Genomic DNA, 47,174 nt, shown 5'->3' with positions numbered 1-47,174 from the left:
AAGCAAAACGAATTGACTGTGCCGATATAACCGAAGTTATTTCGTTTGGTCACTCAGTAAACATCGATAAATCTTTTATCTATCAACTACGAGTGCCCACACAGATTGCATAGGTCAAATTGTTAAAGAACGTTGACTTGAAGAAGCGTCGCTTCTCACCGTCAGGGCTGCGAATTTTACGCTGCCGGGCGATGAAGTCAAGAAGAAATTTTGAGATTTTTCAGCGTTGCTTGCGCAACTCTCAAAACACCTTGTTGACTTGCCTCTTCACCGCACTTTTCAATGCTTTGATGATGACGTTTTCGCGTTTCGACTTGATGGGCATTTCCTTATTGGGAGCCGCTTGCCGTGTCGATGGGGCGCATTATAGGGAGGTCTCGGATTCTGGCAAGGGCTTTTTGCGAAAAAAATCACAAAAACCGATTAACCGTTCACTAATCCAGCAGGTTGGTGAATTTAGACACAGAAATCGGGAGAGAAAGGCTTTGAGCAGTGCCATTTCTGTCATTCCAGCTGACTTTAACATCCATTATCTTGGCATAGGTTGCGGCCACACCACCAGCTGGCGTGTGTTGAAGCGTTTTTGTGGGCGTCACTGAAAGACTATATAGAGAGCCTTCGTTCAGTGTTAGCTGACAGCTTTGAATGTTTTCTACCGTTTTGCCTTCGCAATCTGAACCTGTGGTATTCAATGTTTGCAGTAAAGCAATCTGAGACTCCGCAATTTGCTTTGCCTCAACAAACATAAGTGCGTTCGCCTTCTCGACTTCTAGGTGGCTATATAGCTTTAACGTTCCAACACCAGACAAAACAACGACCAATATAGCGATAAGCGTCTCGACAAGTGAAAAGCCTTTGTTAGAAGTCATGAATACTTCCTTTTACCAGCTTTGGCTCAGAGGGAAAGAATTCATCATCATCGATGCTTTCATCGTACCCTGGTTTGAAAGCGCCAAAGACCTTTGACGTTCCTTTTTCTACGTCCACAATGTAACTGCCTTTTGTTTCAAAGGAGCCATGGAATAGAAAAGGAAGATATTTCCAGTTATCCACTTCCATTCCTAATGCATCAGGCTCATTAAACAAATCACAAAAAGTTGCCATTGGACCCGATGTACAAGAAACGTTAGTTACCTTATTTCCTTCATCGTCAGTCGACTCGCTGACATCCAGCCATGAGTTTTGGAAGTCATTTCTTTCATGATTAAATTGAAAAATAGAACCATTGAAATTGGCCAAAGCACCGCTGTAGGCAATCACTCCATCTTTCACCACGATAAATACAGGATTGACACTATCGCTAGCCACTCCAGCCATATTGCAATCCCCATCGACCCAAACTGTTACCAATTTGCCTGGAGCGTGCCCTGCCCCCGCAACTATGCTATTTCTCTTATTCGTAATCGTCTTCCCACATAGCTCGACATTACTTTTTACTGTCTCTGTACCGTTACCATTGTCTATAGTCGTAGTACCCGAAGTACTGAACACTGCGTCAAAGTCATCCCTCACTTTTTCCCAGTTACTTTTGGGTTCTTGAAACTTATCTTTGAAGAGGTTCATATTGGGTTGCTGATACAAAATGTCAGACTCGAAGTCATTCATCTTTCGAGTTTTCGATGCGACAGTTGTACTGAAACCTTCTTTGCACTGCTCTAAATTGGTAGCCAGCAATTCTGATTGGAAAGTAGCGTTCGAGTCGCCGGTATCAATAGTAACGTCCCCACCAGCAACTATAGCTAAACACTCATAAATATTGATTTGCCCTTCCTTACCTACATGAGCCCCTTTGGCTGGTACCCAGGAGTTACCTCCCTCTATAACCAAGCTACCAGAAGTTTTGAAGGCAGATGCAGTCCCCCCGCCTCCACTGACCATAGCGCTATACGTTGCATAGCCTGAAGAAGACGTTAACAACCATGGACTTTCTGTACCAGAAAGCACAATTTGGCTGCCAGTCTTTTCTCTACAGTTGTCAGAAATAGTGGTTCCAAAACTTCCGTCACTTAGTGAAACTGCTGTCGGTCCATTCTGCTCAAACACAGAAATCGCACAGTCCAATCCGGCCTTTGCACTCGCTCTTTGCTTTGCATCCAAAATCTGGTTTTGCGTCTTCTTAACGTCGGCTAGCCCAGAGTTCGCAACCGAAACCGCGAACAAAGCAACAATGAGCAAAATGCCGCTGACTGCAGCGAGGGTTGCCATTCCTTTTTGACTGTTCATGCTTGTTAGCCATCCACATTCGGAAGTGATACGGTGAAATTCACGGTATCTTTGATTGAGCTATCATTTTTCAATGATGCAGTGATGGTCACATCAACCATTTGGGCCTTGTTGGTCGATGCGACTCCTTGTAGGAAAGTGCGTTTAAAAATAAGGCTCTCAATGACCAACCGGTCAAATGTCATATCTCGCCAATAGCCACTGTCACATTTCCAATTCGCTAACGCATCCCAGTTTTCGTAAACCTCGATTACCGAATTGTTTTTGCTATCCTTGCCTAATCGATATCCTTTAGCGTCATCTTTATTGATTGCTATAGCACCGGAACGTTTATCGTGGTTATAGGCAAACCGGATACATTCCCCGCCCTCAACCTTCGAAGCGCTGTCATCAATCAATACAGATGATGAAGCACCTGCCTCGTCATTCTTAATAAAAGGGTTCATCGACGTGCAGTCGTAGCAAAACCCTGCACGTGCTATCTCATTTTTCATCGTGTCTGCGACGATGTTTAATTGGGATCTCAGAAAGTCGTTTTGAAGTTGCTTGGTCCCAAATTCGGTATTGATGGTAAAAAGCGCCAGAGAGGAAGCCATGACAATCAAGCTGACGGTCACACCAACCATCATTTCTACCAGTGTATAACCGCGGGTACGTCTCATGATGGACACGATTCCCAACCGGTCACAGCGGTATTGCTACACCCTTTCAATCCGACATACCTGCGGATCATAATCCCTGATTCTTTGCCTGTTTCTTCTCCATGCGCTAGCTTCACCGTTTTGTCATTTGAAGGCATGCCGGATATAGGAGAGAAATAGAAAAGTTTTGCTGGATCTGTAAGTGCAGGCTCTTGGACATTAACCATCGCCCCTTTCTCCAAAATAACCTTCTGCAGACCTTCACTATCAGAACAGCTGAAGTTTGCGACTTCGGATTTTTCACTAAGCCCAATACACCCGTTATCCGTTGCACTTGAAGGAACATAGTGAACATAAATGTTGCGATGGCGCCTTAGAGACTCTGACTGTCCAACTTCCAGTACGGAAAGCAATTGGGAGGCCTTGCTTTCAACAACAGCCGCTTTGTGGGAAGAGACATAGGTTGGCACAGCTACCGCTGTGACGACTGCCAATACCGACACCGTCGTTATCATTTCAATTAAGCTAAATCCGCGCTGTAGATTCCAATATCTCACAACAAATTCCTTTAGCGTCCGCTGTACCTTGTTTCCATACTATCAACGGCGATACCGTAGGTCTCTGGAATAAAAATGGATTTTCCGCATAGTGAACCAAAAAATGACGCTGAGAACTAAGACATTACATCTAGGTATGACGTTGATCGAAATCTTGATTGCCGTGGCCATCATCGGTGCCATTACTACGATTGCGGTCCCAGCCGTGGGGGATTATTTGATTAAGTCAGAGCGCAGTAGAGTTCAGGTGGACTTGTATCAGTTACAGACCCACATCGAGCAAACTTTTACGTCAACAGGTAGCTACCCAACGAATACCACGTTAGTTTGCGCAAAATGCCAGGTTTCTGATGACTATGATTTCTCAATTACAATAGGCGGTTCTGGCAACAATGTTTACAAGATCCAAGCAAAACCCAAATCCACTTCTAGACAGGATAAAGATACTGACTGTCATACCATGGTCATTAATGCTGCATCAGAGCAGCTTAATTTCAAAAAAGATGCGAGTGCCATCTCTGACAACAGCAAATGCTGGATATAAAAAAACCGGCGAATTCGCCGGTTTTTCGTTTTCTATCTCTGACTGTTAGCTGGTCAGATCGTCAAAGAATTTCTTCACGCCATCGAAGAAGCCTTCTGATTTAGGCTTGTGCTTTTTCGCGGCACTGCCACCCAGTGATTCTTCGAACTCACGCAACAATTCTTTTTGTTTGCTGCTGAGGTTAACCGGGGTTTCTACCACCAATTTACAGATCAGGTCGCCAAGGCCACCACCACGCACTGACTGCACCCCCTTGCCACGCATGCGGAACATACGGCCAGTTTGAGTTTCTGTCGGAACCTTCAGATTCACGCGTCCGTCCAGTGTTGGTACTTCTACTTCGCCGCCCAATGCTGCCATCGTAAAGCTTACTGGTACTTCGCAGTACAAGTTGTTGCCATCACGGGTGAAGATGTGATGATCACGCACGTGTACCTGTACATACAAATCGCCGGCTGGTGCGCCAAATTCTCCGGCTTCACCTTCACCTGTTAGACGAATACGGTCACCCGTGTCTACGCCTGCAGGGATTTTCACGCTAAGGGTCTTGGTCTTCTGAACACGGCCTTGGCCATGACAGCTATCGCAAGGGTCTTTGATGATTTTGCCGCGACCGTGACAGGTTGGACAGGTTTGCTGTACAGCAAAGAAGCCTTGACGCATCTGCACTTGGCCTTGGCCGTGACAGGTTCCACACGTTTGTGGCGATGAGCCTGGTTTTGCACCACTGCCACCACATGGGTCACAGCTTACGTAAGTCGGGACATCAATCTCTTTGGTCACACCACGGACTGCTTCTTCTAAAGAAAGCTCCATGTTGTAGCGAAGGTCTGCGCCACGCTGGGCACGTGCCTGACCGCCACGACGACCACCACCAAAGATGTCGCCAAACACGTCACCAAAGATATCGCTGAAGTCTGCGCCGCCACCGAAGCCACCGCCACCGCCCATTCCACCTTGTTCAAAGGCTGCATGGCCGTATTGGTCATAAGCTGCGCGTTTTTGATCGTCTGTGAGGATTTCGTACGCCAGCTTCACTTCTTTAAATTTCTCGGCTGCCGTTTCATCACCTGGGTTTTTATCCGGGTGGTACTTCATCGCAAGACGCTTGTACGCCTTTTTGATGTCACGCTCACTGGCGTCGCGGCTTACGCCAAGCACTTCATAAAAATCACGATTTGACATGTTTTGCTTGTCACCTGCTTCTATACCGGGCAAAAAAGTTAGCCCCGTATCATACAACTACGGGCGAAGGAGAAAATCCTCCTGCGCCCGTGCGAAATAAAAATGGTTAAATCTTTCGATTCAGGTCTTGCTGCTTTTCAGTCGCAAGACCTGCTTCTGGGATGTTATCCAGTCTTATTTTTTGTCGTCTTTTACTTCTTCAAACTCAGCATCAACAACGTCGTCGTCTTGCTTAGTTTGCTCTGCACCGGCGTCTTGAGCTTGCGCAGCTTGTGCTTGCTGCTGAGCCACTTCCATCAGCTTCTGAGATGCTGCGATCAGTGCCTGCACTTTTGCGTCGATAGCTTCTTTATCTTCGCCTTTACGTGCTTCTTCCAGCTCGCTGATTGCTGCTTCGATCTTCTCTTTCTCGTCAGCTGGCAGTGCGTCGCCTGCTTCTTCGATTTGCTTGCGAGTACCGTGAACCATTTGGTCAGCTTGGTTGCGCGCAGACGCCAGTTCTTCGAACTTCTTGTCTGCTTCTTTGTTCGCTTCCGCTTCCTGAACCATTTTCTCGATTTCGTCGTCGCTCAGACCGCCCGATGCCTGGATAGTGATCTTCTGCTCTTTACCTGTGCTCTTGTCTTTCGCAGATACGTGCAGGATACCGTCAGCATCCAGGTCGAAGATAACTTCGATTTGTGGCATGCCACGTGGTGCTGGGTTGATGCCTTCCAGGTTGAATTGACCCAGAGACTTGTTGTACGTCGCCTGCTTACGCTCACCTTGCAGTACGTGAATCGTTACTGCACTTTGGTTGTCTTCAGCAGTAGAGAACACTTGGTTCGCCTTAGTAGGGATTGTGGTGTTCTTCTCGATGAGCTTAGTCATCACGCCGCCCATGGTTTCGATACCCAGAGACAGTGGCGTTACGTCCAGCAGCAGAACGTCTTTCACGTCACCTGCCAGTACACCGCCCTGAACCGCTGCACCTACAGCAACTGCTTCGTCAGGGTTCACGTCTTTACGTGCTTCTTTACCAAAGAATTCAGCAACTTTCGCTTGAACCATTGGCATACGAGTCTGACCACCAACCAGGATTACGTCGTTGATGTCGTTTACAGACAGGTCTGCGTCAGCCAGTGCTACTTTCAGTGGCTCCAGTGAACGTTGAACCAGATCTTCAACCAGTGACTCCAGCTTCGCACGGGTCACTTTAACATTCATGTGCTTAGGACCAGTCGCATCTGCAGTGATGTATGGCAGGTTCACGTCAGTTTGCTGCGCAGAAGACAGTTCGATTTTCGCTTTCTCAGCTGCTTCTTTCAGACGCTGCATTGCCAGTGGATCTTTACGCAGGTCGATGCCTTGGTCTTTTTTGAACTCGTCAACCAGGTAGTTGATCATGCGGTTGTCGAAGTCTTCACCACCCAAGTGAGTGTCACCGTTGGTTGCCAGTACTTCGAACGTCTTCTCGCCGTCTACTTCGTCAATCTCGATGATAGAGATATCGAAAGTACCACCACCCAAGTCGTAAACTGCGATAGTGCGGTCACCACCTTGCTTGTCCAGGCCGTAAGCCAGTGCAGCAGCAGTTGGTTCGTTGATGATACGTTTAACTTCCAGACCCGCGATGCGGCCAGCGTCTTTAGTCGCCTGGCGCTGTGCGTCGTTGAAGTACGCAGGTACTGTGATAACTGCACCAGTTACTTCCTCACCCAGGAAGTCTTCTGCAGTTTTCTTCATTTTCTTCAGGACTTCAGCTGAAACCTGAGGAGCTGCCATTTTCTGGCCTTTAGCTTCTACCCATGCATCGCCGTTGTCAGCCTTAACGATTTTGTAAGGCATGATTTCGATATCACGCTGAACTTCTTCGTCTTCGAAGCGACGACCGATCAGTCGTTTGATTGCAAACAGCGTGTTTTCTGGGTTGGTCACAGCCTGACGTTTTGCTGGCTGACCTACCAGAGTTTCACCGTCCTGGGTGTACGCGATGATTGATGGCGTTGTGCGATCGCCCTCTGCGTTTTCGATTACGCGTGGCTTGTCACCGTCCAGTACTGCTACACATGAGTTGGTAGTACCCAAGTCGATACCAATGATCTTACCCATTTGGTTTTCTCCGAAAATTCGTCTTACGTCTATGTTGCGTTAACCCATATATGGGGGTCGCGGTTTAGGGTTCAACCCTGCACAAGAAAAATTTTTAAATTTTCTTTTTGATGCACCTTAAATAAGGGCGACTTATTGGCTTTCAAGGCCTGAAATGAAAAAAACCCGCAAAAAGCGGGTTTTTCCTTAAATTCGGTCTTATGCCTGCTCGTTCACGTTACCAGCAGCGGCTTTTGAAACCATTACCATGGCAGGGCGGACAACACGACCATTCAGTTCATAGCCTTTCTGCATCACGAACATCACGGTATTTGGCTCGTGATCTGCGCTTTCCTGAATAGACATTGCCTGATGGAATTCTGGGTTGAACGGTTCGCCGTGTGGGTTCAGCTCTTTCAGGCCGAACTTTTCCACTGCATCTTTCATGGTCTTCAGCGTTAGCTCAACGCCTTCGATCATCGGCTTGAGGGCGTCATTTTCTTTGTCCGCCATCTCTACTGCGCGTTCCATGTTGTCGATAACAGGAAGCAGTTCGTTCGCGAAACGCTCCAGAGCAAACTTACGCGCTTTGTCTATTTCCTGCTCGGTACGACGACGCATATTTTCAATGTCTGCACGTGCGCGCAGTACGCTGTCTTGTTGCTCTTTCACTGTCGCTTCACTTGCTTCAAGTGCAGCTTCAAGCTCAGTGATCCGGCTAATCATTGCATCAGTTTCAGCATCAAGGGCATTTTCTTCAGCCTGTGCTTCCACTGCTTCGTTTTGCAATTCTTCTTCCTGGATCTTGTTTTCTTCTTTGCTCATGCTCTCTCCGACACAATACACTGTGTTGAACCCCAAAAATCTCAAGGATTGGGGCATCAATCTCGACGGTTTTGCTTATTATGGGGATGAATGGTCACGTTTCAAGGTGTCTCTTGCCGCAATGCACGACAAGTGTGGGGCAATCACTTATACTCAAGCCACTAAACTGTGCAGGATCAATAAGATGTCAAAGCGTTTTAACACTATAGCTTTGGTAGGAAAACCGCGAAATCCAGAAGCGGTAGCAACCCATGAAAGCCTGTATCACTGGCTGACCCAACAGGGTTACCGCACATTGGTCGACAATCGTCTCGACAATTACCTCAATATTCCGGCTGATGATTTCCATGATTTGCTTTCGCTGGGTGCTAAAGCCGATTTAGCCATTGTCATTGGTGGTGATGGAAACATGCTGGGCGCTGCTCGTGTCCTTTCCCGTTTTGATATTTCCGTTATCGGGGTCAACCGAGGCAATCTTGGCTTTTTGACCGATCTCGATCCAGATGAATACGAAGACGCACTGACGTCAGTATTATCCGGTGAATACATCGAAGATCACCGCTTCTTGCTTGAAGCGGAAGTGCATCGTCACGGTCAGGTGAAAAGCCACAATGCGGCGCTTAACGAAGCCGTGCTTCACCCTGGGCAAGTTGCGCATATGATTGAGTTTGAAGTCTATATAGACGACAACTTTGCCTTCTCTCAACGTTCTGACGGCATCATCATTTCGACACCAACAGGCTCAACGGCTTACAGCCTTTCCGGTGGTGGTCCTATCCTGTCACCGAGCATTGATGCGATTTCACTCGTGCCTATGTTCCCGCATACGCTGTCGAGCCGTCCTTTGGTCGTAGATGCTAAACGGCATATTAAGCTTGTGGTTTCACCGGATAACGGCAGCACCTTGGAAGTAAGTTGTGACAGTCAGGTCTCCTTGCCTGTTAATCCAGGGGATGAAGTGCATATCTACAGAAGTCCTTCACTGTTGAAGCTTATCCATCCTAAAAATTACAGCTACTACAAAACGTTGCGAACCAAATTAGGCTGGTCGAGCAAACTCTTCTAGTGAGGCAGGAAAGAACATTGTTTATGAAAAGAGTGGCTTAGGCTGCTCTTTTTTATTTTCATCACTCTCATTGCTCGTTTTTTAATCCGCATCACAATTTCATCGCGAATTCATACCTGATCATCTTTACTGTATACAAACACAGTGTATACTGTATAAAACAACAGGTGGTGATAAACACAGGTATAGGCTCATGCTGGCACACATCACAATTCAAAACTTTGCCATTGTTAAAGCACTCGAACTCGACTTCCAACAGGGAATGACCACCATTACCGGCGAGACCGGTGCAGGTAAATCCATCGCTATTGATGCTCTGGGTTTGTGTCTGGGCGATCGCGCGGATGCCTCCATGGTTCGCCCTGGAGAGGAAAAAGCAGAGATCGTGGTGCTCTTCCAACTACAGAACAATCCTGCCGCGAGACGCTGGCTGGAAGACAATGAGTTGGTCGATGGTGATGAGTGCATTCTGCGACGTGTTATCACCAAAGAGGGCCGTTCACGCGCCTTCATTAATGGCAGCCCTGTACCTGCCTCCCAGCAAAAAGCACTGGGGCAACACCTTATCAATATTCATGGTCAGCACGCCCATCAGCTTTTGATGAAAAACGATTACCAACTGACATTGCTCGACCAATATGCTGGTCATCAAAACCTGCTCGCCATAATGCGCCAGCGTTATCAAGACTGGCGTGCCGCACGAAACGAGCTCAAACAGCTAGAAAAGAACAAAGAAGCGTTCGAAGCCCAACGCCAGCTTTTGGAATACCAGGTAAATGAGCTCAATGAACTGGCGTTAGGTGAAACCGAATATCCAGAGCTGGAAGCGGAGCACAAGCGCCTTTCCAACTGTGGCGACATTGCGATTTGCAGCCAAAGTGTCCTGCAGGCATTAAGTGAAGATGATGAAAACAACGCGATGCAGTTGCTGCAGTTTGCCCAGCAGAAGCTTGCCGAACTCGCTGCGATGGACAGCCGTTTTAACGATCTAACACAGATGCTGGACGAAGCTTGTATTCAAGTTCAGGAAACCAGCCACGAGATCTCAAGCTATATGGATAGCCTGGATATGGATCCTGCGCGCCTGAGCTATTTGGATGAGCGCATGGCGACCATAATGCGTCTTTCACGTAAACATCAGGTTTCTCCTGAAGAGCTTTTCACTTCCCATCAGTCTCTGGTGAATGAGCTTGAAAACCTCAATGACAGCGATAACCAGATTGAACAGCTTGCCGCTCAAGTCGAACTGAAGCACCAAGCTTGTCTTGCAGCAGCAGAAAAACTCAGTAAGAGCCGTAAGCGTTATGCCAAAGAGCTGGATAAGCTGATTTCTGCCAGCATGCATGAGCTCAGTATGCAAAACGGCAAATTCCATATTGCACTGGATAGCCAGCCAGAAAGTCATTTGTCACCGCTGGGCTTCGACAGTATCGAGCTTTTGGTTTCCACCAACCCAGGTCAGCCAATGCAAGCATTGGGGCGCGTAGCATCCGGTGGTGAGCTTTCCCGTATTTCTTTGGCAATTCAGGTTATTACTGCACAGAAAGTGGATACACCAAGCCTTATCTTCGATGAAGTGGATGTGGGTATCAGTGGGCCAACAGCTGCCATTGTCGGCAAACTGCTTCGCAAGCTAGGTGAGTCAACCCAAGTGATGTGTGTGACGCACTTGCCGCAAGTTGCCGGCTGTGGTCATCAGCAAATGTTCGTGGCGAAAGCCAGCGAGAAAGGGAAAACCACCACCAGCATGATTCAGCTGGATACTCAGTCCCGCGTTCAGGAACTGGCGCGACTGCTCGGTGGCAGCGAAATTACTGAGCACACACTCGCCAACGCTAAAGAGCTGCTTATTGCGGCATAGAGGCTCTTAGCCTAAAGAGAAAGAAACTTTTCCCTAATAGCACGGTCGAACAAGCAAGTTGAGACAAGAGTTTTTTACTTCTCTCACTTGCTTGTTTATCATCGTCCCCTATTTTGGAAATGAAGTAAGAAGTCATGCGTTGGAAACACATCGTTGCGGCATCCCTTGTTCTGGCTAGCCTCTCAGGCTGTTCTTGGGTTAACAAGCTGGTTTATCGCATAGATATTAATCAGGGAAATTATATCGACCAAACCGCGGTCGAAGAGCTCAAATTTGGCATGACCAAAGAGCAGGTTAAGTTCTTACTTGGTCCACCTATGTTGGTTGAATCCGGCTATCCAAATACTTGGTATTTTGTTCAATATCTGAAGCCTGGACATGACGAACCAGAACAGAAAGAACTGGTTCTTTCTTTCGACGACAACGGTCAGTTGGTTGGCATGAAAGGTGACTATCAGCCAGGTACTGGATTTTTCGAAGCCGTTCGTTAATTTGATGCCTAAATGCCAGAATCAAAAAACCCGCTAATTGCGGGTTTTTTTATAGTCTTTGTACTCTAATTTCCTAAAGCGCTATTTCAGCATTTTTTCCAACTGTTCTTTGTTGGTATGGCGGATGTCTTTACCTTTCACAAAGTAAATGATGTATTCGCAGATGTTCTGGCATCTGTCACCCACCCGCTCAATCGCGCGAGCAGACCACATCACTTTGAGAACATTAGGTATAGAGCGCGGATCTTCCATCATGTAAGTCATCAACTGACGTATAATCGCTTCGTATTCTTTATCCAGATGATCATCGCTGTGGTAAACCTTCATTGCCGCATCCACGTCCATGCGCGCAAACGCATCCAGCACATCATGCAGCATACGTGCAGCTTTGTGGCCCAGATTTTCCAGTGACACCAAAAACGGCTGTTGATGATTGGAAAAATTATCCAACGCCATCTTCGCAATACTGTCCGCGACATCACCAATACGTTCAAGGTCGGTAATGGTCTTGATAATCGCAATCACCAAACGCAAATCGCCTGCTGTAGGTTGGCGTTTGGCAATGATTCGGGTACAGGCTTCATCGATAGCGACTTCCATAGAGTTGACCTTATGGTCTTCGCGGATCACCTGTTTTGCCAGCTCTACATCCTGATAATGCATCGCACGCAAAGCGTCAGTCAGCTGTCGCTCTACCAATCCGCCCATCGCGAGCACATGGGTGCGGATAGCTTCCAGTTCAGCATTAAACTGGCCTGAAATATGACGACTGATATTTTGGTTGTCCATCATTTGCGTGCGTGTCCTTAGCCGTATCGGCCAGTGATATAGTCTTCAGTTTGCTTGTTTTTCGGTGTGGTAAACAGCGTATCTGTATCGGCGTATTCTACCAGTTTACCTAGGTTGATAAAGGCAGTTTGATCAGATACACGCGCAGCTTGTTGCATATTATGGGTAACGATCACCACAGTATATTTACGTTTAAGATCGTTGATGAGTTCTTCAATCGTCAGCGTGGAGATCGGATCCAGTGCCGATGTAGGCTCATCAAGCAAAAGGACTTCTGGCTCAATGGCGATAGCGCGCGCTATCACCAATCGTTGTTGCTGGCCGCCAGACAAACCAAACGCGTTGTCATGAAGGCGATCTTTCACCTCATCCCATAACGCTGCCGCTCGAAGCGAACGTTCAACCGCGTCGTCCAGCGTACGTATGTTTTTCACGCCTTGCAGTCGCAATCCGTAGATAACATTTTCGTAGATAGACTTTGGAAAAGGATTCGGTCGTTGGAACACCATGCCCACCTGACGGCGAAGTGCTGGCACATCCACCGTTTCATCATAGACATTGGTGCCATGAAGCAGAATTTCCCCCTCTACCTTACAGCCATCCACCAAGTCATTCATACGATTGATGCAGCGAAGCAGTGTAGATTTCCCACAACCGGAAGGGCCGATAAACGCCGTGACCTTACCTTTAGGAATACGCATATTAATATCGAACAATGCCTGAGAATTACCGTAATGGAGATTCAAATTCTGGATAACCAGCGCCGTCTGCTCATCTGGAAGCGATGACAGATCGACAGGTCCCGGTAATCCAATGTTGGCATTGATAGATATCATTTCGTCGCGATTTCCTCTAACGCTTAAATTTCTTGTTCCAGCGCGCGGTACTTTTCGCGCAAGTGGTTACGGATGGTGATAGCCGCCAGATTCAGGCTGACAATCACAGTCACCAACAGCAAGGATGTGGCGTAAACCAACGGCCTAGCCGCTTCAATATTCGGGCTTTGGAAACCCACATCGTAAACGTGGTAACCAAGGTGCATGAACTTTCTGTCCAAATGCAGGAACGGGAAGTTTCCATCGAGTGGCAGACTCGGTGCCACCTTTACTACACCTACCAGCATAAGGGGGGCCACTTCACCCGCTGCGCGGGCGATAGCCAGAATCAGTCCCGTCATAATAGCAGGACTCGCCATAGGTAAAACTATACGCCAAAGCGTCTCAGCCTGTGTGGCGCCAAGTGCCATAGACCCGTGACGCACAGAGGTCGGGATTCGAGCCAAGCCTTCTTCTGTTGACACAATCACCACAGGCAACGTCAGGATTGCCAGCGTCAACGACGACCACAATATCCCTGGCGTGCCGAACGTTGGGTTAGGCAGTGTCTCGGAGTAAAACAGTGAGTCGATACTGCCGCCGACAAAGTAAACAAAAAAGCCCAGGCCAAATACGCCATAAACGATTGAGGGCACACCTGCCAGATTCACCACCGCAATGCGGATCACGCGGGTGAAAGCATTCTTTCCGGCATATTCATGAAGGTAGACAGCCGCCAACACGCCGAGCGGGGTCACCATAATGGACATCAATAGCACCATCAGCACTGTGCCGAAAATAGCAGGAAAAACACCGCCCTCTGAATTGGCTTCCCGCGGGTTATCTGTCACGAAGTTGGCAATCTGACTTGCCCAATGCAGCACCTTCTCAAACCCGCTCATGTCATTGGGATACCAAAGCCCGAGCACATTATTGAGTGCGATGCGGACATTGTTACCGTAGCGGTCTTTAACAATCAGGCTGTCCAGAGACAAATCCGCGCGGCGTTGCATTAAGACTTCTTCTAGAGATTGATAACGAAACGCCAAAGTGTCGATGCCATCCTGAACTTTCTCTGGCACCGCCTTACCATTGCTAAGGTAGGAGGCTTTCTCTTTTTTCAGTGCCGTGAGCTGGTAGTTCACCTTCTCTATTTCGCGTTGCTCGATGGCTGTGATTTCGCTACGCCGCTTTTCCGCCAACGCGATTTTTTCTTCAAAGAATGCATGGTTTGGTGAGGATGTGGTGACTTTTCCTTGGTCTAGGTATCCCACAGGAACACCATAGAAATCGCCATTTTCGATCCGTTCAATCACAGCAATATTGGGGTTGGCTACCTGCGACAGGATGTTTTGCTCAAGCACCGAAATAAAATCATGCGCTTCCCGTTCACGGTTGGCCACCTTTATCAGCAGTCTCTGATGCTCTTCCTGATTTGGCTCTTTGAGTACAACACCCGCCTCTTGTAACTGACGTGAAGAGATTGTCTCGACACCATAAATCTGACCAAATACCGTCTCTTCACCAAACGGAGTTTCAATCTTGAACTCGTAAACCGGAGCTGGCCAGAAGTACGCCAGACCTTTCCAGCCAATCAACAACATCACGCCCAGCACAGCAATCAAACAGAGGCTGACCATGCCTGCAGTCATCCACACCCAAGGAGAGCTGCTGTTTAAACGCTTAAGCATAAACAGACTCCAGATGGATTGAATTGAAGGCTAACGCTTTACAACGCACGGTACTTCTCTCTCAACTGCTGGCGAACAAATTCCGCCACAGTGTTAAATAGGAACGTAAATGAAAACAGAATAAAGGCTGTCAGGAACAACACGCGATAGTGAGAGCTTCCCACTTCAGATTCCGGCATTTCCACCGCAATGTTCGCTGACAAAGTTCGCAACCCCTCAAACGGGTTCCATTCCATTAATGGCGTATTTCCCGTCGCCATCAATACAATCATGGTTTCGCCCACAGCGCGGCCAAGCCCCATCATCACGGCAGAGAAAATACCCGGGCTTGCGGTCAGTAAAACAACGCGTGTCAGCGTCTGCCAATGGGTCGCACCTAACGCCAGTGATCCATTGGTCAGGTGACTGGGCACTGAAAAAATCGCATCTTCCGCAATGGTAAAAATCGTCGGGATCACCGCAAAACCCATCGCCAAGCCCACCACAATGGCATTGCGCTGATCGAAATTCACGCCCAATACGTCAGTCACAAACACCCGGCTGTCCCCTCCCATAAAGGTATCTTCCACCCAGGGGCCAAGAGCAAATGCGAGATATCCCAACACCAGAATCAGTGGCACCAGCACAAACAAATGACCACCTGGTGGCAGTTTCTTGCGCACGGAGCGTGGCAGCGCCGTCCAGACGAATGCGGTCAACAGGAAGGAAACCGGCATGGCGACGAAAATCAGAAAGACTGCGGGTAAATGGGTTTCAACGATAGGCGCCAGCCACAATCCGGCTAAAAAACCCAAGATAACCGTTGGCAAAGCTTCCATGATTTCGATAGTGGGTTTCACCACCTTACGAAGACCAGACGGCATGAAATACGCAGTATAAATCGCGCCACCGACCGCGAGTGGAATCGCAAAGAGCAGCGCGTAAGCTGCCACTTTAATCGTACCGAATACCACAGGAACGACACTCAGCTTGCCTTCAAAAGACTCGCTGCCAGATGTGGATTGCCAAACAAACTCCGGTTCTCCATAGCCTTCATACCATATGCGATTCCACAATGAACGGACGTTGACTTCAGGGTGAGGATTATCAACATTCAACAATGTCAGGGTATCGCCCTTCTCCACCAACAGACGATCTGCCCGAGGTGAGAAACCCAAGGTGTCAATTTGGCCAGCTATTTCGGGCAACTCAAAGTTGTCACGTATTTCACTTGGCGCATGCCAAAGCGTCAGGTCACCGCTCGGCGTCAGATTTGCAAAAACATTGCGATGAGGCTCCACAGCAAGGAAGCCACCTTGAGTGTCAAACTCACGCACCATGGTCAGCGAACGCTCACCAGACTTCACCACATCAAACCACTGCGTCAGTCTGCCATCATCCAGACGCACCATCAGCGAATGTCCACCAGCCAGCAATGTCATAGACTCTGGCATCGCGCCGGTCACGAGTTCAATGTCCACTGACTCGCGCAAATCGATTCTACGATCTGAAACCGAATACACATTGAGCTCATTACCGACCATCTCAAACAACTTCTGACCCCGGGGCGCAATCAGCACGCTGGCGTCTGTGCTTGTCGGGACAGCAGCATGCAGTATTTCATTGCCATCGCGCTCGATAACAATGTTCAGCCAGTCTCCTGCCACACCTGCAACAACGCGGTCATTGTGACGTTTGGCAAAGGAAAGACTGGAAATCGGTAGGCCATTGCTGAGTTTTACAGAATCCATACGCTGGATATCCGGCGTGAAGGTTCTTTTTCCGTCTGCATAGTGAGACAAAAAGCGCAGGCGCTGAAAACTCACAGAGCCATCTTCAAGCCCATAGGCGCTAACACCTGCATAAGGTTGAGGTGCGTAAAAGCTGCTTGGAAATTCAGCGAGCTTCTCACGGGAAACCAACTGCCCTTTTCCACTCAAAGAGAAGATGGATAGAAACCCATCATCGGAATAACGGAAGCCAAGTTGATTATTGTCATCCATGCCAAGCTGGACGGCAGGGCTTTCAAAGCCGAGGTCGAAGGTGCCTTCAAGCGTGACCGACGGGCTTTTGAACAGGGGGAGAACCACATACGCGAGGTAGAAGAATATCAACAACAATGCCAACAAAACAGCAATGCCACCTCCCTTCACGGATAGGCGCGCAAGTCTGTCTTTGAAACGCCGCCGGGAGTCTCCCTGAGTCAGCGCATGTGTGGCGTTTGCCATTGGTACCTCATATTTTGGTTAAGCGGCTCATAATATTTCTTTTTGATGACATAAATGTGACAGTCGAAAAATCAAGACAAGTTAAGCCCATGAAATAAAAGTGTAATAAAACATGTTTAGCCTCCTCTAACGTTGATGTGAGGCACAGTTCGGAGGTGCCTGCTTCGTCGAGGGGTAGACAGGGTTTTAAAACCGCCTTAATAATGACCTTTCCCCTCCGCTGTTGACGCAAAGGATCGACCATGAAGCAGTTAGTTATCACCCTCATCGGCACGGATCGCTCAGGTCTGGTAGAAACACTCTCCGACACCGTATTCCAGCATCACGGAAGCTGGCAAGCCAGTAGCCTTAGTAAACTTGCGGGCAAGTTCGCTGGTATTGTTCAGATTGATATTAAAGAAGAAAATGTCAAAGCGCTGACAGACGCGCTAAATAACATTCCTGATCTTAACGTTCTTATCGCAGAAGCTGCACATCAAGCAGAAACTGATACAACAACGCATACCCTGTCTGTTACAGGCAACGATCGCCCTGGCATTGTTCAGGAAGTGACAAGGGAAATCGCCAAGTTTGGTATCAACATCAACAATCTGGAAACCGATGCAGAAAGCGCAGCCAACTTTGGTGGCGTGATATTTAAAGCTGAGTTTGATCTCGACATCGCCAACAACATCTCGCTGGATGACCTTGGTACAGCTCTTGAAGGGCTGTCAGATGACCTGATCGTGGAGTTTGACGAAAGCGACATTTAATTAAGGAAAGGGGAAAAATGAGCGCGGATACGCTTTACGTAGACAAAGAGTTAAGTTGGCTGTCTTTTAACGAAAGGGTACTTCAGGAAGCTGCAGACAAAAATGTTCCTATCATCGAACGTGTGCGATTTCTCGGTATCTTTTCCAGCAATCTGGATGAGTTCTATCAAGTCCGTTTTGCTGACGTAAAGCGCCGTATCCTGATCAACGAGGAGCAAGGTGGCGACAGTAAAGCCAAGGAGCTCCTCAATAAAATTCAGGACAAGGTTCTCAAGCTCAACCAGGATTTCGACCACCTTTATAACGACATTCTACTCGAAATGGCACGTCGCCATATTTTTCTGGTTAACGAGCGACAACTGACGGAATACCAACAAAACTGGTTGAAAAGACATTTCGTCAGTAATCTGCTTCCGCACATCACCCCTATCATTCTCACCGACGACATGGACGTGCTCTCTTTCCTTAAAGATGCGTACTCTTACCTTGCCGTTGAAATGAAAAAAGAAGGCCAGCCTAACCGCTACGCACTGATTGAGATCCCAACGGACGAAATAGAGCGCTTTATCAAGGTGCCGGAGCCAAAGGGGAAGCGCCGCCGCAAGACCATCATCCTGCTCGATAACATCATTCGTTTATGTCTCGATGAGATTTTCAGTGGTTTCTTTGATTACGACAGTGTCGAAGCTTATGCCATGAAAATGACCCGTGATGCGGAATACGACCTCACCAATGAGGTTGACCACAGCCTGCTAGAAAACATGTCAGACAGCCTGGATCAGCGCTTAACTGCCCTTCCGGTCCGATTTGTTTATCAAAGGGACATGCCACAGGATATGGTAAAACATATCCTCAGCATGCTGAGGATCTCCGATTACGACAGCGTACTTCCCGGCGCCCGTTATCATAATTTTAAAGACTTTATCGGCTTCCCGAATGTCGGGATGAAATATCTGGAAAACCCTCCGCTACCGCCGATTGAATCTGCCGACTTCACCACCAACGCCAATGCATTTGACGCTATTCGTCAGCGTGATGTGCTGCTCTACTATCCCTACCACACTTTCCGACATATGACGGAACTGGTGCGTCAGGCGTCTTTTGACCCAAAAGTGCGCAGCATCCGCATCAATATTTATCGCGTGGCGAAAAACAGCCGCATCATCAACTCCATGATTGATGCTGCCAACAACGGCAAGCGCGTCACGGTTGTGGTAGAGCTTCAAGCGAGATTCGACGAAGAAGCCAATATCGAATGGGCGCGCGTACTGACCGACGCTGGCGTAAAAGTGGTATTCGGTACACCAGGGCTAAAAATTCACTCTAAGCTTTGCCTCATCACTCGTCGTGAAGACGATGGCTTACGCGAGTATGCCCACATAGGTACCGGTAACTTCCACGAAAAAACCGCGCGTATCTATACCGACTTCTCGCTGTTTACCGCAGATAAATCGATCACCACGGAAGTACGTAAGGTATTCAACTTTATCGAGAACCCATACAAACCAGTAAAATTCTCTCACCTGATTGTATCGCCGCGTAACTCGCGCACGCGCATTTATCGTTTGATCGAACGTGAAATCGAACATGCCAAGAACCGCAGGAAAGCGGGCATCACCTTGAAGGTGAACAATCTGGTGGACAAAGGCTTGGTGGACTTGCTCTACAAGGCGAGCAATGAAGGCGTAAAAATTCGCATGATTGTGCGTGGTATGTGTTCGCTTATCCCGGGTGTGAGAGGTCTTAGCCACAACATCAAAGCCATCAGTATTGTAGACCGTTTCCTTGAGCATCCACGTGTATTCGCGTTTGAGAATGGCGGCGATCGCGACGTTTACATTTCATCGGCAGACTGGATGACCCGTAATATCGATAACCGCATCGAAGTGGGTGCGCCTATCAAAGATGAGCGCCTTAAACAGCGCATCATGGACATTCTCGAACTTCAATTTGCAGACCGCGCCAAAGCACGTGTCATTGATAAAGACATGTCCAACGCTTACGTGAAACGCGGAAATCGCAAAAAAGTACGTTCACAAATTGAAATTTACGATTACCTTAAACAAGTAGAACGTACAGAAAAACGGCAAGCGAGCAAACAAAAGAATGAATGACACGACCCCGGCTGAAAAGCCAAGGGAAATCGCCGCAATAGATTTAGGTTCCAACAGCTTCCACATGGTCGTTGCCCGCGTCGTCGGGCAAGGCCTTCAAATCATCAGCCGCCACAAACAGCGTGTGCGGCTGGCTTCAGGACTCGACGATTACCTCAACCTCGATAATGCAGCTATCAACCGCGGTGTGGAATGTTTGGCTATGTTCGCCGAGCGCCTTCAAGGCTTCGATGAAGCAAACGTCCGCGTTGCGGCAACATTTACCCTGCGTGAAGCGAAAAACAGTCATATTTTTGTGCAGCGGGCCCGCAATGTCTTCCCCTATCCGATAGAGATCATCCCCGGCGTGGAAGAAGCCCGTTTGATCTACCTTGGTGTTAGCCACACCCAGCCAGGTGATGGCCGAAAACTGGTGGTAGACATTGGTGGGGGCAGCACTGAGCTTGTTATTGGCAAAGGTTTTAGCCCAACACTCACCAACAGTAAACATATGGGTTGTGTCAGCTATAACCATCGCTTTTTCAAAGATGGACAAATTTCTATCAAACGCTTTGCTCAAGCCCAGCTCGCGGCAGAGCTGAAGTTAGAAAGCATCGCCAAACAGTACAAGGATTGCGGCTGGGGAGAAGCCGTAGGTTCCTCTGGCACCATCAAAGCTATTCGTGAAGTCTTGATTGCCAGTGGGCACGACGATGGCATCATCACCCGTAAGCGGTTGGATGGCTTAATTGAACAGGTACTGCAGGTGAAGTCGGCCAGCGAGCTGAAGCTGCCCGGATTAACGGAAGACAGACAACCTGTATTTGCCGCGGGTCTTGCGATTCTCTCCGGCGTGTTTCACGCACTGAGCATTGAGAAGATGGTGTATTCCGATGGCGCGCTTCGTGAAGGCCTTTTGTACGAAATGGAAGACCGTTTCCAACAAAGCGATATACGGAGCCGCACCGCAGCAGACCTCGCAGAGCGCTATCATATCGACAGGCAACACGCAGAAAACGTCCAGCAAACTGCAGAGAGTTTTTATCTCCAGGCAGAGCCAAAACTTGGCACAAAAAAAGCCGAACTTGCCATATTGCTAAGCTGGGCAGCGCTGCTGCACGAAGTTGGATTAAGCATCTCGCACTCCGGTTTCCACAAACACTCGGCGTATATTCTGCAAAACACCAATCTACCCGGCTTTAACCAAGAGCAGCAAACCGTGCTGGCAACCCTCACCCGCTTCCACCGTAAAGCGTTGAAGCTTGATGAAATGCCTGAGTTCACTCTGTTCAAAGCCAAGCAAATTTATCCGCTTATCCGCTCTTTAAGGTTGGCTTGCGTGCTGAATGTGCAGCGCAGTGGTGAACCCATGCCCAAGGTAAAGCTCGACGCTAAGGATGACAGTTGGTCACTCACGTTTCCTGAGAACTGGCTAAGCCAGAACAAGTTATTGGCTGCCGACTTGGAAGTAGAAAAGAGCCTTTGGGATTCGGTGGGCTGGAAACTGTTGGTTAATGACTAATACCAATCGTAGTAAATGTCTGCTCATCCTAGCTTGTTAAAATGCTCGATAACTGCGTTGAAAAATTTGATTGTAGAATAACTACTTATCGAAATTTTCCGCCTTATTCTCGAGCATTTTTCCTGCGCTATTTCTGATCAGCCACCTACTGTGATTGGTATAAAACACCCTAACCAACAACAATAAAAAACGGTGCCGAAGCACCGTTTTTTTATTTTTCTAGTCCGAGCAGGATTAGTTGCTGTTCGATCAATTCATCCGGTAGCGGCACAAAGCCTTCTGCTCCCACCAAAGCCTGTCCCTGACGGGAAAGGATAAGCTTAACGAATTCCGCTTCCATTCTCGGTAAAGGCTTATCCGGCACCTTGTTCACGTAAACAAACAGGTAACGTGAGAGCGGATAAACACCGGAGATGACATTATCGACGGTGGCATAAACCTGCTCGCCCTCGACATCCAGTGGCAGCATCTTCGCCCCCGCTGTGCGATAGCCCACCCCAGCATATCCAACCGCGTTGAGTGATGAGCTTACCGATTGCACCACAGAAGCAGAGCCCGGTTGCTCATTCACATCCGGGCGAAAATCGCCATCGCAAAGCGCCTGATCTTTGAAAAATCCATAAGTGCCCGACACCGAGTTGCGGCCAAACAGCTGAATATTTCGCTTTTCCCAGCTTCCTGGAAGACCGAGCTGTCCCCATTTATCAATCCGCTCGTTGGAACCACAACGCAGCGTTTTGGAAAACAAGGCATCAACCTGCGTCATGTTCAGTACATCAAGCGGGTTGTCTTGATGAACAAATATCGCCATCGCATCAATCGCGACTTTAATCGCCGTTGGCGGATAGCCATACTTTCGTTCAAACAATTCAATTTCACGCGGGCGCATTTCCCGGCTCATGGTGCCAAACTGCGCCGTTGCCTCAATCAACGCTGGAACCGCAGTAGAAGAGCCCGACGTCTGGATTTGCACATTGACGCTTGGATAATACTTTTTGAAAAGCACGCCCCATTGAGTGACCAAATTAGCCAGAGTGTCTGAGCCAACAGTCGACAGGTTACCGGAGACATTATCTACACGGTGATACAAAGGCAGGTGATCGTCAGCGGTAGCAGGCGCTACTGCTAACAGGAGTCCAATCAGGGTCAAAGCCCGTTTTAACATGCCAGACGCTCCGGAAGGGTGAACGAGAACGTACTACCCTGTCCCACCTTACTTTTGATTTCAAGCTCGGACTCGTGATGATTCAGCGCATGCTTCACAATGGCTAAGCCAAGCCCACTGCCGCCTGTTTCACGTGATCGCGCTTTATCAACGCGATAAAAACGCTCGGTCAGTCTATCGATATGTTGGGGCGCAATACCTTCACCACTATCAATCACCTCCAGTCTCGGTCCTTTGCGGGACTTAAACCATCGGACTTTAATTTTGGCACTGGCTGGCGTGTGTTTCACCGCGTTATACACCAGGTTAGAAATGGCGCTGCGAAGCTGATCTTCATCACCCAACACTTTAAGCGAATGATCGATTTCAAACTCAAAGTCATGCGCCTGATCGCCACTGAGTGTCTGAGCTTCTTTTTCCAACACATCAAGCATTGCTGGCACATCTACTTTCTGATCCAGCGCGATCTTCACACTCGCCTCAATTTTCGACAGGGTCAGAAGCTGTTCCACCAAACCTTCCATTCGGGTCAACTGCTCTGTCATGACACCGTGGGCTTTACCCCACATAGGCCCCACCAGCATTTCTGGATCTTCAGACATTTCCAGATAACCACGCAGCACCGTCATTGGCGTACGAAGTTCATGGGAAACGTTGGCGAAGAAGTTGCGGCGCATACCTTCGAGCTGTTTAAGCTGGGTAATATCACGCACCACCATCAGGTACTCGCCTTCGGCGTAAGGCATGGTCCGGAATTCGAGGGTTTTCGAAGCGTGCAAGGTCGAACGCATTTCGAAAGGTTCACCCAATTCGGCACGACTGAGATACTCAATAAACTCCGGCGTACGGATCAGGTTGGCAATGTACTGACCGGCATCGTCAGGCATACGGAAGCCCAGTAGCTCCTGCGCCAGCTTGTTACACCAGACAATCGAGCCGTCGTGCTCAAACACTACGACCGCATCGGGCAGAGATTCTGCACCATTGCGGAAACGGCGGATAAGATTGGCAAGCTCTTTACGACGACGACGGTTACGCTTTTGCAGACGATAGATACCGTTAAACAGCGGCGTCCAGCTTCCTGAGCCGGTTGGTGGTGTCAGGCTGCGCTCTTTCCAAAGCCAATCAGAGAGTTTGAGTTGGTGGTAGAAGTTCCACAGCAACACCAAAACCGTTGCCAATAGCAACAGCCAAGGCAGACCGCCAAAGAACCAGCCTATGAGAAACCAGGGTAGATAAAAAAAAGCCAGCTCAAGAGCCAGCTTTTTCCATGTAAGTCTTTCGACCATCAATGTCTCCAAGATGCCACCCGGTGGCCTTCGGATGACCTATGACAATAATGCGTTATCAGGTGCGCGTTGAGAAACGGTAGCCTGCGCCACGAACCGTTTGTACCAACTTGTCGTGACCGTCTTCTTCCAGCGCTTTTCTTAGTCGACGAATATGCACGTCAACGGTACGATCTTCAACATAAACGTTAGTGCCCCAAACGTTATTAAGAAGTTGCTCACGACTATAAACACGCTCTTGGTGGGTCATGAAAAAGTGCAACATCTTAAACTCGGTTGGACCCATTTCCAGCGGCTTTTCATTTGAAGTGACGCGGTGTGAAACAGGATCAAGCTTCAGACCATGCACATCAATCACGTCATCCAGCGACGTTGGTGATACCCGGCGCATCACGGCTTTCAGGCGAGCCATCAGCTCTTTTGGTGAGAAAGGCTTGGTGATGTAATCATCCGCACCAACTTCCAGGCCGCGTACTTTATCTTCTTCCTCGCCACGCGCTGTGAGCATCACAACTGGGATTTGGCGGGTCAGTTCATCACGCTTGAGATGTTTGATCAGGTTGATCCCTGAGCCGCCAGGCAGCATCCAGTCCATCAGGATCAGTTCAGGGTAAGGCTCGCAGATTTTTTCCAGAGCACTGTCATAATCTTCTGCTTCTACGGCCTGATAACCTTTTTGTTCCAGCACGAAACACAGCATTTCGCGAATAGGTGCTTCATCTTCGACAACAAGTATCCGTCTTACCATTTTTCCATACCCAGTTAGAGTGGTTTATTTGCATTTCTTGGATGCCATTATGTGATTATATTATGACATTTTTGTGACCTTTCGCGAGGTTTGGCGCGGTAGACAACCAGATACTGCCTTTTAATCCAGATATTTACTGACTGTTTTTCACCCGCCTAACCTACTGGACACAGCATCAGCCTTCGCTTCGGGCTAACTGCTTCTCTTTTATCAAGAAACGCGGAATTTGTTATCCAGCTCACTAACACCCAAGCCTGTTTTTTTCGAAACATGAAGCTGGGTAGGAATGCGTTCTTTCATCGCTTCAATGTGACTGATCACCCCGATCATCTTGCCGGATGCATTCAGGTTATCCAGTGCATCCAGCGCCACATCCAAGGTTTCACTATCCAGTGTGCCAAAGCCTTCATCGAGGAACAGTGAGTCGATGCTGGTCTTGTGACTGACGAGATCCGATAACGCCAAAGCCAATGCCAAGCTGACAAGGAAACTCTCACCGCCCGACAGGGTTTTAGTATCACGCTCAATATCACCCTGCCAGGTATCCAGCACGCTGAGTTCCAACCCTTCACCCTGCTTGCGGTTCAGTTGGTAACGTCCATGGATTCGGTCGAGTTGTTTATTCGCCAGATACACCAGATTATCCAGCGTCAAACCCTGCGCAAACTTACGGAATTTATCGCCTTTTTGTGAGCCAATCAGGGAATGCAGATACTGGATATCATCGTATTCCGCACGCAGGCGTTCGATCTCAGCAAACAGCGCCCGTTGGTTCTCTCGTCTTTGATGATCAGATGCCAAAGCATGGCTCAGCTCACCACTTCTGCGCACAAGCGTATCCACGGCCTCTGATTGTGCTGTTAGCGTCGATTCCACCTCATCACGCGAAGTTTGCTGCCAAAATTCTGCCCGGTCATGGGCTAGCACTTCAACCACATGCTGACAGGCTTTCTCCAGCAGCACTTTGGAACCTTCAAGGGTATTTTCCAGGGCGCGTTTATCGGCAAGTAACTGCTGTTTTTCTTCCTCCGGAAGCAATGCAGCTTGGAACATTTCCAGAGAATCAAAAGGCGAAGCCCCAAGACTTTCTTCCCATTGGGATGCATAACTCTGTGCCTCGGCATTCAGCGATGCCAGCGACTGAGTTTGACTTGTCACTTCTGCCTGAATCGCGCGCAGATCGCCCAGACATTGCTGCGCAAAGGCTTGTGCTGCTTGATAGGAAGCTTCCCCTTGTTCCGTCTGAACAGCAGCGCGGCGCTTTTCATCTTCTACCTGCTTGTCACCAAAGAGCTCAGCGCGTTTTGCTTTCGCAGCTTCAAGCTTGCCAGTCAGCGCATCAATCTCAGACTGAAGCGCACCCAGCTGCTCAGCCAATGCCTGGCTCTCTTTCAGGCAATTTGAAAGCTCAGCCTCAAGCAATGCCACCTCTTTGGCCAAGACTTCTTTTTGCTGCTGGTTTCGCTCCCATTTTTCGGCGTCTTGCTTTCTCGACGCCAACCAGACTTGAAGTTCATCATGCTCAGGGGCTTGGTAACCACTGTCTGCGATTTGCTGGCTCAGCACGCTTTCGAGGGTCTCGAGGTAATCAAGCTTCTGGCGCTTATCAGCAGCCAGCTTCTGCGCTTCCTGTTTTTTGCTTTCAATCGTCACTGACAGAATGGAGAAGTGTTTCTCGGTGCTATCCAATGCACGGGTAGCCTCATCCCAATACTGTTTTGCCTGCTGCAGGGTTTTCTCTTGCGCTTTGAGTGCATTCAAAGTTTGAGTCAGTGCATCACGCTGCTGGGTTTGCTGCTCGTTGAATGCAACGTAGGCGTCACGCTGATCGATAGTCAGAGCTAAGTTGAGTGGTACTGCCGCCTGGGCCCATTGCTCGCTAAGCGCCATTTGTTGCTGCTGACAACGCAGGAGATGCTTATCCAGCTCTTCGATGTAACGCTTCGCCGCCTCAAGCTTCATACCGGTCTCTTTGCCCGTATGCTCGAGATCTTTCAACGCCACCTCTGCTGCTGATTTTTGCTGCAGGGTTTCAGAGACATTGAGGACAGCTCCAGACAAGGCCGGATGCTCGGTGGAGCCACAAAGCGGGCAGGCTTCATGTGGCTGCAATGCCGCACGATATTGCGAGAGATGTTCTTCCTGACTGACCAGCTTTGACAGTGCCTCTATCAGTTGCTTTTTGTCTTTGTATTGCTGTCGAAGCGAAGTAACTTCAAGCTCTAAGCCTTTGGCTTGTTGAGTCTGTTCCGCTAGCGTTTGGCGCTTTTCCGCGCTCTCTTTGTCCAGTTCCAGCCATTGCTGCTGCCATTGGCCTAACTGGAAGTAAGTGGAAAGTTGCGCATTTAGCTGCTCGCGCTGTTTATCCAGAGCGTCAACATCACCGTTTGAGGTTGCTTGCTTAAACGCTTCTTGCTGTGCTTCCCATGCTTGTTTGGCTTGTTCGCTTTGGCTTAGTGCCGCCTGTTTTTCTTTCTCGGCATTTTCCGCTTTCGCGATCTCTGTCTGCAATTGGGCATTAAGCTCACTTTCGTATTGCGTCAGTTTGCCAATCGCATTTTGTTCTTGTGCGATCTGCTGGCCCATCTGCGCCCATTGACCAAGGTGTTGTTTAAGCTGGCCTGCAAACTGATTGGTGGTCAGGTAGGTGGAAACGGCTTCCAGAGCCTGCTTTTTGGTCTCAAGGTTCTCTGTGGTTTTTTCCTGTGATGAAGACAGAGTAACCTGCTTCGTTTTCAGGCCCACCTGTTGCTGCAAAAACTCCTGCAGCCGCAGAGATTGGTGTTTGATGTCGGTATCGAGCGGCAAGACTTTCTCACTGATAAGCTCTTCCAGCTCGCTTTGCTGGGTTTTCGCCAGTGTGAGCGCTTCTGAAGCTTTCACTAACCCTTCGTCAGCCTGCGCGCTCTTTTCTGTGTTAGCTTTCAATGCTTCCTGTTTGATAGCCAGCCAAGCGGTCGTTGATTCCACGCTTTTCAACGATGACTGCCAACGCTCATAAGGCATACGCAGCTTTTCCGCTGGCTCACTGTTGGTGAGTTTATCCAGTTGTGGTTTGGCTGCCTTCCAGTTTTCTTCTGCAGTTTGTAGCTGTGCTTCGGCCTGACTTTTCTCTTGATGGCTTTTTTGGTGCTCTTTCCACCATGTCAGGTGCGCCGTGAGCTCGGTCTGTTTTTCGCGCTCACTCTTGAGCAAGGCTTCTGTTTCTTCCTGTTCTTTTTCGAGGGCTTCAAGCTCCTCGCTACTCAGCAACTGCACGCCTTTCGCTTCGGCCTCTTTCTGGCTCAAAGCCTGCTTTGCTGCGGAAAAATACTCATGTACTTTTTCAGAAATCCGGCCATAAATTTCCGTTCCGGTCAGCTCTTCTAAAAGCTCTGCACGCTCGTTTTCCTTAGCATTCAGGAAAGCGGCAAATTCACCTTGGGAAAGCATCATTGATTTGGTGAAACGGGCAAAGTCGAGACCCGTAACACGCTCAACCAATTCATTTTTCTGCTTCACCTGTGTGGCCAGTACCTTGTCGGTTTTCGCGTCCACCAGCTCCACATCCGCTTGCTGTAAATTACCGTCCGCTTTTCCACGGGAGCGGCGCATGCTCCAAAACGCGCGGTACGGGTGGCCTTTTACTTCGAATTCTACTTCGGCAGAACACTCCGCCGTGCCACGGGTCATGATTTCATTGCTGGAAGTGGAGATCAGCCCCAATCGTGGGGTCTGGTGATAAAGCGCCAGACAAATCGCATCAAGCAGCGTGGTTTTACCCGCGCCCGTTGCGCCGGTAATGGCGAACAGGCCATTGTCCGAAAATGGTGTTTGAGAGAAATCAATCTTCCATTCGCCTTTCAGCGAGTTCAGGTTTTTAAAGCGAAGGCTCAGGATTTTCATTCTTCACCCTCCGCATGCTCAACTTCTGCCACAATTTTGGTGAACTGGGTTTGAATCCGCTCTTTACGCGCAAGCTCGTCCTCCCCTTCAAACACCTCTAGGGCAAGTCGTTTTTGGAAAACATCATTCGGTGTCAGCTCAGACAGGGTTTCTTTCGCCTCTTGTGTCAGCGCCTGAGCTTTTGGCCCACGGGTGCGCTGAAGCTGTAACACCTCTACATTGAGCCCTTCAGTCATCAGTTGAATACGTTGTTGTAAATCAGATAGATAGTCCTGCACAGAGACCTCAATGTGCAGCCAGACAGCTTTTGGATCATCATGTTCCAAATACTCTGAAAGCTGCACTTCTATCTCTTCCAGTGACCCTTTTAGGACACCCATAGGCTGAAAGCTCGGGACGCTGATCGGCTCGATACGCACGCGCTGGTCACCGTCGAATTCCACCAGCACTACCTGTTTGTTGAATTTGAGTTCATCAAAGCTCAAAGGGATCGGAGAGCCGCTGTATCGGATATGTTCAGACTTGGCGACAATCTGAGGGCGATGGATATGCCCCAGGGCAATGTAGTCAGCAGGCGGAAAGCCATCTGCCGCAAAGCCATCGAGCGTACCAATGTAGATATCACGCACAGATTTACATGGGCTCACGCCAAGTGCGGTTAGATGGCCTGTCGCGATAATTGGCACTTTCCAGCCTTTATCATCGCGTAGCTTCACTGCTGCCTGATACAAGTCGTGGTAGTGGGATTTAATGGCATCACCCAGCGCCTGGCGCTTATCAGTGCCGGATTCGCCAGCTTGACTGGTCAACACATCACGCGGGCGCACGAAAGGCACCGCACACACAATCGCACCGATTTCGCCATCGTGGTTTTTCAACGCGATGAGTTGGCTTTGCAGATCGTCGCTGGTGTTTGCCACCACATGGGTATGCAGGCAAGCCAGCAGGGATTTGGATTCTCTGAGCGTGGAAACCGAGTCATGGTTACCGCCCAGTACCACCAACGCACAGTTGCGCTGACTGATGGAAACCACAAACTGGTTATACATCTCACGGGCGTAACTTGGCGGCGAACCTGTGTCGAAAACATCTCCAGCCACGATGACGGCATCAATCTGATTTTTATCTATTTCCTGTAAAAGCCAGTCCAGAAAAGCCTGGTGTTCCTGCTTGCGGCTTTTGGTGAAAAAGTTTTGTCCTAAATGCCAGTCTGACGTGTGGAGTATTTTCATTGAAAGGTGTGCGCCTGTTCTTGTGCTCAGTGCCTGATTGTACCGTATTTGAAGCGACATTCTCTGCCTGATGCAATACCATGTGGCCTTTGTCATTACCGGATGGATAAAGCCTCGCCATGATTTGGTTCAAGAATATTTTCACCTACCGCCTGACCCGAGACATCGACCTCGACCCGGAGCATATTGAAAAACAACTGTCTGAATTCCGCTTCACGCCTTGTGGCAGTCAGGACATGCAAAAGTTCGGCTGGACCACCGCGCTGGGCAAACACGGCGACATGATGACGCACGTCAGCGATGGCAACATTCTTATCTGTGCCCGTAAAGAAGAGAAAATGCTGCCAGCCTCAGTGATCAAAGATTCACTGACCGCCAAAGTGGACGCAATGGAAAAAGAACAAGGCCGTCCGCTGAAGAAAAAAGAAAAAGACAGCATCAAAGATGACATCGTGATGGATCTGCTGCCACGTGCGTTCAGCCGCATGAGCCAAACCTACGCGCTGATTATGCCAAAAGCAGGTCTGGTACTGGTTGATGCAGGTAGTTCTAAGAAAGCAGAAGACATTCTCGCGCTGCTGCGCAAATCCCTAGGCAGTCTGCCAGTGGTACCTGTTGAAACCAACAAGCCAGTTGAGCTGGCAATGACTGAGTGGGTTCGCTCTGGCAACGCACCAAAAGGCTTCGAAATCGGTGAAGAAGCTGAGCTGAAAGCCATTCTGGAACAAGGTGGCGTGATCCGTTGTAAGCAGCAGGATCTATCGAGCGATGAAATTCTGGCTCACATCGAAGCAGAAAAGTTAGTGACTAAGCTGGCGATGAACTGGCAAGACCGCATTGAGCTGATGCTGTGTGAAGACATGTCCATCAAACGCATCAAGTTCTCGGAAGAACTTCGCGACCAGAACGCGGATATCGACCGTGAAGATGTGGCTCAGCGTCTGGATGCAGACCTGTCGCTGATGTGCGGTGAGCTGGGTGCTTTCCTGCCGAATCTGTACGAAGAACTTGGCGGTGTCGACAAAGGCGAGTAATCGTCTTCTACACTTTGCCAAAAACAGAAAACGGGGCTTAGAGCCCCGTTTTTTTATTTCTTTGGTTCGTGATTACTTGAACTGCGCTTTCAGCATTTTCTTATCGTAAGCCGCGACAGATTTCTTAAAGTCGGTCATTTCGGCACGGGCTACTGAAGTGGCCATCGGGATCTTCGCCGTCATCGGGTTCACCGCGCGGCCACGAATCAACAATTCGTAGTGAATGTGCGGGCCAGTAACACGGCCACTCCGACCAGACAGCGCAATACGTTGACCGCGGGTCACACGCTGCCCTTTACGCACCAAAATCTTACTGTTGTGCAAGTAGCGGGTTTTGTACTGGTTACCGTGATCGATCACCACGTATTTGCCTGCGTAAGGGTGATTACGCACCATCACTACCACACCATCACCGGTAGAAACCACAGGCGTACCTGTTCTCACCGCGAAGTCAGTCCCGTTGTGCGGCGAAACACGGCCAGTAACCGGGTGTTTACGACGTGGGTTAAAGTGCGAACTGATACGCTCTTTACGATTGGTCGGATAACGCTGGAAGGCGCGTTGCAGACTCTGACCGTCTTTATCGTAGTAGTTACCATCGGTGTGCAGGTAAGCCGTGATGGGTCGGCCACGGCGTTCAATGCGGATCGCTTTAATTTCACGCGCTCCACTCGCCTGCCCATCCACAAATTGCTCTGCACGGACCACTTCAAACTTATCTCCGGCGCGAAGATCGCGGGAGAAGTTCATCTTGTCCTTGAGCAGATTGGTAATCACTTCCACATCGTTGTAGCTCAGGCCCGCACGACGCGCAGAGACCGAGAAGCTGCCTTCAATATCGCCAACTGTGACAGTTTCGACCCAAGTCCCCGGAATCGACACTTCGTTGAATTCATAGCTGCCATCATCAAGTTGTACATATTGCACTTTCGAGGCGATATTGAACTCAAGCTCCAGTTTTTGCAGATGTTTTCCATCAGGGTCAACCCAAAACCGCAGGATGTCATTGGGTTGCAGGGTATCGATGCGAAGGTGGTTAAGGTCAGCTTCCATCAGCTTTAACAGGTCACTATACGGAATGCCGAGCTTCATGAAGATTTCGCTCAGACTGTCGCCAGTCTGAATCGTGTATTCGTAAGCAGGAAGGTCGACGGCACTTTCCGTCTTTACTGGTTCTTCTTTCTGAATAAAAGAAGGGACGACAGATTCTGGCAGATTGAGAGGGACAATCCGGACCGGCTCTTGTTGTAGCGTATTAAAGGATACTGCTACCGTCACGAGCGACAAGCCCATCAGGCCAAGCATCGATTTAGACAGCATGCTAAATCTCTTGGTTTTCTTTTCGTACATCAGTCCACATCTCAATGTTGCAGGTTCTTTCGCCTTAAAAAAGCCGAGAATATCCTTACAACGTACATACCTTTTCAAACTTGTGTCAAATCATTCACTAAAAATGAATGTCGACCTGAATCATCCAAAAGACAACCTTTTCTGCAAATGGTTTCCCGATCGGAACTGGCTATGTTAACAAGATCACAGTAAAATCGCCCGCTTCCCCGCACCACTTTTTGATGCGGCCTGACTTATACTCAGAATTAGTAGAAGCAATGACTATGTTTGTACCAGAACTTTTGTCCCCAGCCGGTAGCTTGAAAAACATGCGCTACGCCTTTGCCTATGGCGCTGACGCGGTATATGCCGGCCAACCTCGTTACAGCCTTCGCGTGCGTAACAATGAGTTCAACCACGAGAACCTGCAAATCGGTATCGATGAAGCGCATGCGCTTGGCAAGAAGTTCTACGTGGTATGTAACATCCAGCCTCACAACTCAAAGCTGAAAACCTTTATCCGTGACCTGAAGCCGGTGGTTGATATGGGCCCTGACGCGCTGATCATGTCTGACCCAGGTCTGATCATGATGGTACGTGAAGCATTCCCTGAGATGGCTATTCACCTGTCCGTACAGGCGAACGCGGTGAACTGGGCGACGGTTAAGTTCTGGCAAACCCAAGGCGTTGAGCGTGTGATTCTTTCCCGCGAGCTGTCGCTGGAAGAAATCGAAGAAATCCGCAAAGAAGTGCCTGAAATGGAGCTGGAAATCTTCGTTCACGGTGCACTTTGCATGGCTTACTCTGGCCGTTGTCTGCTGTCTGGCTACATCAACAAACGTGACCCTAACCAAGGCACCTGCACCAACGCATGCCGCTGGGAATACAAAACAGAGAAAGCGACTGAAGACGAAACAGGCCAAATCGTTGAGATCCAGCCTGCAGCATCGGTTCAAATCCAAGAAGCTGAAGAGCGTCCAGACAACACCATTGGTCTCGGCAAACCTACTGATGAAGTGGTTCTGCTGAGCGAAGCACATCGCCCAGACGAAAAAATGGCGGCGTTTGAAGACGAGCACGGCACTTACATCATGAACTCGAAAGATCTGCGTGCGATTCAACACGTTGATCGTCTGACTAAGATGGGCGTTCACTCGCTGAAGATCGAAGGCCGTACCAAGTCTTTCTATTACTGTGCGCGTACAGCACAGGTTTACCGTAAAGCGATTGATGATGCCGTTGCAGGCAAACCGTTCGATGAAACCCTGATGACCACACTGGAAAGCTTGGCTCACCGTGGTTACACCGAAGGCTTCCTGCGCCGTCACACCCACAGCGAATACCAAAACTATGACTACGGCTACTCAGTGTCTGACAGCCAGCAGTTTGTGGGCGAATTCACCGGTAAGCGCCGCGAAGGCATGGCGGAAGTGGAAGTGAAGAACAAATTCATCACTGGTGATTCACTGGAGCTGATGACGCCGAAAGGCAATGTCGTCTTCAAACTGGACGCGATGGAAAACCGCAAAGGTGAAACGATTGACGATGCTAAAGGTAATGGTCACTTCGTTTACATTCCAGTGCCGGAAGACATGGATCTGGAATTTGCACTGCTGATGCGTAACCTGACCGACGGTGCGAACACCCGTAACCCAAATGCTCCACAAGCGGTGAGTGCGTAATCGATGGCACTGCTGATCACCGAGAAGTGCATTAACTGCGATATGTGTGATCCTGAATGTCCGAATGAAGCGATTACATTCGGCGCAGAGATCTACGAAATTGATCCGGACAAATGCACGGAATGCGTGGGTCACTATGAAAAGCCAACCTGTCAGTCGGTGTGCCCTATCACCAACTGCATCATCATTGATCCTGAGCATAAGGAATCCAATGATGAGTTACTGGAAAAATTCGTCAAACTCCAGGGTTTGGTTTAAACATTACTGGGTTAATGAAGAAAAGCGCCTTTCGGCGCTTTTCTTGTATCTGGGCATTGGCTAGGGAAATTACTGAGTTAATACCACCTCACACTGACCCGGTTTTATCTTCACCCGCTTTTTCTTGGTGGTGGTCGCTACTGTTTTTATCTCGTCGACAGGTTTCGGACGCCAACTGATCAACTCCGCACCGCAACCATCACCCGCTGGCGGTGCATTCTGGGAAATACAGTTTAAGCTTCCCTCCGGACATTGAAGCCTGACATGCATGTGGTAATGATGTCCCCACCAAGGGCGAACTTTGCGCAGCCAGTTTCTGTCTTCCCATGCCATTTCACACAAGGTTTCTTTAATCACAGGGTGGACAAAAATACGCGCTACTTCAGGCTCAGATGCCGCCACTTGAAACAGGATGGCATGCTCTTTCATCCAGTTATCACGTTTAAGCGCGTAATTCTGCAAATCCACCAAGCTGACGGCGGTTGGGCTTTCCAGAGAATCTTTGGTTAGCGATTCCGGCGCAAAGCTCAGCCAGATATCGGCGTCTAATCCGGTCTGGTGGCTGGAATGTCCTTTAGTGAAATTACCGCCACGAGGCATGGAAATATCCGCAATCATCAAGTCGTCCAAGCCAAAACCTTTGGTTTTCTTTGCGAGCTTGGAGAGATAAGCAATCATGTTCGGGTGGCCGTAATAACGGTTCCTTGAAGGGCGAATGACCTGATACCCCTCCCCTTTCAACGGCAAGGCCTCACCACCACTCAGGCAGCCATTGGCGTAACTACCAATCGACTGCTCCACACCAAGATACGGTTCCTGCACCTCTTCCCAAGGGTTGGCTTCTGCTGGCGACATCGCCATCCAGAATCCAAGCAGAAACATGAAGATAAACAGAATCATCAGAAGGTCTTTTTTCATGGTGTCATCGCCACTGAAGGTATCTATTGAAGCTTAGCAGTCGGGACTTACGAAGTTTATGGAAGGTTACTTGAAGAAGAAAAATCTGTCGTGAAGATCAAAAAGGAGAGGCCTAAGCCTCTCCTGCTGCATTAAAAAGCGTAAGCCACATTGAATCGGATATCTCGTCCCGGGTCCATCGTTCCTTTGGCAATGGCATTCACTTCGCCATAACTTGCGTGGTCACGGTAGGACTCATCAAACAGGTTCTTCACCGCCAGTGACAGCGTTAGTTCTTCGTTGGAAATCGGATTCCACTGCCCGTAAATATCATGCAGTGCATAACCATCTTTCTCTTCATAACCTTCTGCTGCGTGGGTCAGTCGTTCAACGAGTCGACCTGTGTAGCCTACTGCGATAGCATCGGTTACCTGATAATTTACTTCTGCTATCCAGGTATCGCCGATTGATGTACCAATTCCTTTGGTATCGTCACTCAATGGAACACCATCCAATTCTGGACGGGACTGGTTGTAGCTCAGGCTGGTTGAGATGCTTTCCCAGTAGTAACCAGCGCGTGCTGTAAAGCCCTTGCTTTCTAAGTCACCAATATTGGTCAGCTCTTTGCCTTCTTTGCCAACAATATCCTTCACTTCACTGACGTAAGCTGTTGCAGAAAGACTCAGGTTACCCGTCAGCCAGCTCACGCCCACTTCCGAGTTCTTTGCCCGCTCTGCTTTTCGGTCAGCGGCACTTTTAGCACCATCCAGACGGAAAATTTCACGTACCTGAGCGCCACGGAATGCTTCCGCATAGCCAGCGAAAACACTTAAGCCATCGATTATGGCGTAGTTAAGGCTCACGTTCGGGCTAAAACCATCATGACTAAAGCTGTGTGCATTCGACTCAGTCAATGAGTAGCTGTCATAGCGGCCACCAGCGCTGAACAGCAGGGCTTCGGTCAAGGCAAAGTCACCTTGCAAATAAACACCGGTTACATCGCCCTTATCTTCATCCGAGCCGTATGTCGGACTACCGAGCCAACCTTTGTCTTTGCGATAATCCACGCCATAAATCAACGCATGGGCACCGAACGATGAAGTATTGCGGAGATCAGCACCTACAGATTTTGCCTCACCCAGATAGTCACCCCAAGGGCCATCGATATGTTTGAGTGAGGTTTCAGTGTTGTAAGCCGTGAGTGACAGATCCAACCAGGCAACATCTGAAGGATTCAGCTGATACTTGCCCGTAATGGTCTCACGCTCCATTTCCTGGTTAATCGGCGCATTTTTCTTGCTCGGTTCCCACTGGGGACGGTGGTAGCGGTGTGCTTCATCCTGACGGTTGTCATAGCTGAACGTCAGTTTTTGAGCATCAGTCAGGTTTCCAACCAATTTCAGATAACCTACTGAATTTTCTGCTCCCGTGTAAGGTTGTTCATTGCCATCACCGTCAACAAAGTTGTCCAAATCCTGATAAGACAGGGTAGCAAGCGCACTAACATTATCAGACAACAGACCATATGCGCTGAGTGTCCCTTTGTAGCCTTCGGTATTGGAGTAATAACCTGCCTTAGCTGACGCCCCAAAGCGCTGACCTGGCTGCAACAAATCTTCGGCATCTTTGGTTTCAAAACGGATAGCACCACCCAGTGCGCCCGCACCGTCGGTAGCGCGACCAGCACCGGCGGAAACTTCAACCTGCTTAAGCAGATCCGGTTCAATAGAAATACGTCCCTGATGGTGGTAAATATTCCCGGATTGAACCGCTCCATCAATGGTGACATTCAACATGGTATCTTCAAGACCACGAACATAAATTTTCTGTGACACACCAGAGCCACCTCCGATTGATACCTCGGCATCACTTCTGAAAATGTCATTGATGTCATTCGCCTGGCGTTCTTCCAACTGCTTGGCATCAATAAACACTTCTGTGGCAGCGAGTGGATTGCCAGTTACCACTACAGTTTCATGATCTTCAGTGGTATTTGCGATAGCAGATTGAGAAAACAGAGCGGCGATAACAGCGGCACTGAGGGGAGAGATTTTAAAAGAGCTTCCTTGAAACATTACAACGTCCTGCAACTACAATGATAATGATTCGCATTATTATTCATTGATACGTTGTGCTGTAAACGCCTTTTACAACTGTTACAAAGTCAGCCTAATAAAACTAATTGATTGATAAGTAAGGCATATATAAAAATAGCGCCAGATGGCGCTATTTAAGAGAAGCAATATCCTTTGCCATGGGCGGTCTGTAATCGCTCAGCCGCCATACCGACCCCCACCAGCTTCTTTCGCACTCTGCTCAAATGCATATCAAGACTGCGATCGTATTTTTGGAAGTCCCTCGCCAATACCTGCCTGTAGAGAAAGTCTTTGGATAACACCTGATGCTGCTGGAACACCAATGTCCAGAGCAATTTGAACTGAATGGGTGTGACAGAGACTTGCTCTCCATCATAGAAAACTGTCTGATATTTTCTGTCCAGAACCAACTCGTCCACCACCAATTGGGTTTTGCTTTCTTTCGCAGGTATCTGGGCACTTCGCCTTAACACGGCAGCAGCACGCCAAACGATTTCATCCAGAGGCTGCTGTCTCGTTATATAGTCATCAGCGCCAAACAAAAAGCAGTTCATGCAATCATGATGATTGTAAGTATCATCTAGCATCAGAATCGGCGTTGCAGTCTCCTCCCGGTAGCGTTTCAGCAAACGAAAACCTTCCATTTCCGGCAGGTCGGCAGCAAAGATGACAAGATCGAGATTGGTGGTTCGATAGATGTCTGAAGCCTGTGAATCTGAGACACAACGCCTGATGGCAAAGCCTTTCTCATTGAATCGATGTATTAGCTTTTCGCAATACGCTCGATTTCTGTCAACAATCAGGATTTGCCCTGCCGATGGAGCACTGTGTAGGGACATTCGATTACCTAATGGTCAATAACTCTCAAACGATAATGATTACGATTATCAATATCATCAGTTAAAGTTAAAGTTCAAACCTGCCCTGTAGCGATCAATATCACATAATCAGGTTAAATAATCTGAGCAACCAACAACTCTTGATGAGTTCTCTCTCAGTAAACTCAGTTTCATCTCATCCAATGCCGCTTTGTCATCCAATAATGTCTGTTTAACATTATGTCCAAACCATTCCAATGAAGCCGTCGCTGTAGGCTTACCGAGCACCTGTGGCAAAAACTGTTGGTAGTCCATTGCCCCTTCCAACAACGGCACCATGCCGTATCGACTCCCTGCTGGCGAGTAGACGTTTTCCGGAGCGAAAACGGTTAGCAGTTCCCGCGACAGCACATTCTTAAGGTGATAATGACCAACGTGCTCTTCTACCTGCTGGTGAAATTGAGCTGGATCCTCGCCGGACTCCCACACATGCAAGGTGTCGTAATTCAGCTTCAGTGCTGGATGATCAACTTCTTCAATCAACTGCACGATTGATGATGAGGTGTCGGCCAACGTACCGGGATGGGTTTCTACTAACACATCCAAACCCTGATCGGCGGCGTACTCACAGATCCCTCTCAGGCGCTGAGTCATTTCTTTGCGCGCTATTACTCCCACTTCGCTACTCGCTTGGTGACCGGCAAAAGTGCGTACCTTCTTGGTATCCCACTGTTTTGCCAATCGACAGATATGGCGGCATTTTTGCCAGGCATTGCGCTTATCACCCGCAATGGGCAAATAGTCACTCAACATGGAAATCGATAGTCCCATGTCGTTAAGCCACTTGGCATCATATTGCGGCTGTGCCTCTAGGCTCAGGGCATGAGCTCCCCAAAGCTCAATACCCTGAAACCCGTGGCAACAAGCCCATTCCGCCAGATTGTCCATAGAAACAAGCTGGTGTCGGAATGAAATGGTACAGATTGAAAGCTGCATATCAGGCAACCTCAACTGCCGCTTCAAGCGGTAAATCGTTCAGTTCACACCAATCACGATAGACTTCGTTGAGGCGTTTTTTGATGCGAAACTCCGTACGATCCTGCTTATTCAGCAAGGCGTAGATCTCAACCTGCAGATCCAGATCGCCAGTTTCTGCCAGTTTCATGATTTGGTATTGGATCCGACTATAGGTTTGGATGAGCTCTTCAATCACATCACACCAGATCTCAAAATCATCATCGGGCAGACCAAGCGCGCGCCAGAAGAAAGCAAAGCCATGCTCATAGGCATATTTGCGCACCGCAATCACCCGAATTTCACGCAACGCCAGTGACAGATCCGTGAGTTTTACCCCTGCATAACCGCGGACATGAGCGTCCAGAATACGTCTAATGGCACTCGTCAGCGGATTGCCGTCAGCAATAAAGCACGTCTCAAAGTAAGCTTGAACATCGCGGTCATCCGCATGCTTTAAACCGGTTTCATCCAGCAGGTAGCCGCCTGCCACACTGGGTTGGGAAATTGCATTGAAGATACGCGCGCTTTCGAGCTCTCCTTCCCAGCGGAAATCCGGATCAGACATAAACAGGGTTTTAGGATCATGGGTGTTCTCAAGCATCACATAGTGTGGAAAAGGGTTCTGGTTGAACTTATTCTCACGCTCCGGTAATTGATACATATCCAGCATCACCATTAGGTGTGAGGTTTCTGCTTTGGTTGCCAACAGGCGCTGCATTTCTTCAATGTTGTCTTGTTTGGTTTTGCCTTCGTCATACCAAGGAGCCAGCGCCACACCATACAAGCGGTGGTACCAATCAAGGAAACTGCCATGGTTTATCTCGTTGGAGTGGTATTGAAGCTGGTAGTTCTCACTGATGGTGAAGGTCGCATCCCAAACGCCGAAGTAAAACGGACGGTGATCAATGCCTTTTCGCTTCAAGGACTCACAGACGCAACTGACAAAGCAATGTACTTTGACGTCTTCAAATTCTTCCTCCTGCTCTTTTGGGGCAGGCTCATTACGTTCAATGCGACACAGGAAATCCGCCAGACTGGAAACCGTCGCATAGTCTGCCGCGGTAATATTTTCCTCCGGCACGGTCAATCCCAGATCCAGCTCAAGGTGCAGAATTAGCTGAAGGATCAGCACCGAATCCAGATAAAGGTCTTCATTCAGCCTTGCACTCTCACTGAATTTTTCCATGTGGGCATTTTGCATATTGTCGCTCAATACCTGGCGAATGGATGCAATCAATTGTTCGCGTTCCATGGGCGCTCCTTAACCTATCGCTGGAATGGAAATTTTGCTTTGAGACAGCACGTTACGGTTGATCTTTCCGTTGGCCATCTTTTCAATCACTGTGCATTGCTCGATATCGACGGGCAGTTGGTAGGATGCCAGCCGTGTCGAACACCATTTTCGGATCCGGCTTGGTTCTAGCGTATCGCTTGCTACAAACTGCAGACAGACCCGTTCACCTGATAGCGGATCCGAGCGTTTGAAGACCACAGCTTCGGAGATCTCAGCGATCTCAAGTACCACGTTCTCAACGTCCTGTGGGTACACATTCAGGCCAGAAACATTAATCATGTCGTCTGCACGGGAAACGAAGATCAACTGACCCTGCTCATCGAAATAGCCAAGATCTTTGGTGAAGATGATGTCATCCCCTTTTTGCACCACGATCTCTCCCGGTCTTGAAGTGTCGATACCGGCATTGACCTTGAGATGTCCAAGCGGGGTACCGATGTGATTCGCCGCTTTGGTATCCGAGTTAATGGCAATACAGCCAGCTTCTGAGCAGCCATATTGCTGGAAGACATACTTGGCTTTTTCACGCAACGCCTCAAACCAGGCTTTGGGTAACACAGTGCCCGAGGTCATCACGGCATTCAGTTGTTGGCCTTTCGGGTAAAGCTGTACCACTGAGTGAATCAAAGCTGGGGACGAATACAGCAAATGATCCGGCGTAGTCATCAGCTTTTTCAGCAGGAATTTCGGGTTAATGTTGTTAATGATGACTGGTGATTGACCACGCTTCAGTGCCACAAATACACCGGCAATCAAGCCATAGGAATGGGTGATCGGGCAGGCAATCAGTGGAGTCATCTTGTTCGGCTTTTTGAACTTCGCGACGTAGCTTTCTACTTCTTCGTCGATTGAAGACCAGCTTCGGGTGATCACCTTTGGCTCACCGGTGGTGCCGGAGCTGGTTTGCACCAGCACAGCCACGTCATCATCACCTTCTTGCTGAAGCGACATCGCAGGTTGCCCTTGTTCAAATAGCAGGACGTGGCACTGGGCGCGTGTTGCTAATCGTTTGGCAGCAAGACGGGGCGTCGGGGCGAAAATGGGGTAAAAAGAGCCGCCATTGGCTTTAAGGTACAAACACACCGCCAGCAGATAAGCTGGGTCTTCTGTGCAAACAGCAAAGCGCTTCCCTGCGCAGCTGCCAAGTTCAGGGTGTGAGCGGAACGCTTCGTTACTGCGCTCAAAGAATTCATGACTGAAAAAGTCATCATTTACGTAAATCATAACGTCCCTATTTTTGAGAATATTTATGAAATGGGTTGGGCACCAAGTGGTGACACTCAGCCTGGCTTCCTTTGAACTTTCGGGTCATCAGAGACTCCGTCAGTACCTGCGCCTCGGTGTAGCCAAGTTGCTGCAAGCGGCTATCAAGTTCTGGGTGGTCATCGGCATAGTCTTCGAGCTTTTGGCCTACCATGTTCCAAAAGCTTTGTTCGCTCATGCCGTAGCTTTTTTCTATGAGAAAAGAGACCTCTGTCAGGCTGTAAACAAAGAGGGTGTCCATCACCAATTCACGCAATAACTCCACCGAACTCATGCCGTAGTAGTCATCGATCGGAGCATCTGCGAGGAAAGGTTCAATGGAAGCAAAATCTGGTAACCATTCTGGGTTGGCCAGAAATGGCAGGTGGTATTCCACACTTTCATGGAAATCCCGCACTATGACTCGTTCCGGCCAGCCATCACGATGAACCAACACCATGTTCTGACCATGAGGTTCAATACCAATGCCGTGTTTGACCAGCAAGTGCCATACAGGTAGCACCACGACATCGATTAAACGGCTCAACCAGATATTCAAGCCATAGGTTTCTACCCAGCCAGCAATGAAAGGTAAGCCGTCGTCTTCAAGCATCATTAATGCGTTAAAGGGAATCGCTGACTCACCCTCATGCAATTTGGGCTGCACACTTTCGCGAAAGATAACCGCAACTTCTGAAGCCAACGGAGACGTTTCAGATGACATCTCTGGCACATGGAAACGGGCACCGGCGTACTCTTCCAAAATAGAGAGCGCCGACAGTTCGAAGTCACTTTCAATAATCCGGTTAAGCCAGGAAGAAACCACTGGCGCCAGACAAATAGAGTGCGGTGCCAATGTGCGCTTCGATGAGGTATTCACCATGCTCAAAGGCAATTTGATATTGGCTCTATCGGAATAGCTTGCATTCATTAAGGTGCGAACAGATTGCGATGCGGTGTATTGATCAGCTCCCAAGCCCAGAAATATGAGGGTTTGATCAGCAAGTGGCTCTAGCAATTGTTCTTGCTTCAACTGTTGCCATTGCCATGGATGCATAGGCAACAGCGAATATTCATCCCAACTTTTGTCCTGTGCACTCAGTGCCCCAGACAGTCTTAACCATTGAGTTCGGCCAAGCTCTCTGAGCCAGAAAGCGTCATGGAGCTGAGGCAAATTTTGTTTGATGTGAGTGCGCTTAACGGCGAGCCAACAAAGGTAAAAGGGCTTGGAAGATTCAGGGCCATAAGCCTCATGATCTGCAGCACTGAATCCGGTACGCGCCTTGAAGGATGGATGGTAAGGATGTCCTTCATCCAGCGAGCCTTCCAAGGTTTCAAAATTTTGGTACCGACGGGATTCAGGCTTACTGACGTATCGACGGTTCCATTCGCATAGAGCTGCTGTTTGTGAGAACTCTTCGGCAAGCGCGTACTTGGTTTTCTCTGTCGCAGGCAAATCTTCAATGATCTGCTGCCAATGCGCAGCAACATTGGCTCGAACACCATCGATACATAACGACTGAATATCGAGTCGATAGCGACCAAATGCGCCTCGCTGACCCGAGATGAGATATTCTCTTTCCCCAAGCTTCCAAGCGAACTTCCCCACTTTATCAGAGGCTTCAACACAATTTTCAAACAGTACCGCTTCTAACAGTTGCTTGATGACTCTTTCAATCGCTGACAAGTTCTGGCTATTAGGCAGAGGCATAGTTCACCTCCATCGGCTCTTCCAGGCATGTCATCACGAGCGGGTTGGAAATCGTGCAATAGATAGCTTGTTCGTTGTCTGCCAGCAGTTCATCAACATCATGAACACGGGTTAACAAGTTGGCTTTTACTGGGATAGCTGATTCTGACAGCAGCTTTTCGACAAACAGTTTTCCCGCACCGGAAAGGGTGTTTCTCAGCGCATATAGCCTCTGCTGAACGAAGCTGATAAGAATTCGCTCTTCAACCAAACCATCTGCTCCCATGCGGCCAATGATGGAGAACAGATGGTTGATGAACAGGTAATAAGCAAAACGATCGCAGATAACATCGTCATCGAAATAGAGAGAGTCTACGGTGACAGAATCCGGCTCCATGGTTGCCAGATATCCACGATACGCTTTGGAAAGGTAGAACCCCTGGTTATCACGGAAGTAATAAACCGACGGAAGCCCCTCTTTCATCTCAATCAAACTGTTTTGCTGGTGAGCTTCAAGTGCAATGCCATGTTCGTCATAAAGCGCAATCATTGGCTCTATCGCGCATTCCCAGTATTTGGCAAACCACTTGATGGCAATGCGCAGGTAATCTACTTCATTTCGGTTCGCAAGCTTGCTGATAACGTCATAAAGCATTGAGCTTTCACCTGGCATTGGAGACTGAGTCAATGCCGCGATGGTAACGACATATTGATCATTGCCTTCAGGGAAAGGATTCTCGCGTATGATAACTTCAAAACCACTTTCTTCCTGACCAGGCAAATCGACTGTGATGTATGCAGGATCAGTAATGACCTTGAAGCAGGCATGGCGCTCACTGAAACCCGTTTTGCGATATAAGGTCGCCATGACCACACCAGCATCCAGCTCATGGCGTTTGTTAACACGTAGTGAGTTGGTGATTTTTACTGGCAGGGAGAATTTGTACATCCAATCCAGATTCGGGTGATAGAGAGAGCGCACAGAAGATGTAGCAGTAAACTCTGGGCCATAACTTCCCAAATCCTTAATATCGCCTGCCTTTATCAACTCTCGAATATCATTTTGATGAAGAAGCCACTGCGCTTGAAGGGGATGCATGGGAACCACAATATGGGTTTCTGGTTTATCCGCCGCTGCCGGCAAAGATTCAGTGATCACTTCTTCTGCGGTCAACGGGGTCGCAGACCGTTGCTTGATCAGAGCACGATCAATACTGAAGTAATGAAGGGGAAAGCGCCCTTTTGTTTCAGGTGCATAGAATGCGTGATGATATTCCAGCATTCCCTGACGGCTTTTCGGTGTGGGATGCTGCCAATGACCAAAAAGCAATGATTGCTCGGCATCAATGAAATTTGGCTTCCTGAGCGATGGATCGCCACGACGCTCTTCAATGTATTGCGTCATTAATCGCTGGCTTTCAATCACACGCAGCATGAGCTCTTGCTTGCACTCGAAAGCGGCTGATTTTGCGTGGAAAATCCCTTCGATCAGTTGTTGTAAAGCATGCGTCTCTGAGACCACTTTCCAAGAGAACTTATCAAATTGGATCATTACTTCGCCAAATCGGTGATTCCCCACCAATGAGCGGTACTCAACATTTACGGCAAGCTTTCCTACTAAATGTGGCAGTGAAATCTCGACAATCCACTTGTCTTTTGCCACATCCCCCAATCGGCCCACCGACATCTGCCAGCGTGAAGCGGGAGACCAATCTCCAGCGTCGACCTCTTTCAGATAACAGTTAAAGAATGCTTGAAAGGATGCTTTCTCTGCGATGTTGCTGGCTATCTGACTCACGTTTCCCTCGCCTTATACCAAGCGCGCCTGAATGGCGTTTAATCTGATAAGGCCAAGGATCCTAATTGATATTAATTCTCATTACACTAAAAGTTACCATTGTTACAACACGTCATAAGGTAAGTCCCACATCACCTTTACCACACGTGAAGGTGGCATCCTCTTCACGCATCATGACCATCCATTATTCTCTCTATACTAAGATTATGACTTCCAAGAACCGTGTGTTGGACGCACCGATAGTCCCTACCTTCTTCTATTTCGCCATCCCTTCATTTATTGGTCTCGTTGCTATTTCTAGTGCCAGTATTGTTGATGGGATGTTCGTCGGCAGATTTCTGGGTGCCGACGCGCTAGCAGCCATCAACCTGCTCATTCCTTACATCACGTTTGTTTTCGCCGTGTCTTTGATGATTGCAATTGGCGGCACTGTTCAAGCAGGGGAACATATAGGCAAGGACGAACTTGATAAAGCTAATGCTGCCTTCACGCAGTCTATGTTGGGCGCATTCGGGTTCAGTTCGTCGATGGCGATGATCAGCTCCATCTTCAGCACAGAACTCTTTTACTTTCTAGGCGCCCCAGCTTCACTTCATCCGCTCATGGAGCGCTATTTCAGCGTTCTCACCGTCTGCATGATTGTCCAGCTGACCACCATGGTGCTCTATTACTTTGTACGCGCTGATGGTTTCCCAATGCTCGCAACCTCTGCACTTATGGTTGGCGCAGCGACCAACATCACTCTTGATTACGTTTTCCTGGGAGTATTAGGACTCGGGATTGAATGGGCAGCATGGGCGACAACCTTTGCGCAGTTACTTCAGTTGTCGGTGCTTATTTTCTATTTCGCGAAGCCTTCGAGAACCTTGTCGCTCTCAAAGGCAGGATTAGAGATAAGGAAGTTTGTGAGCGCGCTTATCAATGGCGCTTCGGAATTCATTAATGAAATTTCAGTGGGTATCGTTATCTTCACCGTACATTGGTTACTAATGAAAAATGGCGGTCAGGAAGCGGTCGCAGGTTTTTCGATTGCCAACTACATTCTGTTCGTCAGTATGATGATGTTCTACGGCGTGGTCGATGCTATCCATATTTTAGTCAGTCAAAACAAAGGAGCGGGTAACCTATACCGTATCAATCGTTTCATGGCACTCGCCGCAACCACAATCGTATTTATTAGCAGTGCCTTGGTTTATCTCTGCCTTGTAAAGCCCGATACCGTTACCGAGCTCTTCCTGACAGATCTGGATGAGAAAGCATCTTCACACGCTCTCAGTTACATCGCCATCATATGGCCATGCCTGATGCTCAGCGGAATTAACGTTCTTATTTCCGCTTACTTCACCGCAATGCAACTGCCAAAACAATCAGCAGCCATCGCGTTGAGTCGAGGATTGGTAATGCCTGTTTCATTGATCTTCGGTTTGGTTATTTTCTTTAAAGACCAACACTTCCTTACTGCGCTTCCTCTCGCCGAATTCTTTACTCTCCTCATTGCCTGCGCGTTGTTTATCAGGCAGCAAAAGCACATGAGTATAAAAAGGCCTCTAGCGACCAGTAACGCATAAACGACAAAGCCCTGCTGAACCAGCAGGGCTTTAGTTTAAATAGCATCGAGTCATCTTCCTGCCTGTCCTTCGACAATCAACATCTACAGCAACCTGCCCAGTTGAATCACGAATTCATGGTCACACTTTAAAGAAGACTCAAACCATAAAGAAGTGAAGCTGAGGATGGGCTGCCAAAAGGAGCTCTAATCGCGCACGATAAGCACTACTTACTATGGTACGGCGGCTCAAAGTGAGCAGAATTATTCTGGATCGCAGATAGCTAAAAACTCAGCCTTTCGTCCGGGACGCGTAGCCTGAGGTTTCTCGGAACGGCCGGGCTGGCGCACCAGTGGGACTCAACGGGGACGCCTAGTTGCGCACGTCCAGTGCCGCGACCGAAGGTGCAAAGCACTTTTCAGGGAGCGCACATAGCAAAAAACCTCAGCATTTCTGCTGAGGTTTCTCTAAGAAGTGGCGGAGCGGACGGGACTCGAACCCGCGACCCCCGGCGTGACAGGCCGGTATTCTAACCAACTGAACTACCGCTCCACACTTAAATTGGAAGCCTGGCGATGTCCTACTCTCACATGGGGAGACCCCACACTACCATCGGCGCTGTTACGTTTCACTGCTGAGTTCGGCATGGAGTCAGGTGGGTCCATAACGCTATGGTCGCCAAGCAAATTCGTTAAAATCTTGGAAAGCTGTTTATTATTCTCGTTCTACACATTCAATGTTCTATTCGAGTCCGTCAAAACCCCTTGGGTGTTGTATGGTTAAGCCTCACGGGCAATTAGTATCAGTTAGCTCAACGCCTC

General features: G+C 48.8%; 36 protein-coding genes, 1 tRNA gene and 1 rRNA gene. 11 read left to right on the top strand and 27 right to left on the bottom strand.

Annotated elements, in window-relative coordinates:
- Positions 1 to 434: 434 nt before the first annotated feature.
- The 4 genes from QL223_RS24050 to QL223_RS24035 are packed head-to-tail and all read right to left on the bottom strand — an operon-like array spanning position 435 to position 3,421.
- On the bottom strand, positions 435 to 869 hold the full coding sequence (locus tag QL223_RS24050; RefSeq protein ID WP_039849513.1) for a hypothetical protein: 435 nt from the start codon (positions 867 to 869) through the stop codon (positions 435 to 437).
- Positions 859 to 2,223, bottom strand: coding sequence for a hypothetical protein (locus QL223_RS24045; protein WP_281546179.1), 1,365 nt, complete (start codon positions 2,221 to 2,223; stop codon positions 859 to 861). The genes QL223_RS24050 and QL223_RS24045 overlap by 11 nt, the downstream gene beginning before the upstream one ends.
- A 5-nt stretch (positions 2,224 to 2,228) precedes the next feature.
- Complete coding sequence (locus tag QL223_RS24040; protein ID WP_002535687.1) at positions 2,229 to 2,885, bottom strand: prepilin-type N-terminal cleavage/methylation domain-containing protein; 657 nt, start codon at positions 2,883 to 2,885, stop codon at positions 2,229 to 2,231.
- Complete coding sequence (locus QL223_RS24035) at positions 2,882 to 3,421, bottom strand: prepilin-type N-terminal cleavage/methylation domain-containing protein (RefSeq protein ID WP_039849509.1); 540 nt, start codon at positions 3,419 to 3,421, stop codon at positions 2,882 to 2,884. The genes QL223_RS24040 and QL223_RS24035 overlap by 4 nt, the downstream gene beginning before the upstream one ends.
- A gap of 103 nt (positions 3,422 to 3,524) precedes the next feature.
- On the opposite strand from QL223_RS24035, the gene QL223_RS24030 reads away from it, so the two are divergent.
- Positions 3,525 to 3,965 (top strand): type IV pilin protein, encoded by a 441-nt coding sequence (locus QL223_RS24030; RefSeq protein WP_039849507.1) that lies wholly within the window; start codon positions 3,525 to 3,527, stop codon positions 3,963 to 3,965.
- Positions 3,966 to 4,010: 45 nt separating this feature from the next.
- On the opposite strand, the gene dnaJ is transcribed toward QL223_RS24030, so the two are convergent.
- The 3 genes from dnaJ to grpE form a co-directional block, all read right to left on the bottom strand.
- Positions 4,011 to 5,150 carry a molecular chaperone DnaJ gene (gene dnaJ, locus QL223_RS24025; protein WP_002535684.1) on the bottom strand — a complete coding sequence of 380 codons (1,140 nt, stop codon included), beginning with the start codon at positions 5,148 to 5,150 and terminating at the stop codon, positions 4,011 to 4,013.
- A gap of 174 nt (positions 5,151 to 5,324) precedes the next feature.
- Positions 5,325 to 7,241: a molecular chaperone DnaK gene (gene dnaK, locus QL223_RS24020; RefSeq protein WP_002535682.1), complete on the bottom strand. Its 1,917-nt coding sequence runs from the start codon at positions 7,239 to 7,241 to the stop codon at positions 5,325 to 5,327.
- Between the two features lie 198 nt (positions 7,242 to 7,439).
- Positions 7,440 to 8,045, bottom strand: coding sequence for a nucleotide exchange factor GrpE (gene grpE / locus QL223_RS24015; RefSeq protein WP_002535681.1), 606 nt, complete (start codon positions 8,043 to 8,045; stop codon positions 7,440 to 7,442).
- 184 nt (positions 8,046 to 8,229) lie between these two features.
- Between grpE and nadK the strand changes: the two genes are divergently transcribed.
- The 3 genes from nadK (at position 8,230) to bamE (ending at position 11,463) form a co-directional block, all read left to right on the top strand.
- On the top strand, positions 8,230 to 9,111 hold the full coding sequence (gene nadK / locus QL223_RS24010; protein WP_046302592.1) for an NAD(+) kinase: 882 nt from the start codon (positions 8,230 to 8,232) through the stop codon (positions 9,109 to 9,111).
- A gap of 193 nt (positions 9,112 to 9,304) precedes the next feature.
- Positions 9,305 to 10,972: a DNA repair protein RecN gene (gene recN / locus QL223_RS24005; RefSeq protein ID WP_281546178.1), complete on the top strand. Its 1,668-nt coding sequence runs from the start codon at positions 9,305 to 9,307 to the stop codon at positions 10,970 to 10,972.
- 134 nt (positions 10,973 to 11,106) lie between these two features.
- The gene (gene bamE, locus QL223_RS24000; protein WP_002535677.1) at positions 11,107 to 11,463 is read left to right on the top strand and encodes an outer membrane protein assembly factor BamE; all 357 of its coding nucleotides are present in this window, start codon (positions 11,107 to 11,109) and stop codon (positions 11,461 to 11,463) included.
- Positions 11,464 to 11,544: 81 nt separating this feature from the next.
- On the opposite strand, the gene phoU is transcribed toward bamE, so the two are convergent.
- From phoU to QL223_RS23980, 4 genes are read right to left on the bottom strand one after another with little or no spacing between them, the layout of a single operon-like run.
- The gene (gene phoU, locus QL223_RS23995) at positions 11,545 to 12,252 is read right to left on the bottom strand and encodes a phosphate signaling complex protein PhoU (protein ID WP_039849517.1); all 708 of its coding nucleotides are present in this window, start codon (positions 12,250 to 12,252) and stop codon (positions 11,545 to 11,547) included.
- A 17-nt stretch (positions 12,253 to 12,269) separates the two neighbouring features.
- Complete coding sequence (gene pstB / locus QL223_RS23990) at positions 12,270 to 13,088, bottom strand: phosphate ABC transporter ATP-binding protein PstB (RefSeq protein WP_002535674.1); 819 nt, start codon at positions 13,086 to 13,088, stop codon at positions 12,270 to 12,272.
- Positions 13,089 to 13,111: 23 nt separating this feature from the next.
- The gene (gene pstA, locus QL223_RS23985) at positions 13,112 to 14,758 is read right to left on the bottom strand and encodes a phosphate ABC transporter permease PstA (protein ID WP_251877678.1); all 1,647 of its coding nucleotides are present in this window, start codon (positions 14,756 to 14,758) and stop codon (positions 13,112 to 13,114) included.
- Positions 14,759 to 14,796: 38 nt separating this feature from the next.
- Positions 14,797 to 16,965, bottom strand: a complete 2,169-nt coding sequence (locus tag QL223_RS23980; RefSeq protein WP_281546177.1) for an ABC transporter permease subunit — start codon at positions 16,963 to 16,965, stop codon at positions 14,797 to 14,799.
- Between the two features lie 242 nt (positions 16,966 to 17,207).
- On the opposite strand from QL223_RS23980, the gene QL223_RS23975 reads away from it, so the two are divergent.
- Genes QL223_RS23975 through ppx form a run of 3 tightly spaced genes read left to right on the top strand, consistent with a single transcriptional unit; the run spans position 17,208 to position 21,332 of the window.
- On the top strand, positions 17,208 to 17,717 hold the full coding sequence (locus QL223_RS23975; RefSeq protein ID WP_281546176.1) for an ACT domain-containing protein: 510 nt from the start codon (positions 17,208 to 17,210) through the stop codon (positions 17,715 to 17,717).
- 17 nt (positions 17,718 to 17,734) lie between these two features.
- The gene (gene ppk1 / locus QL223_RS23970) at positions 17,735 to 19,831 is read left to right on the top strand and encodes a polyphosphate kinase 1 (protein ID WP_002535669.1); all 2,097 of its coding nucleotides are present in this window, start codon (positions 17,735 to 17,737) and stop codon (positions 19,829 to 19,831) included.
- Positions 19,824 to 21,332, top strand: coding sequence for an exopolyphosphatase (gene ppx / locus QL223_RS23965; protein ID WP_281546175.1), 1,509 nt, complete (start codon positions 19,824 to 19,826; stop codon positions 21,330 to 21,332). Before ppk1 ends, ppx begins: the two co-directional genes overlap by 8 nt.
- Before the next feature lie 211 nt (positions 21,333 to 21,543).
- Here the strand turns inward: ppx and QL223_RS23960 are convergent, their stop codons facing one another.
- From QL223_RS23960 to sbcD, 5 genes are all read right to left on the bottom strand, one after another.
- Positions 21,544 to 22,497: a phosphate ABC transporter substrate-binding protein PstS family protein gene (locus QL223_RS23960; protein WP_281546174.1), complete on the bottom strand. Its 954-nt coding sequence runs from the start codon at positions 22,495 to 22,497 to the stop codon at positions 21,544 to 21,546.
- Entirely contained in the window at positions 22,491 to 23,786 is a 1,296-nt protein-coding gene (gene phoR, locus QL223_RS23955; RefSeq protein ID WP_002535665.1) for a phosphate regulon sensor histidine kinase PhoR, read from the bottom strand. Before phoR ends, QL223_RS23960 begins: the two co-directional genes overlap by 7 nt.
- 58 nt (positions 23,787 to 23,844) lie before the next feature.
- On the bottom strand, positions 23,845 to 24,534 hold the full coding sequence (gene phoB, locus QL223_RS23950; protein WP_002535663.1) for a phosphate regulon transcriptional regulator PhoB: 690 nt from the start codon (positions 24,532 to 24,534) through the stop codon (positions 23,845 to 23,847).
- 210 nt (positions 24,535 to 24,744) lie between these two features.
- Positions 24,745 to 28,419 carry an AAA family ATPase gene (locus QL223_RS23945; RefSeq protein WP_281546173.1) on the bottom strand — a complete coding sequence of 1,225 codons (3,675 nt, stop codon included), beginning with the start codon at positions 28,417 to 28,419 and terminating at the stop codon, positions 24,745 to 24,747.
- Entirely contained in the window at positions 28,416 to 29,651 is a 1,236-nt protein-coding gene (sbcD, locus tag QL223_RS23940) for an exonuclease subunit SbcD (protein WP_281546172.1), read from the bottom strand. The genes QL223_RS23945 and sbcD overlap by 4 nt, the downstream gene beginning before the upstream one ends.
- Before the next feature lie 122 nt (positions 29,652 to 29,773).
- Between sbcD and rdgC the strand changes: the two genes are divergently transcribed.
- Entirely contained in the window at positions 29,774 to 30,685 is a 912-nt protein-coding gene (rdgC, locus tag QL223_RS23935) for a recombination-associated protein RdgC (protein WP_192815484.1), read from the top strand.
- Positions 30,686 to 30,757: 72 nt separating this feature from the next.
- Here the strand turns inward: rdgC and QL223_RS23930 are convergent, their stop codons facing one another.
- On the bottom strand, positions 30,758 to 32,035 hold the full coding sequence (locus QL223_RS23930; RefSeq protein WP_281546171.1) for a peptidoglycan DD-metalloendopeptidase family protein: 1,278 nt from the start codon (positions 32,033 to 32,035) through the stop codon (positions 30,758 to 30,760).
- Between the two features lie 263 nt (positions 32,036 to 32,298).
- Here QL223_RS23930 and yegQ point away from each other — a divergent pair, with 263 nt between their 5' ends.
- Entirely contained in the window at positions 32,299 to 33,696 is a 1,398-nt protein-coding gene (gene yegQ, locus QL223_RS23925) for a tRNA 5-hydroxyuridine modification protein YegQ (RefSeq protein WP_002535657.1), read from the top strand.
- A 3-nt stretch (positions 33,697 to 33,699) separates the two neighbouring features.
- The gene (locus QL223_RS23920; protein ID WP_251877659.1) at positions 33,700 to 33,954 is read left to right on the top strand and encodes a YfhL family 4Fe-4S dicluster ferredoxin; all 255 of its coding nucleotides are present in this window, start codon (positions 33,700 to 33,702) and stop codon (positions 33,952 to 33,954) included.
- 69 nt (positions 33,955 to 34,023) lie between these two features.
- Here QL223_RS23920 and mepA read toward each other — a convergent pair whose 3' ends face one another.
- From mepA to QL223_RS23880, 8 genes are all read right to left on the bottom strand, one after another.
- Complete coding sequence (gene mepA / locus QL223_RS23915; protein ID WP_281546170.1) at positions 34,024 to 34,872, bottom strand: penicillin-insensitive murein endopeptidase; 849 nt, start codon at positions 34,870 to 34,872, stop codon at positions 34,024 to 34,026.
- A 131-nt stretch (positions 34,873 to 35,003) separates the two neighbouring features.
- Positions 35,004 to 36,926 (bottom strand): TonB-dependent receptor, encoded by a 1,923-nt coding sequence (locus QL223_RS23910; RefSeq protein ID WP_281546169.1) that lies wholly within the window; start codon positions 36,924 to 36,926, stop codon positions 35,004 to 35,006.
- Positions 36,927 to 37,081: 155 nt separating this feature from the next.
- Positions 37,082 to 37,786: a response regulator transcription factor gene (locus QL223_RS23905; RefSeq protein WP_251877653.1), complete on the bottom strand. Its 705-nt coding sequence runs from the start codon at positions 37,784 to 37,786 to the stop codon at positions 37,082 to 37,084.
- Positions 37,787 to 37,894: 108 nt separating this feature from the next.
- Positions 37,895 to 38,761 (bottom strand): sugar phosphate isomerase/epimerase, encoded by an 867-nt coding sequence (locus QL223_RS23900; RefSeq protein WP_281546168.1) that lies wholly within the window; start codon positions 38,759 to 38,761, stop codon positions 37,895 to 37,897.
- Between the two features lies 1 nt (position 38,762).
- Entirely contained in the window at positions 38,763 to 40,034 is a 1,272-nt protein-coding gene (locus tag QL223_RS23895; RefSeq protein ID WP_281546167.1) for a DUF6005 family protein, read from the bottom strand.
- Positions 40,035 to 40,043: 9 nt separating this feature from the next.
- The gene (locus tag QL223_RS23890; RefSeq protein ID WP_002535647.1) at positions 40,044 to 41,300 is read right to left on the bottom strand and encodes an AMP-binding protein; all 1,257 of its coding nucleotides are present in this window, start codon (positions 41,298 to 41,300) and stop codon (positions 40,044 to 40,046) included.
- A 7-nt stretch (positions 41,301 to 41,307) separates the two neighbouring features.
- Complete coding sequence (locus tag QL223_RS23885) at positions 41,308 to 43,029, bottom strand: IucA/IucC family protein (RefSeq protein ID WP_281546166.1); 1,722 nt, start codon at positions 43,027 to 43,029, stop codon at positions 41,308 to 41,310.
- Positions 43,016 to 44,806, bottom strand: a complete 1,791-nt coding sequence (locus QL223_RS23880) for an IucA/IucC family protein (RefSeq protein ID WP_281546165.1) — start codon at positions 44,804 to 44,806, stop codon at positions 43,016 to 43,018. The genes QL223_RS23885 and QL223_RS23880 overlap by 14 nt, the downstream gene beginning before the upstream one ends.
- 65 nt (positions 44,807 to 44,871) lie before the next feature.
- On the opposite strand from QL223_RS23880, the gene QL223_RS23875 reads away from it, so the two are divergent.
- A complete protein-coding gene (locus QL223_RS23875; protein ID WP_281546164.1) occupies positions 44,872 to 46,374 on the top strand; it encodes an MATE family efflux transporter in 1,503 nt (500 codons plus the stop codon).
- 454 nt (positions 46,375 to 46,828) lie between these two features.
- Here QL223_RS23875 and QL223_RS23870 read toward each other — a convergent pair.
- A tRNA-Asp gene (locus QL223_RS23870) sits at positions 46,829 to 46,905 on the bottom strand.
- Positions 46,906 to 46,920: 15 nt separating this feature from the next.
- A 5S ribosomal RNA gene (rrf, locus tag QL223_RS23865) occupies positions 46,921 to 47,036 on the bottom strand.
- Between the last annotated feature and the right edge of the window lie 138 nt (positions 47,037 to 47,174).

The organism is Grimontia sp. SpTr1, from assembly GCF_947387585.1.
In the GTDB taxonomy this organism is placed as follows: domain Bacteria; phylum Pseudomonadota; class Gammaproteobacteria; order Enterobacterales; family Vibrionaceae; genus Enterovibrio; species Enterovibrio indicus.
The sequence above is the reverse complement of the archived record's forward strand: the minus strand, read 5'-3'. Positions and strand labels throughout refer to the sequence as shown.

Excerpts from the sequence above, each read along its gene's own strand:
- phoR (WP_002535665.1), bottom strand. The coding sequence starts at position 23,786 with ATGGTCGAAAGACTTACATGGAAAAAGCTGGCTCTTGAGCTGGCTTTT.
- QL223_RS24050 (WP_039849513.1), bottom strand. The coding sequence starts at position 869 with ATGACTTCTAACAAAGGCTTTTCACTTGTCGAGACGCTTATCGCTATA.
- nadK (WP_046302592.1), top strand. The coding sequence starts at position 8,230 with ATGTCAAAGCGTTTTAACACTATAGCTTTGGTAGGAAAACCGCGAAAT.
- QL223_RS23920 (WP_251877659.1), top strand. The coding sequence starts at position 33,700 with ATGGCACTGCTGATCACCGAGAAGTGCATTAACTGCGATATGTGTGAT.
- recN (WP_281546178.1), top strand. The coding sequence starts at position 9,305 with ATGCTGGCACACATCACAATTCAAAACTTTGCCATTGTTAAAGCACTC.
- QL223_RS23890 (WP_002535647.1), bottom strand. The coding sequence starts at position 41,300 with ATGATTTACGTAAATGATGACTTTTTCAGTCATGAATTCTTTGAGCGC.
- QL223_RS24030 (WP_039849507.1), top strand. The coding sequence starts at position 3,525 with ATGACGCTGAGAACTAAGACATTACATCTAGGTATGACGTTGATCGAA.
- yegQ (WP_002535657.1), top strand. The coding sequence starts at position 32,299 with ATGTTTGTACCAGAACTTTTGTCCCCAGCCGGTAGCTTGAAAAACATG.
- QL223_RS23910 (WP_281546169.1), bottom strand. The coding sequence starts at position 36,926 with ATGTTTCAAGGAAGCTCTTTTAAAATCTCTCCCCTCAGTGCCGCTGTT.
- QL223_RS23980 (WP_281546177.1), bottom strand. The coding sequence starts at position 16,965 with ATGGCAAACGCCACACATGCGCTGACTCAGGGAGACTCCCGGCGGCGT.
- sbcD (WP_281546172.1), bottom strand. The coding sequence starts at position 29,651 with ATGAAAATACTCCACACGTCAGACTGGCATTTAGGACAAAACTTTTTC.
- QL223_RS24040 (WP_002535687.1), bottom strand. The coding sequence starts at position 2,885 with ATGAGACGTACCCGCGGTTATACACTGGTAGAAATGATGGTTGGTGTG.
- mepA (WP_281546170.1), bottom strand. The coding sequence starts at position 34,872 with ATGAAAAAAGACCTTCTGATGATTCTGTTTATCTTCATGTTTCTGCTT.
- phoB (WP_002535663.1), bottom strand. The coding sequence starts at position 24,534 with ATGGTAAGACGGATACTTGTTGTCGAAGATGAAGCACCTATTCGCGAA.
- dnaK (WP_002535682.1), bottom strand. The coding sequence starts at position 7,241 with ATGGGTAAGATCATTGGTATCGACTTGGGTACTACCAACTCATGTGTA.
- QL223_RS23975 (WP_281546176.1), top strand. The coding sequence starts at position 17,208 with ATGAAGCAGTTAGTTATCACCCTCATCGGCACGGATCGCTCAGGTCTG.
- QL223_RS23930 (WP_281546171.1), bottom strand. The coding sequence starts at position 32,035 with ATGTACGAAAAGAAAACCAAGAGATTTAGCATGCTGTCTAAATCGATG.
- dnaJ (WP_002535684.1), bottom strand. The coding sequence starts at position 5,150 with ATGTCAAATCGTGATTTTTATGAAGTGCTTGGCGTAAGCCGCGACGCC.
- QL223_RS24045 (WP_281546179.1), bottom strand. The coding sequence starts at position 2,223 with ATGAACAGTCAAAAAGGAATGGCAACCCTCGCTGCAGTCAGCGGCATT.
- phoU (WP_039849517.1), bottom strand. The coding sequence starts at position 12,252 with ATGGACAACCAAAATATCAGTCGTCATATTTCAGGCCAGTTTAATGCT.
- pstA (WP_251877678.1), bottom strand. The coding sequence starts at position 14,758 with ATGCTTAAGCGTTTAAACAGCAGCTCTCCTTGGGTGTGGATGACTGCA.
- ppk1 (WP_002535669.1), top strand. The coding sequence starts at position 17,735 with ATGAGCGCGGATACGCTTTACGTAGACAAAGAGTTAAGTTGGCTGTCT.
- QL223_RS23945 (WP_281546173.1), bottom strand. The coding sequence starts at position 28,419 with ATGAAAATCCTGAGCCTTCGCTTTAAAAACCTGAACTCGCTGAAAGGC.
- QL223_RS23905 (WP_251877653.1), bottom strand. The coding sequence starts at position 37,786 with ATGTCCCTACACAGTGCTCCATCGGCAGGGCAAATCCTGATTGTTGAC.
- ppx (WP_281546175.1), top strand. The coding sequence starts at position 19,824 with ATGAATGACACGACCCCGGCTGAAAAGCCAAGGGAAATCGCCGCAATA.
- bamE (WP_002535677.1), top strand. The coding sequence starts at position 11,107 with ATGCGTTGGAAACACATCGTTGCGGCATCCCTTGTTCTGGCTAGCCTC.
- QL223_RS23900 (WP_281546168.1), bottom strand. The coding sequence starts at position 38,761 with ATGCAGCTTTCAATCTGTACCATTTCATTCCGACACCAGCTTGTTTCT.
- QL223_RS23885 (WP_281546166.1), bottom strand. The coding sequence starts at position 43,029 with ATGCCTCTGCCTAATAGCCAGAACTTGTCAGCGATTGAAAGAGTCATC.
- grpE (WP_002535681.1), bottom strand. The coding sequence starts at position 8,045 with ATGAGCAAAGAAGAAAACAAGATCCAGGAAGAAGAATTGCAAAACGAA.
- QL223_RS23960 (WP_281546174.1), bottom strand. The coding sequence starts at position 22,497 with ATGTTAAAACGGGCTTTGACCCTGATTGGACTCCTGTTAGCAGTAGCG.
- QL223_RS23895 (WP_281546167.1), bottom strand. The coding sequence starts at position 40,034 with ATGGAACGCGAACAATTGATTGCATCCATTCGCCAGGTATTGAGCGAC.
- pstB (WP_002535674.1), bottom strand. The coding sequence starts at position 13,088 with ATGATATCTATCAATGCCAACATTGGATTACCGGGACCTGTCGATCTG.